This window comes from Flavobacterium sp. RSP46 (genome assembly GCF_003984825.1).
GTDB lineage: Bacteria > Bacteroidota > Bacteroidia > Flavobacteriales > Flavobacteriaceae > Flavobacterium.
On record NZ_RYDM01000011.1, the window covers coordinates 1 to 57,671 of the forward strand.

Annotated in this window: 51 protein-coding genes, 2 tRNA genes and 1 pseudogene (1 of these 54 running past the window's edge); 20 read left to right on the plus strand and 34 right to left on the minus strand. The window is 35.9% G+C overall.

Annotation, left to right across the window (positions count from 1 at the left end):
* Window positions 1-23 precede the first annotated feature (23 nt).
* Both EKM01_RS13945 and EKM01_RS13950 read right to left on the minus strand, forming a co-directional pair.
* On the minus strand, window positions 24-3,551 hold the full coding sequence (locus tag EKM01_RS13945) for an N-6 DNA methylase (protein ID WP_126768685.1): 3,528 nt from the start codon (window positions 3,549-3,551) through the stop codon (window positions 24-26).
* A gap of 296 nt (window positions 3,552-3,847) precedes the next feature.
* Window positions 3,848-3,929: transfer RNA gene (locus EKM01_RS13950), tRNA-Leu, on the minus strand.
* Window positions 3,930-4,036: 107 nt separating this feature from the next.
* Here EKM01_RS13950 and EKM01_RS13955 point away from each other — a divergent pair.
* The 4 genes from EKM01_RS13955 (at window position 4,037) to EKM01_RS13970 (ending at window position 7,985) form a co-directional block, all read left to right on the plus strand.
* Window positions 4,037-5,425: a dipeptidase gene (locus EKM01_RS13955; protein WP_126768686.1), complete on the plus strand. Its 1,389-nt coding sequence runs from the start codon at window positions 4,037-4,039 to the stop codon at window positions 5,423-5,425.
* Window positions 5,426-5,801: 376 nt separating this feature from the next.
* Window positions 5,802-6,152 carry a hypothetical protein gene (locus tag EKM01_RS13960; protein WP_233588610.1) on the plus strand — a complete coding sequence of 117 codons (351 nt, stop codon included), beginning with the start codon at window positions 5,802-5,804 and terminating at the stop codon, window positions 6,150-6,152.
* 1 nt (window position 6,153) lies between these two features.
* Window positions 6,154-6,528 (plus strand): BlaI/MecI/CopY family transcriptional regulator, encoded by a 375-nt coding sequence (locus EKM01_RS13965; RefSeq protein WP_126454249.1) that lies wholly within the window; start codon window positions 6,154-6,156, stop codon window positions 6,526-6,528.
* Window positions 6,525-7,985, plus strand: a complete 1,461-nt coding sequence (locus EKM01_RS13970) for a M56 family metallopeptidase (RefSeq protein ID WP_126768687.1) — start codon at window positions 6,525-6,527, stop codon at window positions 7,983-7,985. Before EKM01_RS13965 ends, EKM01_RS13970 begins: the two co-directional genes overlap by 4 nt.
* Before the next feature lie 68 nt (window positions 7,986-8,053).
* Here EKM01_RS13970 and EKM01_RS13975 read toward each other — a convergent pair whose 3' ends face one another.
* A complete protein-coding gene (locus EKM01_RS13975) occupies window positions 8,054-9,424 on the minus strand; it encodes a saccharopine dehydrogenase family protein (RefSeq protein ID WP_126768688.1) in 1,371 nt (456 codons plus the stop codon).
* A 226-nt stretch (window positions 9,425-9,650) separates the two neighbouring features.
* On the opposite strand from EKM01_RS13975, the gene EKM01_RS13980 reads away from it, so the two are divergent.
* From EKM01_RS13980 to EKM01_RS13990, 3 genes and pseudogenes are all read left to right on the plus strand, one after another.
* The gene (locus EKM01_RS13980) at window positions 9,651-10,043 is read left to right on the plus strand and encodes a DUF423 domain-containing protein (RefSeq protein WP_126768689.1); all 393 of its coding nucleotides are present in this window, start codon (window positions 9,651-9,653) and stop codon (window positions 10,041-10,043) included.
* Window positions 10,044-10,117: 74 nt separating this feature from the next.
* Window positions 10,118-11,719, plus strand: a complete 1,602-nt coding sequence (gene pckA / locus EKM01_RS13985) for a phosphoenolpyruvate carboxykinase (ATP) (protein ID WP_126768690.1) — start codon at window positions 10,118-10,120, stop codon at window positions 11,717-11,719.
* A 195-nt stretch (window positions 11,720-11,914) separates the two neighbouring features.
* Window positions 11,915-12,755, plus strand: a pseudogene (locus EKM01_RS13990) (DUF4407 domain-containing protein).
* 75 nt (window positions 12,756-12,830) lie between these two features.
* Here EKM01_RS13990 and EKM01_RS13995 read toward each other — a convergent pair.
* From EKM01_RS13995 to ruvC, 6 genes are all read right to left on the minus strand, one after another.
* Complete coding sequence (locus EKM01_RS13995; RefSeq protein WP_126768691.1) at window positions 12,831-13,541, minus strand: PH domain-containing protein; 711 nt, start codon at window positions 13,539-13,541, stop codon at window positions 12,831-12,833.
* A gap of 68 nt (window positions 13,542-13,609) precedes the next feature.
* Window positions 13,610-13,981, minus strand: a complete 372-nt coding sequence (locus tag EKM01_RS14000; RefSeq protein ID WP_126768692.1) for an MmcQ/YjbR family DNA-binding protein — start codon at window positions 13,979-13,981, stop codon at window positions 13,610-13,612.
* A 20-nt stretch (window positions 13,982-14,001) separates the two neighbouring features.
* Window positions 14,002-14,790 carry a cyclase family protein gene (locus tag EKM01_RS14005; protein WP_126457499.1) on the minus strand — a complete coding sequence of 263 codons (789 nt, stop codon included), beginning with the start codon at window positions 14,788-14,790 and terminating at the stop codon, window positions 14,002-14,004.
* 421 nt (window positions 14,791-15,211) lie between these two features.
* On the minus strand, window positions 15,212-16,369 hold the full coding sequence (gene hemW / locus EKM01_RS14010; protein ID WP_126768693.1) for a radical SAM family heme chaperone HemW: 1,158 nt from the start codon (window positions 16,367-16,369) through the stop codon (window positions 15,212-15,214).
* Window positions 16,370-16,496: 127 nt separating this feature from the next.
* Window positions 16,497-16,829 (minus strand): four helix bundle protein, encoded by a 333-nt coding sequence (locus EKM01_RS14015; RefSeq protein ID WP_126553859.1) that lies wholly within the window; start codon window positions 16,827-16,829, stop codon window positions 16,497-16,499.
* Window positions 16,830-16,934: 105 nt separating this feature from the next.
* Window positions 16,935-17,489, minus strand: a complete 555-nt coding sequence (gene ruvC / locus EKM01_RS14020) for a crossover junction endodeoxyribonuclease RuvC (protein ID WP_091203117.1) — start codon at window positions 17,487-17,489, stop codon at window positions 16,935-16,937.
* A 163-nt stretch (window positions 17,490-17,652) separates the two neighbouring features.
* Here ruvC and EKM01_RS14025 point away from each other — a divergent pair, with 163 nt between their 5' ends.
* A complete protein-coding gene (locus EKM01_RS14025) occupies window positions 17,653-18,639 on the plus strand; it encodes a lysylphosphatidylglycerol synthase domain-containing protein (RefSeq protein ID WP_126768694.1) in 987 nt (328 codons plus the stop codon).
* A gap of 7 nt (window positions 18,640-18,646) precedes the next feature.
* Window positions 18,647-19,747 carry a glycosyltransferase gene (locus EKM01_RS14030; RefSeq protein ID WP_126768695.1) on the plus strand — a complete coding sequence of 367 codons (1,101 nt, stop codon included), beginning with the start codon at window positions 18,647-18,649 and terminating at the stop codon, window positions 19,745-19,747.
* 84 nt (window positions 19,748-19,831) lie between these two features.
* On the opposite strand, the gene EKM01_RS14035 is transcribed toward EKM01_RS14030, so the two are convergent.
* Window positions 19,832-20,308 carry a hypothetical protein gene (locus tag EKM01_RS14035; RefSeq protein ID WP_126457504.1) on the minus strand — a complete coding sequence of 159 codons (477 nt, stop codon included), beginning with the start codon at window positions 20,306-20,308 and terminating at the stop codon, window positions 19,832-19,834.
* A 320-nt stretch (window positions 20,309-20,628) separates the two neighbouring features.
* Between EKM01_RS14035 and EKM01_RS14040 the strand changes: the two genes are divergently transcribed.
* Complete coding sequence (locus tag EKM01_RS14040; RefSeq protein WP_126768696.1) at window positions 20,629-21,129, plus strand: DUF456 domain-containing protein; 501 nt, start codon at window positions 20,629-20,631, stop codon at window positions 21,127-21,129.
* A gap of 218 nt (window positions 21,130-21,347) precedes the next feature.
* On the opposite strand, the gene EKM01_RS14045 is transcribed toward EKM01_RS14040, so the two are convergent.
* The 5 genes from EKM01_RS14045 to dnaE all read right to left on the minus strand — a co-directional run bounded on the left by EKM01_RS14045 (window position 21,348) and on the right by dnaE (window position 28,844).
* Window positions 21,348-21,421 (minus strand) — tRNA-Asp (locus tag EKM01_RS14045).
* Window positions 21,422-21,507: 86 nt separating this feature from the next.
* Window positions 21,508-22,434 carry a DUF58 domain-containing protein gene (locus EKM01_RS14050; protein WP_126457509.1) on the minus strand — a complete coding sequence of 309 codons (927 nt, stop codon included), beginning with the start codon at window positions 22,432-22,434 and terminating at the stop codon, window positions 21,508-21,510.
* Between the two features lie 163 nt (window positions 22,435-22,597).
* Entirely contained in the window at window positions 22,598-22,915 is a 318-nt protein-coding gene (gene trxA, locus EKM01_RS14055) for a thioredoxin (protein WP_126454285.1), read from the minus strand.
* A gap of 352 nt (window positions 22,916-23,267) precedes the next feature.
* Window positions 23,268-24,131 (minus strand): outer membrane beta-barrel protein, encoded by an 864-nt coding sequence (locus EKM01_RS14060; protein WP_126562144.1) that lies wholly within the window; start codon window positions 24,129-24,131, stop codon window positions 23,268-23,270.
* Between the two features lie 177 nt (window positions 24,132-24,308).
* Window positions 24,309-28,844, minus strand: coding sequence for a DNA polymerase III subunit alpha (gene dnaE / locus EKM01_RS14065; RefSeq protein ID WP_126568971.1), 4,536 nt, complete (start codon window positions 28,842-28,844; stop codon window positions 24,309-24,311).
* 639 nt (window positions 28,845-29,483) lie between these two features.
* On the opposite strand from dnaE, the gene leuC reads away from it, so the two are divergent.
* The 4 genes from leuC to leuB all read left to right on the plus strand — a co-directional run bounded on the left by leuC (window position 29,484) and on the right by leuB (window position 34,517).
* Window positions 29,484-30,878 (plus strand): 3-isopropylmalate dehydratase large subunit, encoded by a 1,395-nt coding sequence (leuC, locus tag EKM01_RS14070; protein WP_126768697.1) that lies wholly within the window; start codon window positions 29,484-29,486, stop codon window positions 30,876-30,878.
* Between the two features lie 174 nt (window positions 30,879-31,052).
* Window positions 31,053-31,649 carry a 3-isopropylmalate dehydratase small subunit gene (leuD, locus tag EKM01_RS14075; protein ID WP_126768698.1) on the plus strand — a complete coding sequence of 199 codons (597 nt, stop codon included), beginning with the start codon at window positions 31,053-31,055 and terminating at the stop codon, window positions 31,647-31,649.
* Between the two features lie 129 nt (window positions 31,650-31,778).
* Window positions 31,779-33,359 carry an alpha-isopropylmalate synthase regulatory domain-containing protein gene (locus EKM01_RS14080; RefSeq protein ID WP_231507411.1) on the plus strand — a complete coding sequence of 527 codons (1,581 nt, stop codon included), beginning with the start codon at window positions 31,779-31,781 and terminating at the stop codon, window positions 33,357-33,359.
* Window positions 33,360-33,455: 96 nt separating this feature from the next.
* Window positions 33,456-34,517 (plus strand): 3-isopropylmalate dehydrogenase, encoded by a 1,062-nt coding sequence (gene leuB / locus EKM01_RS14085; protein ID WP_126454295.1) that lies wholly within the window; start codon window positions 33,456-33,458, stop codon window positions 34,515-34,517.
* Window positions 34,518-34,615: 98 nt separating this feature from the next.
* Here leuB and EKM01_RS14090 read toward each other — a convergent pair whose 3' ends face one another.
* Both EKM01_RS14090 and EKM01_RS14095 read right to left on the minus strand, forming a co-directional pair.
* Window positions 34,616-34,978, minus strand: a complete 363-nt coding sequence (locus EKM01_RS14090) for an RNA-binding protein (protein WP_126454296.1) — start codon at window positions 34,976-34,978, stop codon at window positions 34,616-34,618.
* A 154-nt stretch (window positions 34,979-35,132) separates the two neighbouring features.
* The gene (locus tag EKM01_RS14095) at window positions 35,133-35,609 is read right to left on the minus strand and encodes a DUF6252 family protein (RefSeq protein ID WP_126562148.1); all 477 of its coding nucleotides are present in this window, start codon (window positions 35,607-35,609) and stop codon (window positions 35,133-35,135) included.
* Window positions 35,610-35,809: 200 nt separating this feature from the next.
* Between EKM01_RS14095 and EKM01_RS14100 the strand changes: the two genes are divergently transcribed.
* The 5 genes from EKM01_RS14100 (at window position 35,810) to EKM01_RS14120 (ending at window position 40,114) form a co-directional block, all read left to right on the plus strand.
* Entirely contained in the window at window positions 35,810-36,364 is a 555-nt protein-coding gene (locus EKM01_RS14100) for a 30S ribosomal protein S16 (protein ID WP_126454300.1), read from the plus strand.
* A gap of 15 nt (window positions 36,365-36,379) precedes the next feature.
* A complete protein-coding gene (gene rimM / locus EKM01_RS14105) occupies window positions 36,380-36,904 on the plus strand; it encodes a ribosome maturation factor RimM (RefSeq protein ID WP_126457515.1) in 525 nt (174 codons plus the stop codon).
* Window positions 36,905-36,981: 77 nt separating this feature from the next.
* Complete coding sequence (locus EKM01_RS14110) at window positions 36,982-37,689, plus strand: tRNA1(Val) (adenine(37)-N6)-methyltransferase (protein WP_126454304.1); 708 nt, start codon at window positions 36,982-36,984, stop codon at window positions 37,687-37,689.
* A 372-nt stretch (window positions 37,690-38,061) separates the two neighbouring features.
* Window positions 38,062-39,240, plus strand: a complete 1,179-nt coding sequence (locus EKM01_RS14115; protein WP_126562149.1) for an acyl-CoA dehydrogenase family protein — start codon at window positions 38,062-38,064, stop codon at window positions 39,238-39,240.
* A gap of 91 nt (window positions 39,241-39,331) precedes the next feature.
* Window positions 39,332-40,114 (plus strand): DUF3050 domain-containing protein, encoded by a 783-nt coding sequence (locus tag EKM01_RS14120; RefSeq protein ID WP_126457517.1) that lies wholly within the window; start codon window positions 39,332-39,334, stop codon window positions 40,112-40,114.
* An 85-nt stretch (window positions 40,115-40,199) separates the two neighbouring features.
* Here EKM01_RS14120 and EKM01_RS14125 read toward each other — a convergent pair whose 3' ends face one another.
* The 7 genes from EKM01_RS14125 to EKM01_RS14155 form a co-directional block, all read right to left on the minus strand.
* Complete coding sequence (locus EKM01_RS14125) at window positions 40,200-40,517, minus strand: 2Fe-2S iron-sulfur cluster-binding protein (RefSeq protein WP_039110363.1); 318 nt, start codon at window positions 40,515-40,517, stop codon at window positions 40,200-40,202.
* A gap of 174 nt (window positions 40,518-40,691) precedes the next feature.
* Window positions 40,692-40,931: a NifU family protein gene (locus EKM01_RS14130; RefSeq protein ID WP_126454312.1), complete on the minus strand. Its 240-nt coding sequence runs from the start codon at window positions 40,929-40,931 to the stop codon at window positions 40,692-40,694.
* Between the two features lie 71 nt (window positions 40,932-41,002).
* Window positions 41,003-42,157, minus strand: a complete 1,155-nt coding sequence (locus EKM01_RS14135; RefSeq protein WP_126563637.1) for an Mrp/NBP35 family ATP-binding protein — start codon at window positions 42,155-42,157, stop codon at window positions 41,003-41,005.
* 190 nt (window positions 42,158-42,347) lie between these two features.
* Complete coding sequence (locus EKM01_RS14140) at window positions 42,348-42,677, minus strand: MGMT family protein (RefSeq protein WP_126568968.1); 330 nt, start codon at window positions 42,675-42,677, stop codon at window positions 42,348-42,350.
* A 49-nt stretch (window positions 42,678-42,726) separates the two neighbouring features.
* The gene (locus EKM01_RS14145; protein ID WP_126457519.1) at window positions 42,727-43,362 is read right to left on the minus strand and encodes a LysE family transporter; all 636 of its coding nucleotides are present in this window, start codon (window positions 43,360-43,362) and stop codon (window positions 42,727-42,729) included.
* Window positions 43,363-43,407: 45 nt separating this feature from the next.
* The gene (trmB, locus tag EKM01_RS14150; RefSeq protein WP_126459008.1) at window positions 43,408-44,085 is read right to left on the minus strand and encodes a tRNA (guanosine(46)-N7)-methyltransferase TrmB; all 678 of its coding nucleotides are present in this window, start codon (window positions 44,083-44,085) and stop codon (window positions 43,408-43,410) included.
* A gap of 359 nt (window positions 44,086-44,444) precedes the next feature.
* Window positions 44,445-44,954: a nuclear transport factor 2 family protein gene (locus EKM01_RS14155; RefSeq protein ID WP_126768699.1), complete on the minus strand. Its 510-nt coding sequence runs from the start codon at window positions 44,952-44,954 to the stop codon at window positions 44,445-44,447.
* Window positions 44,955-45,459: 505 nt separating this feature from the next.
* Here EKM01_RS14155 and EKM01_RS14160 point away from each other — a divergent pair.
* Complete coding sequence (locus EKM01_RS14160) at window positions 45,460-47,037, plus strand: murein L,D-transpeptidase (protein ID WP_126768700.1); 1,578 nt, start codon at window positions 45,460-45,462, stop codon at window positions 47,035-47,037.
* A gap of 188 nt (window positions 47,038-47,225) precedes the next feature.
* Here the strand turns inward: EKM01_RS14160 and EKM01_RS14165 are convergent, their stop codons facing one another.
* The 10 genes from EKM01_RS14165 to EKM01_RS14210 form a co-directional block, all read right to left on the minus strand.
* Complete coding sequence (locus tag EKM01_RS14165) at window positions 47,226-48,053, minus strand: Bro-N domain-containing protein (protein WP_126457522.1); 828 nt, start codon at window positions 48,051-48,053, stop codon at window positions 47,226-47,228.
* Between the two features lie 189 nt (window positions 48,054-48,242).
* Window positions 48,243-48,557, minus strand: a complete 315-nt coding sequence (locus EKM01_RS14170; RefSeq protein ID WP_126562155.1) for an HPF/RaiA family ribosome-associated protein — start codon at window positions 48,555-48,557, stop codon at window positions 48,243-48,245.
* 134 nt (window positions 48,558-48,691) lie between these two features.
* Window positions 48,692-49,126 carry a very short patch repair endonuclease gene (locus tag EKM01_RS14175; protein WP_126768701.1) on the minus strand — a complete coding sequence of 145 codons (435 nt, stop codon included), beginning with the start codon at window positions 49,124-49,126 and terminating at the stop codon, window positions 48,692-48,694.
* Window positions 49,127-49,180: 54 nt separating this feature from the next.
* Window positions 49,181-50,245 (minus strand): hypothetical protein, encoded by a 1,065-nt coding sequence (locus EKM01_RS14180; protein ID WP_126768702.1) that lies wholly within the window; start codon window positions 50,243-50,245, stop codon window positions 49,181-49,183.
* Window positions 50,246-50,248: 3 nt separating this feature from the next.
* Window positions 50,249-51,625, minus strand: a complete 1,377-nt coding sequence (locus tag EKM01_RS14185) for a DNA cytosine methyltransferase (protein ID WP_233589335.1) — start codon at window positions 51,623-51,625, stop codon at window positions 50,249-50,251.
* A gap of 2 nt (window positions 51,626-51,627) precedes the next feature.
* The gene (locus EKM01_RS14190) at window positions 51,628-51,903 is read right to left on the minus strand and encodes a helix-turn-helix domain-containing protein (RefSeq protein WP_233589336.1); all 276 of its coding nucleotides are present in this window, start codon (window positions 51,901-51,903) and stop codon (window positions 51,628-51,630) included.
* Between the two features lie 297 nt (window positions 51,904-52,200).
* Window positions 52,201-54,303, minus strand: a complete 2,103-nt coding sequence (locus tag EKM01_RS14195; RefSeq protein ID WP_233589337.1) for a prolyl oligopeptidase family protein — start codon at window positions 54,301-54,303, stop codon at window positions 52,201-52,203.
* Window positions 54,304-54,834: 531 nt separating this feature from the next.
* Window positions 54,835-55,848: a YhcG family protein gene (locus tag EKM01_RS14200; protein WP_126768713.1), complete on the minus strand. Its 1,014-nt coding sequence runs from the start codon at window positions 55,846-55,848 to the stop codon at window positions 54,835-54,837.
* Window positions 55,849-55,999: 151 nt separating this feature from the next.
* Window positions 56,000-56,557 carry a type 1 periplasmic binding fold superfamily protein gene (locus EKM01_RS14205; protein WP_126457526.1) on the minus strand — a complete coding sequence of 186 codons (558 nt, stop codon included), beginning with the start codon at window positions 56,555-56,557 and terminating at the stop codon, window positions 56,000-56,002.
* A 22-nt stretch (window positions 56,558-56,579) separates the two neighbouring features.
* Window positions 56,580-57,671, minus strand: partial view of a TonB-dependent receptor domain-containing protein gene (locus EKM01_RS14210; RefSeq protein WP_126768704.1) — the final stretch only. The gene runs 1,293 nt beyond the window's last position; 1,092 of the gene's 2,385 nt are visible here — the last part of the coding sequence; the start codon falls outside the window, past its right edge; it ends in the stop codon at window positions 56,580-56,582.

A 57,671-nucleotide genomic window follows, 5' to 3' on the forward strand; every position in this document is an offset into this window, starting at 1 on the left:
TAGGTGGTCATTTTGAATTGGAATCAGGTGCTCACTTTAAATTGGAATTGGGTGGTCAATATCACTGGAATTTGCACAGTAGTGTCACCGTTTTCTTTTTTGTTGGAAAGGATTTGGTCAACTATTTTCTCTAATTTTTGCATTTCAACTAATGTAGTTTCTTTTATTGGAAATTGTTCAATTTTATATTTTTTCCACATATTAGTACCCATACCTGATGTAGTAGAGATTTGAGCAAAGTACCATTCGCCTATTTTTGAATTAAGAATTGATAATAGATATTTTAAATTTTCCCCTGACATAATAAAACAACTATCTGTTGTTAAAGAGCCTGTATCATCATATGCAAATTTTCCTTTATCGGACAATACAATCCAAATTATCTTTGGCTTGTCAAAATTAGAAATATATTCGTCTGTCGGAGAGTTGTCTAATTCAATCCAATGATGAGAACCCGCTTTAACTTGTCCACGGTTTTTTAATTTAACTTCAAAATCTTCTAAATATCTGTATATAGTAGGATAATTATTTTTGAGGTTTATATTATCTTTATATTTAGCCAAAACAACCCAAAGATTTGCATAATTATAACTATATTTAATTAAATCTCTTCCACGTAAAATAGGCTTGATTATTTCAATGTTTCTTTTGTCTTCCTTTACTAAATCCTTTTTTTTCTTATCATCAATTATAAACACTTCATTAAGTCCACTTCTTATACCATAATTTATTTTTAAGTCTAATTGCTTAATTACTGTTGATTTATTTTCAATTTTCTTTTTAAGATTTAGTGTTTCCATATTGCCCAAAATCCAACCATTTTCATCTAATTCTTTTAGAATGATGTTTTTGTTTGCTAAATATAAACTTAAACCTGAATTATTATCTAAATCATTACCAACATTCGCTGCTTTTAATTTACCGTCAAATACTGATTTTTCAGTAATCATAATATTACTTTCCACGACAGCAGATTGAAATATTTGAACATCTTCAAAATTTATTAATTGTGTTGGATTAGATTTTTCAGCAAAATATTTTCTTAAAGCTTGACCGTATTTAGTTCTCATCCAAGAATTGGAAGTTATGTAGCAAAGATTTCCTTTATCTTTTAAAAGTCTAATACCCATTTCATAAAACAGACAATATAAATCAGTTGATTTAGAATAGGTTTCAAAATTTAATTTTGCATACATTTCAGAATTACTTAATTTTTGTAATTGTATATAAGGAGGATTGCCAATCACAATATCGAAATTAGGTGTCCCAAACATCCACTCTGGGTCAAAAAATGAGGAAGAAGTATTTTGATCATACGGGTTCCATTCTATCAAAGCTAAAGCTTCACTGGTATCTGCCAAGTGTTGTTTGCTTTTTTCTTGTTCTATTTTTTTGAGCAATAGTTTGTTACTTTTTTTGAGTACTTCCCTTTTTTCTTTGTTAATGTCGGTTTTAAAAAGGGATTGCGTTTGGTTAGTCACATTTTCAAACATTGTCGTTTGCATTGCAGTTTCAGTAACATCTGCCCAAATTACAGGTAAGTTTTTTATTTCTAGTTCCTGACTAGCAACTTGTTTATTGTAGTCGTCAATTAATGCCAAGTTAGGTTTAGTAGCTATGGTTTTTAAATAGGTTTCTATTTTTTCACAAAGCTCTTTGTCTTTTTGTCGCAGTAGTTTCTTTTCCTGCCATTTTTGGGCTCTAAAATTTTGATGGCATCTAATGTCCCAAAGTTGGTTTTTTAGCTCAAAAAGGGTTTCGTCTTGCCATTCAATCATACTTTTAGCTTCTTGCTTTAATCCAATTAGAGTATTTGCAGCAACAAACTTGGTTTCCAAATTAGGCAACGATTTAATACCATAATTTGTAGCCACATTAGTAGTGGTTTCTTGCTCACAAACTAACGAGATAAAAAAGCGAAGTTTGCTAATTTGAACAGCAATACTTTGAATATCGACACCATAAATACAGTTTTCTATCAATTCGAGTTTGATGTCGTAATTGGAAAGTGTGTTTTTGGTATCTACTTTTTTAAGAACTTTTATAAGCGTATTCAAAACCCCCATTGGGAAAGCACCAGATCCACAAGCTGGATCAAGGATTTTTATATTTCGTAATGAAGTGGTTATTTTTTTACAATCGTTATCCGTTAAAGTTTCTGGAATTTCATCAGTATTGAAAAGTTTGTTCCAAGTGGCTTCCGGAACAGTTAAACATTCTTTTTTAAGATATTGAATAACACTTTCGTTCACCATATAATCCACAATTTCTCGCGGTGTGTAAAAACTTCCCGATTGTTTACGGGCAGTTTCTTTGGTTTCAGGATTGTAAGCCCCTAATAAATTTTCGAAAACTTTACCCAAAAGTTCTGGGTCTAATGCTACTTCTATATCATCGGTCGAGTTTTCTTCTATGGTAAAATTGTAGCGTTCAAGTAATGGAATAATTCCTTTTTGTTCATCGAAAAAGATACAATTAGGCAGGAAAGCTCTTTTTTGTCTGCCTGTTACCCTGCTAAAGCCGTCATAATAAAATATCTTTCCGTTATCGTTCTCTTTGTCTAAACATTCAAACAAACCCCCATTTAAAAAAGGTACATTTTTGAATAAACTAATAATTTCGGTTTGGTTTTCCTTAAACCAACTTTTATCATTATTGTCTCTAAAGAGCGTTTTAATGCCATAATGTTCGTCTTTGCCTTGATAGTTTTTTCCAGTAGCAAAGATTCTTTCGTCAATAGGTTTATTAAGTGATGCAAAAAACAAGTTTTGTAAAATGGCATTATAATAATCGCCATTAGTTTTGCTATTGGGATCAAAGTCAACAAGTATTTTATCAAGAACAGCTGTATTAAAAATATCGTCGGGAATTAACTTTTTCTTTTTAATAAACCATATAAACATCAATCGAGTAATTAACCGAATAAGATGTTCTTCAATTTGTCTGTCATCTTTATCCGTAGAAATATCGTTGGGAAATGTAACTTCAAAACCATCACTTTCTGAAAGTGACCATTGGTACCAATTGAATAACTCGTTATAAAATTGTTTGGTTAATTTTTCAACGTTAAATGCTTCTTGGATGTCATCTAACGAACTAAAATTACAACCATTTATTCTGTTTCTAAATGTCTTATTAGTCTTTGTTGGGTCAACAAAATAAGTGTAACGTTTCCAATTTGTAAATTTTTGGTCTTTGTTGCCGTAGTTTTTACGGATGAAAGAAAAACGAAAGAAATCCTTATCATCATAGAAAATGAAAATAGCACCGTCTTTAAAATCTTCTTTCAGGACTTTTTTTGCAATTTCAAACTGTTTTTTCTTAGACGAAAGCTCCGATAATATGCCTTGAAATTTACAGGTGAAAACAATTAATTCGTCGGAGTTATTAAATTCAACTTCTCCAATTTTTTGTAGGTCAGAGAAATGAGTAAAATCTTTATCTTTTAGTATGTAGTCAAGGTTTTCTCTATTTGGAGAAAAAGAGGAAATTTTATTTTTAAAAAAATCGGCAACTGATTTTATAGAGAAATTTTGAATTAGTTTATCCATCAAAGTTTATTTTTTGTGCTAATAATTGGCTTGAAAAGTGTAAAGATGTAAATGTATGAAAAAGCAAACAAAAGAAAAGTGAGGAAAACCGTAAACAGAGGAAAAAAAGTGATGGCTGGAAAAATAATTTTTTTCAAAACAAAACACAAAAGGCAAACCAATTAAGGAACCCCCATTTTTTTTTCGAAATAACGGTTTAATTATTCTAAGATTTATCCCTTTTTTCAAACGGTTGGGCAGCAGTTGGGCAGCTTTATAAACAAAAAACCCTAACTATATAATAGTCAGGGTTTCAGTGCGGATAATAGGACTCGAACCTACACGCCTTGCGGCACCAGATCCTAAGTCTGGCATGTCTACCAATTTCACCATATCCGCGAAATTCTGAGTGCAAATATAAGCATTACTTCTTAAGTTCAAAGGAATTTCTTAAAAAATTATTTACTCAGTTTTTTGTACTTTTGAGATTATAAAATAATTAAATAATGGAAAATATTAAAGCATACATTCAAGAACACAAAGACCGCTTTATCAACGAGTTAATCGAATTATTAAAAATGCCCTCCGTGAGCGCAAATCCTGCTTTCTCACTAGATATCATCAATACTGCTGCTGCCGTAAAAGCAAGTTTGGAAAAAGCAGGCTGCGATTTCGTTGAAATCTGTGATACCCCAGGCAACCCAATCGTGTATGGCGAAAAAATAATCGCCCCAAGTTTACCAACCATTTTAGTGTATGGCCATTATGACGTACAACCCGCAGATCCAGTTGAATTATGGACTTCGCCGCCATTTGAACCCGTAATTAAGAAAACCGAAACTCATCCCGACGGCGCTATTTTTGCCCGTGGCGCTTGCGATGACAAAGGCCAAATGTACATGCACGTAAAAGCATTGGAATATATGGTTCAATCGAATACTTTGCCGTGTAATGTGAAGTTTATGATTGAAGGTGAAGAGGAAATTGGCTCCAAAAGCTTGAGTTGGTTCGTAGAACGCAATCAGGAAAAACTAAAAAATGACGTGATTTTAATTTCGGACACCGGAATGATTTCTAATCAACAACCGTCAATTACAACAGGATTACGTGGATTGAGTTACGTAGAAGTCGAAGTTACGGGACCTAATCGAGATTTACATTCTGGATTATACGGTGGAGCGGTTGCCAACCCAATCAATATTTTAGCCAAAATGATTGCTTCGCTTCATGATGAAGACAACCACATTACCATTCCTGGTTTTTATGATAATGTAGCAGAATTATCCTTGGAAGAAAGAGCCGAAATGGCCAAAGCGCCTTTCAACTTAGACAATTACAAAAAAGCATTAGACTTAAATGACATTTACGGCGAAAAAGGCTATAACACAAACGAAAGAAACTCCATTCGTCCTACACTGGACGTCAACGGAATCTGGGGCGGTTACACTGGAGAAGGTGCCAAAACCGTTATTGCAAGCAAAGCTTTCGCTAAAATTTCCATGCGTTTGGTTCCTAATCAAGACTGGGAACAAATCACGGAACTATTCACTAAACATTTCATAAGTCTAGCCCCTGCCGGCGTTACCGTAAAAGTAAAACCACATCATGGCGGACAAGGTTATGTAACCCCAACAGACAGCATTGGCTACAAAGCCGCGAATATGGCGTATACGGAAACCTTTGGCGTTCCCGCAATTCCCGTGCGCTCCGGAGGAAGTATTCCTATCGTGGCGTTATTCGAAAAAGAGTTGAAAAGCAAAACTATTTTGATGGGATTTGGTCTGGACAGTGATGCCATTCACTCGCCAAACGAACATTTCGGGATCTTCAATTACCTAAAAGGGATTGAAACCATTCCGTTGTTTTACAAATATTTTGTAGAACTTTCTAAATAATAGTTGGCGATACCGTCCGTTCGAGTTTTTTTGTAAAGAGAAACGGAACAAAAAAGTATCGAGAACCTACATCCGCTCTAAACAGGGCGGATTTTTTTTGGGCGTTCCCACGCTTCCACTATCGTTCCAGCGTGGTCAGGCTGTCCGTTCTCAATCTTTTTATTTTTTGAAACAAAAAAATAAAAAGGATTTCCACTCCCATCCTTAACGCAAACCGCTGACTACCAAAATATTTTTCATAAAAATTTGTTTATTTCAATTTATATTCTACATTTGTAGAGCTAACTCTATTTTCGTAGAACAAAATTATTTTATGCGACAAACTGTTATTGTAATCGGCTTGGTATTTTTGGTTCTTGGTTGCAAAACCAATCAAATGAAAAATAAACTTAGAGAAGGACTTTGGATTGAACAATACTCACAGGATAGTTCCCATTATAAATCAATTGGAAAATACAGAAAAGGTGATCCCGTAAAAAAATGGAGTTATTTTTTAAATGGCAAAATTATTAAAAGAGAAAAATACAAAGACAACATCTGCAACACTACTTTTTATCATGAAAATGGAAAAATACAGTCCAAAGGAAAAACAAAAATGGAAACGAGCGATAAGTACGCACATTGGTTTTATTTTGGTGACTGGAAGTTCTTTAATGAACATGGAAAACTAATAACGATAAAGAAATACAATAACGGAGAATCAGTTTCCGAAATAGAAATTAAATAACATGCAACAACTAACAAACGCCGAAGAACAACTAATGGAACACCTTTGGAAACTCGAGAAAGCCTTTATGAAAGACTTGCTGGAAGCCTATCCAAAACCAAAACCAGCAACCACAACCGTGGCTACCCTATTGAAAAGAATGATCGACAAGCAATTTGTAGCCTACACTGAATTTGGGAACTCTCGGGAATATTATCCATTGGTTAAAAAAACGGATTATTTCTCGAAACACGTCAACGGATTGATAAGTAGTTTTTTCAATAATTCGGCATCGCAATTTGCTTCTTTCTTTACCACCGAAACGAATTTGTCTCAAACGGAACTGGAAGAACTCAAGAAAATAATCGACAGTGAAATTCAAAAAAAGAAAAAATGAGCGACTTTCTAATCAAATCGACAATCACTTTATTTGTGCTACTGGCAGTGTATTATTTGTTTTTGGAAAAAGAAAAAACACACGTTTTCAATAGGTTTTACCTGTTGTTCAGCCTTGTTTTCTCAATGGTGATTCCCTTTATTACTATTGAAGTTATTCAGGAAATAGCGCAGTCTGCAGTCAATCCGGGAAATATCCAGATACTGCAAGGAAGCGCTGTAGTACTTGAAGAAACAAACTATCTAGCAATAGGATTATGGAGTTTATATGCTGTAGTAACACTCGTTTTGGCGATACGTTTTATCAGTAATATCAATACCATTTCGTCTAAAATGAAGTCGAACACGCCAATTGATTATAAGAATGCCAAATTGATTTTGCTACCCGAAAAAACGTTGCCGCATACTTTTCTGAATAGGATTTTCATCAACGAAACGGAGTACAACAACCGTGAAATTGAAGCTGAATTGTACACGCATGAACTCACACATGTAACCCAAAAACACACTTTGGATATTTTATTCATCGAACTATTGAAAACCGTTTTTTGGTTCAACCCAATTTTTATTTTTTACAAAAAAGCCATACAACTCAATCACGAATTTCTTGCTGACGAGAAGGTAGTGACCTCCTACAACAATGTTCCGTTTTACCAATCTTTATTATTATCGAAAGCAAACGAGAATCAAACTTTTTACTTGGCCAGTAATTTGAATTATTTAATAACTAAAAAACGATTACTTATGATGACAAAAACCACATCAAAAACGAAAGCTTTATTAAAAAAAGCAACATTAATTCCGGTAGTAACTGCCTTATTATTTTTATTGTGTACGAAAGTCGTTGCGCAAGAAACCAATGTGAAAAAAGAAACTACTCCTGTAAAACCTGGAAATTTATTTAAAACGTATTACGACAAAACTACTTTTAAAATCAAAGATGAAAAAGGAAAGATTACCAGCGAAAAAAAATACAATGAACTAACTCCTATCGAAAAGAGAGCTATACCTTCTATCCTATCAAAACAAAAAAAATTACCTACAAACGAGGAACTTCTGGCGACTTTAAGCAAAGGAGCTGCAGAAGTAATTGAAATAGACACATTCAATTCTGAAAATCAGTTAGTCCAAAAAGGGGAAAATGAAGTCTATAGTACTGCTGGAATAACCGAAAAACCAGATTTTCCCGGAGGAATATCAGAATTTTACAAATTTGTCGGCAATAATTTTAAAACTCCAACACAACCTAACTTAAAAGGAAAAGTATACATCACCTTTATAGTAGAAAAAGACGGCAGTTTAAGCGACATAAAAAACATACGAGATATTGGTTTTGGAACCGGTGAAGAAGCAATCCGTGTTTTGAAAATATGTCCAAAATGGATTCCCGGGAAAATGAACGGCGTCCCTGTGAGAGTAATGTATAGCCTCCCAATAACTTTACACTCAAAATCATAATAGTATAAAAAAACAAATCCGCTTCAAAAGGAGCGGATTTATCAAACTAAAAATCTAAAAACAAACTACTAACTAAACTCTTTATCAGGATTGTATCCTAAATATGGCATGGATTGTTCTTTGAAAACAACACCGTATTCCTCTAATTCTTTCAAAATAGGCACATACACTTCCTTACGAATCGGTAATTGAACTCCGGGAGTTGTAATCTTACCATTCAGTATTAATAATGTTGCCATTGCAACAGGCAAGCCTACTGTTTTTGCCATGGCTGTATAGGTTTGATCATCCCCAATGCAAACCATTTTGGAATCTATTTGTTCTTTTTTGCCATTTAATTCGTATCCAAATTTGTGATACATGACAATCATATCTTTATCATCTTGCTGAAGCGTCCAACTATCAGTCAAGATCTTTTCCAGAATTTGTGCTGGTGTGGCATTCTTCAAGCCTACAATTTTGTTGCGATTGAACAAGTCCAATTCCAACAATTTGTCCCACATGATATCGTCCTGATCAATCTTAAGAATCAAACGAGTCTTGATTTCCACTGAATCCGTGGGATGATACGGCAAGAAAGAATTCACGTATTCCCTGTAACTCATGTTCTCCGAATCCTCCATTACGTAACTATCGTCTGTCATTCCTAATTGTACAAACATATTCCAAGCTTTAGAGAAACCAACTCTACGGATCGTTCCTCGGTATAAAGTAAGTACATTATCCAAGCCATACACACTGCGGTATTTCAAGGAATCCCTGTTAGAATACGCTTCAAAGCGACCATACCCTTCTACTTGTAAAAACTCGGTTCTGCGAAACAAATTACAATACGGAATGTATTTATACGTTCCTTCCTGAATAAATTTGGCAGCACCGCCCTGACCTGCTAGAACCACATTGCGTGGTGCCCAGGTAAATTTATAATTCCAAAGATTCGTGTCGGATTCCGGCGCTACGAGTCCACCACAAAAAGATTCAAAAAGAAGCATTTCTCCGCCTTTTTCTTTAATTTCATCAATCACTTTCATCGCACTCATGTGATCTATTCCAGGATCAAGTCCAATTTCATTCATGAAAATCAAATTGTTTTCTTTGGCGGCAGCATCTAATTCCTGCATGGCATCGCTCACATAAGAGGCGGTAACCAGATGCTTTTTATATATTATACAATCTTTAGCCACTTCGATGTGCAAATGAGCCGGCAACATCGAGATGACAATATCAGCATTTTCAATTGCTTTTTTTCGTTGCTCATTATCGTAAATATCTAAAGATATTGCAGTTGCGTTTTTATGATCATTGGTTTTACGCTGAGCTAAAGCCAATGATAAATCACCAATAACAAGGTGCAACCTCTCTTTTTCGGATTTGTCTAAAAGATATTGAATAAGAGATGAAGCTGATCTTCCCGCGCCGATGATTAAAATTGTTCTCATTTTTATTTATTTATAACACAAACATACAAAAATGTTGTATTTATAACAAATAACTCAAAATAATTTACTGAGAAAGCTTTTATTCTTTTCGTTCTTTCTTTTACGTTTTAAAAATAAAAAATTAGTCTGCTTAGTGTACCGTTAAATTAAGTTCATTTGAAAGTATCGTGCCAAATACTTTTAAAATTAGGAGATATGAAATACTTTTGCATCAAACATAATTATCATGGATAAAAAGATACTTACAACGGGAACTATTCTGGGAATGATTGCAATAATTCTTGGTGCTTTTGGCGCACATGCCCTAAAAAAAGTACTGTCTATTGAGCAATTAAATACTTTTGAAACAGGCGTACGCTATCAAATGTACCATTCACTGTTTTTATTGTTTCTTGGACTCCTGAAAGACCTCTCTCAAAAAACAAAAAAAACGCTCTATAATTTAGTGCTTTCAGGTGTAATTCTATTTTCTGGCTCCATTTATCTATTGGCAACAAACACCCTTACTTCGTTTGATTTTAGCATCATTGGATTTATAACTCCTATTGGCGGACTCCTATTAATACTGGCCTGGGGCGTTTTATTGACAAATATTTTAAATAAAAAGTCACAAATTTAGACGAAACAAATTCTATCTGAAATTTAATATCTACTTTTGCAGTCTATAAAAACAAACTACACAACAAAATATTTATGGACAATAACACACTTTTCACGCAATCGATTTCGTTAAAAGAATTAGGAATTGAAAATGCAAAAATTCATTACCAGTTATCTCCCGATGAATTACACGACATCACCATCAAATCTGGCCAAGGAATCGAAGTTTCAAGTGGATCACTAGCGGTCAACACAGGAGAATACACAGGCAGATCTCCGCAGGATCGTTTTATCGTAAAAGACAGCGTCACTGAAAATGAAGTGTGGTGGGGAAAAGTAAACATTCCTTTCTCGCCAGAAGCTTTTGAAAAATTATACAACAAGGTTACCGCTTATTTATCCGGCAAAGAAATTTTTGTGAGAGATTCTTATGTGTGTTCAGACCAAAATTACAGATTAAATGTCAGAGTAGTGACAGAAACCGCTTGGGCCAACTTATTTTGCTACAACATGTTTTTAAGACCTGAAACGGAGGAATTAGCAGACTTCGACCCCGAATGGACTTTACTTTGCGTGCCTAGCTTTATGGCAGATCCAATTATAGACGGAACACGTCAAAGCAATTTCGCAATTCTTGATTTTACACGAAAAGTAGTTTTAATAGGCGGAACTGGATATACAGGTGAAATAAAAAAAGGGATTTTCTCTGCCTTGAATTTCATTTTGCCAGTTTTCAAAAACACCTTACCAATGCATTGCAGTGCCAACGTTGGTAAAGATGGTGATACAGCTATCTTCTTTGGATTATCAGGAACCGGAAAAACAACTTTATCAGCTGATCCTAACAGAAAACTAATTGGCGACGATGAACATGGATGGACGAATGAAAATACCGTTTTCAATTTTGAAGGAGGGTGCTATGCAAAAGTCATCAACCTTTCTGAAGAAAATGAACCTGACATTTTTCGCGCTATAAAAAAAGGAGCAATTCTGGAAAATGTAATTATCAATAAAGATACGAATGACGTTGATTTTGAGGATATTTCCATTACACAAAACACGAGAGTAAGTTATCCTATTTTTCATATTGATAATATTCAGCAAGGTTCCATTGGAGAAAATCCTAAAAATATATTCTTTTTGACCGCGGATGCTTACGGGATTCTGCCTCCTATTGCACTACTAACTCCGGGACAAGCAGCCTACTATTTCATCTCCGGATACACAGCAAAAGTTGCCGGAACTGAAGCAGGAATCACAGAACCTCAACCCAATTTCTCGACGTGTTTTGGAGCGCCATTTATGCCATTACACCCAACAAGATATGCTGAAATGTTAACTAAAAAAATGAAAGATGCCAATGTAAAAGTCTGGCTTATCAATACAGGATGGACTGGTGGCCCTTACGGAGTAGGAAGCCGAATGAAATTAAAATACACCCGTGCCATGATTACCGCTGCATTAAACGGAGAATTGGACGATGTACCGTATGAGAACCACCACGTTTTTGGAATTGCAAAACCGCAAACCTGTCCAAATGTTCCTAGCGAAATTCTAAATCCCAGAAATACATGGGAAGACCCAGAACTTTACGATAAAAAGGCGGTGGAATTAGCTCAAAAATTTAAAGCCAACTTCACCAAATTTGAAGAATTTGCCAATGCCGAAATTATGGCAGGAGCACCATTGACATAAGGTACTATTAATTCAAAAACCAATAGAGCCGTTCGTAAAGAGCGGCTCTATTTTATTTAGGACAAACCGTAACAAAAAGCCATAAATAAATACCTATCAAGTATTTATACCACAATCCGTTTTTTGTCGTTAAATTTATATTCATCAATCATCCGCGCCGGAATAGCAATCTGGTGAAGCAATCAAAAATCAATTATGTTAAAACAATTTTTCATTCTGTGTTCCGGCTCAGACAAAGACCTACTCGTAGGCTGTTCCGAGGGCGAACAAACCAAATATGTAGGTATTGGCGCCACTGTTTTCTTTACTGCGGTCATGGCTTTTCTTGCCAGTTCGTATGCATTGTTTACCGTCTTTGACAGTATGTATCCCGCAATCGCATTTGGTATCGTTTGGAGTCTGCTTATTTTTAATCTCGATCGTTTTATTGTTTCCACTATTCGAAAAAGAGATAAATTTGGAAGTGAATTTCTGCAGGCAACTCCCCGAATTATTTTGGCGGTAATCATTGCGATCGTCATTTCGAAACCATTAGAAATTAAAATCTTCGAGAAAGAAATCAACACCGTTTTATTGAAAGAGAAAAATGCTATGGCTTTGAATAACAAAAAGGAAGTGACCAATTATTTCAAATCGGATTAAACAAAAAAGTTACCGAAACCCAACCTATTATTGATGGATTTGACGGTCTAATGGCACGAATCAATGCCTTGGATAAATTATCGTGGCTGCCTTCGTTCTTTATAATGTTACTATTTTTAGCCATTAAAACTTCTCCTATTATTGCTAAACTTTTATCTCCAAAAGGGGAATACGACTATAAATTAGAAGATATAGAAAAGCGTTGAAAGCAACAATCGAGCAAGACAAATACCAACGTTCTTTATTGGTAAAAACTAGTGCGATGATGCACGATAAAGTGTACGGAGACATTGCTCAAGACAAACAGTTGCATGATTTACAACGAAAAAACGCTGCCGATTTACTCGAATTACAATCAAATAATTTTGTAGAAAAGCAGAAAAGAACACTTTAAGTCGAAAGTCGAAAGTCCTAAAGTCAAAAGGAAGTAAATATCTTTTGACTTTATAACTTTCGACTTTAATATTAATTACATATAACTCAAAATTTCTTTTTTGAAAGCGTCATATTCGCCTTGCAAAATCAATCCGTTATCTAGTAATTTTTTATAATTCTGCAATTTTTCAAAAAGTTCGTCTTGCGATAAATCGCTTAAAGATTTGTCTTTTGATATTACTGTAGACTCTTCAAAATCTTGATTTTCAGCAGTGAAATTAGTTGGTGAAACAGGCATTAGTTCAGCAAAATTAGTCACTTCTTCCGTTTCCATTTCTTCAATAATTTCATCTTCTGCCATTGGTGAAAACGGAATTGCATCTACAAGTGTTGCATTTAATACTGCTCCTGTTTTCAATATATCCAATTGTTCTTTGGCATACGTAAAAATTTTACGCGCTTGGATTTTAGGAATATAATCAATGGAAACCTCCATATTTGTTTTGGTTGTAAATGAAAACTCGGATCCCAGAATGTTTTCTTTTACAAAAGTTCCTTCAACCTCATCCCAAGTGTAATCAATAAAATTCATGGATAGTCCCAGATTTTTGGGCTGACAAATGATAATTCTTTTATTCGTCATCACAATACTATCCGGCAAAACAGTAATCGCTGGTTTTTTTTGAACAGCAATATATCCGATTTCTTCATTTTTCATCAATAAATCACTCAGTTTTGAAGCGATTTTTTCAATGGCTTTTGGGTCTTGTTCTTCGTTTAAAAACTTTTTAAATTGTTCTTTCATGTGATATGCTGAATTTATCTCAGTAAGTATTTATAATTTTAATCTAAATATATTCGCAAAAGTAATGCCTAATTGACTAATTCTTGAATTTCACTCTGCAATTTCTTTGTTAAACTTTTGAAAACCAAATCATAGGAATGATCCACCAACTCTTTGAGTAATGCATCCGCAACTGATTCATTTACAGCAACTGTATTCCAATGGGTTTTACTCATGTGAAAACCCGGTTGAATGTCCTCATATTCAGCGCGCAATTCCTGAGCACGCTCTGGATCACATTTTAAATTAACTGATGGCTGTCCTTTCTCCCACTGACTTAAAGAAGACAATGCAAACATTTTTCCACCCACTTTAAACACCAATGTATCTTCGTCAAAAGGAAAGTGTTCCGTTACTCCTTTTTTAGACAAGCAATATTCGTAGTACGTTTCCAGGTTCATCTCTTGAAATTATTTTTCATTCAATCATTTAAAATAGCGTACAAAACCGGCTTACTCGGACTCGCATCATTTTCAAAAGAGGCAATTTGTAAATTCAACAAATAACCACCATCTTTCACTTCATCAGCCACAAAAATCATCTCCGTAATCGTACAATTCAATCTGGCTTCTGCATTCAGATTGTTGACATCGGTCACATTCCAAAAAGCTTTGTGTGCCAATAATTTCCCTTCATCATGCTCTTTATCCACGCTGGGCAAATCAATTAGCAAGTGCTGAATCCCGCTTTCGCGAATGAAACGCGCAGCATCTTCATTTAGATAAGGCGGATTCGTATTCGAATATTTTAAAGATTTTTTTATTTTAAAATTAGGAAGTGTTCTGATAATTAAGGCTTCTTTTGGAACACCTAATTTCAGTATCACATCGAGCGCAGTCGAGATGTTATCCAGTGTAATCACTAAATCTCCTCCTTGCATTTCCGGGACAACCGAAATCAACTCAGCTAAAAAAATAAACTGTTTCAAAGATTGATTAACACTGTAAAATTCACGTGTAATATGTCCCAAACATTCCGTATGCGTTCCGTGTCCGTGTGGATTGAAGAAAATATTATTGAAATTAGTAGACGACTTTCCTTCCGAAACTTTCCCTATCCAATCCCCAAAAATAACGGGTTCAATGACTGGTTTCTCGATATACCAAGCAATTGGATTCTCGTCTGTATTTGTTAATGGAATCGAAATATCAATGGGTTTTGATAAATCGACTTCAATGGATTGGTTGTTATGTTGGATTGTTGCTAACATTTACGCTGAATTTATTTCAGCATCTCATCTGGAGATACTTTATAAGTTCAAATATAAATCTTTTAATTCAGGATTTAAAAATTTTGCAACATTCCATTTCCAGTCTTTATGCCAATTTTTAAGTTGTTTTTCTCTTTTAAAGATAGCACTTAAGTAGCAAGAAAGATATATTGTCGCAATTATTAAAATACGACATTAAATTTTAGTCATCACTTAAATCCTCAAAATCTTCCAAATAGATTAAAATTGTAGCATTCTATTTTTTTGTAAAAACTGCGCCGGTACCATTTCTATGACAATCAATTCTGTTTTTTAAATTTTTTGTGGCACCCACCTACAAAACAGTACTGTTTTTATTCGTCAAAATATATGTAAATCCTTTTTCCATACAAAATCAATTAAAATTCAATAGATCCTGAAACTAGTTCACGATAAATAAATCTGAAGCAATTCCATCTGTCAAAAACTTTCCTTTTTTGGTTGGCTTTAAAATCCCATTTTCAATAAAAAGCAAATCATCATCAAGAAATTTTCGAGATTGATTGTTCAAATATTCCAAATATCCACTTCCGAATTCGCTTTCAATTCTATCCAATGAAACACCCCAAATCGTTCGCAAGCCCGTCATAACATATTCATTATATCGGTCCATAACAGAAAGAATTTCGATTTCATTGGGTATTTTACCCTCTTGAATGGATTTTAAATACAGCGCATTATTCGACACATTCCAACTTCTGGAAACACCATCATAACTGTGTGCTGAAGGACCAATTCCAATGTATTTTTTTCCTAACCAATATGCCGAATTGTTTCTGGAAAAATAAGTTGACTTCCCAAAATTAGATAATTCGTAGTGAATAAAATCATTGGCTTCGAGCATTTCGATTAAAATAGCAAAGTGCTCTTGCGCGACATCATCTTTAGGCGCTGCAATTTTCCCTGTTTGAATGAGTTTATTCAACGCTGTTTTAGGCTCTACCGTCAAAGCATAACTCGAAATATGCGGAATCCCAAAACTCAATGCTGTTTCAATATTTTGTTTCCATTTCTCATTGCTCATTTGCTGCGCCTGTTCGCCATTTTGGCTCGAGTCCGGAATTCCGTATATTAGATCGAGAGAAATGTTGTCAAAATACTGAGTAGCAACTTCTAAACATTTTCTGGCTTCCGCCGAATTATGAGCTCGGTTCATCAATTGTAAATCGTCTTCAAAGAACGACTGAATCCCAATACTTAGCCGATTAATTTTGCTTTTAGATAATTCGATTATTCGTTCACTTGACAAATCATCTGGATTGGCTTCCAGTGTAATTTCAGGATTATCTGAAACAGAATAGTATTTGTACACTTCCGCAATCAGGAAATTAATTTCTGCTGAAGTTAAAACACTTGGCGTTCCTCCGCCAAAATAAATGGTTTCGACAATTTCGTTTTTAAATTCGCTTTTACGCATTTGAATTTCTTTGGCAATAGCCAAAACCATTTCTTCTTTCTTCTTCATCGATGTTGAAAAATGAAAATCGCAGTAATGACACGCCTGCTTGCAAAAAGGGATATGGATGTAGATTCCGCTCATTTAGTAGTGGTCAGTTTTAAGAAAGTGGTCAGTGGTCAGATTTTTAGTGTTCAGCCTTAAGAAAGTGTTCAGTGAGCAGTTATTTAGTAATCATATATGTACTGAATACTAAAAAACTGAACACTAATCACTCCTTTTTAACTCCAAACTTTTCAGGGTTCAATATCATATAATTAACAAGTTTTCCAATTTCTAAACTTTCAGAGATAAATTCCTGATAAATAGCTTCAGAAATATATTTACAAGACACAGAAAACTCTAACCACACTTGTGTTTCTGAATTTTCTCCATCAGAATCGGTCAACTTACTATAAAAATGTTTAGGGTAAATCCTCTTTCTATAGGCTTCGGCAATAGTTGCAGGAACACTCCTTGAAGAACGCCGAATTTGATCCGTTAATGAATAGGTTTCTTCCTTTGGAAATGATTTTTTATAGGCTAATAAATCTTGGAATCTCATATGATACAATTTAAAAAACGGAATACTCTTACTTAATTAAAACTGCTGAAAACTGACTACTCATCCCAGTCCAACACAACTGAACACTAAAGCACTGAACACTGATCACTTTTTTATTCGTTCTTCGTTTTGTTTCACAAAAGCATCCCAACCCGTATAACTTTTCTCTCCCACCACTTTCCCGGAATTGAAAAAATGACAAACCGCAGCTGCTAATCCATCTGTACTGTCAAGATTTTTAGGCAATTCTTTTAATCCTAAAAGTTGCTGTAGCATTTTGGCAACTTGTTCTTTGCTGGCGTTTCCATTTCCGGTAATCGCCATTTTTATTTTCTTAGGTTCGTACTCCGTAATGGGAATGTCTCTCGAAAGTCCCGCTGCCATAGCCACGCCTTGCGCGCGTCCTAACTTTAGCATCGATTGTACGTTTTTACCAAAGAAAGGCGCTTCAATCGCAATTTCGTCTGGATTGTGGGTATCGATTAACTCAATGGTGCGTTCAAAAATGATTTTGAGTTTTTGATAATGATTGTCGTATTTGGACAATTGCAATTCGTTCAGTTGCAAAAACTCCATTTTTTTATTGACAATTTTTATCAATCCAAAACCCATAATCGTCGTTCCGGGGTCAATTCCTAATATGATGCGCTCGTTTGCCAAAAGTTTTAGTTTTTTATTACACAAAGATACTCAAAGGGAACACAGAGGTACACAAAGATTAATTTTACAATCGACCAAACAAAAAACTTTGCACTGCTTAGTAATTTCTTTGTGAATCTTTGTGAAATAGCTTTTTCAAAATACTTTTTCTTTTCTTTGCGGTATGATTACAATTCCACACAAAACTAAGCAATTCCTCGTACTTCTAATCAAAGTTTTGATTGTGGGCGGTGCGTTTTATTTTATTTACAATCAATTGGCTAATAATGACAAACTGGATTGGCAGAAATTCATCGTTTTATTCCAGAAAAATCAGTCTATTGGCGGAATCGCCTTTATTTTACTACTGAGTGTTTTGAATCGGTTTTTTGAAATTTTGAAATGGCAAAATTTAGTTGAATTCATTCATGAAATCTCAGTAGGAACAGCAACCAAACAAGTTCTTGGCGCATTAACCGCGGGACTTTTTACACCCAATGGAGTTGGAGAATATGCCGGAAAAGCGTTATTTTTTGATAAATTAAACACTAAAAAAGTCATATTCTTAAATCTGATCTGCAACGGAATCCAAATGATATTGACCGTTATTTTTGGGGTTTTCGGATTGCTATTTTTTAATGCGCAGTACCATGTGATTACCACAAAAACAGTAGCGTTACTTTTTGGATTTCTGATACTTCTCTTCATTGTTTTATTTTCGGCCAAAAAAATTACTATCAAAGGGTATTCGATCGAAAAACTGATCCATAAGATTAATGAAATTCCAAAACCCATTCATCAAAAAAATATCTTTTTGGGTATTTGTCGCTATCTTGTTTTCTCGCACCAATACTACTTTTTGTTTCTGGCTTTTGATGTTGATTTGCCTTATTTTACCCTAATTGCCACCATTTCCTCTGTTTATTTCTTAGCTTCTTCCTTGCCTACTTTTCAATTTTTAGACTTTGCCGTAAAAGGAAGTGTTGCGGTTTATTTCTTTGGGATTTTAGGTGTAAATGAATGGATTGTTATTTTCATTTCGACTTTAATGTGGTTTTTGAATGTGGTTTTACCCGTAATAATTGGCACTTATTATGTGTTGAACTTTAAAATCCTCTCTCCTCCCGGAGCTTCGGGACTCCCTAAAGGAGAGAGAGATAAAACTTATTAAAATAATTATGATTACAAATATTTTATTTTTGGTGCTTTTGATTTATGCCGTTTTTATTGGACTTTTGATTTATGGTCTCATTAAAGTGAGTACAATTGATTATATTGGCTTACAGCCAAAAACAAAATTCTCAATTATCGTTCCTTTTCGGAATGAAGCTGAAAATTTACCCATTCTATTAGACAGTTTGTCGAAGCTGAATTATCCGATGGAATTGTTCGAAGTGATTTTGGTTGACGATGAATCGGAAGAAGTGTTCCGTGTTGAGTGCTCAGTGTTCCGTGTTCGGGTAATAAAGAACATTCGGATTTCAAACTCACCCAAGAAAGATGCAATTGTAAATGCGATACAAATTGTAAATGCAGACTGGATTATCACCACCGATGCCGATTGTGTAGTTGATAAAAACTGGTTATTGACCTTGGACAATTACATTCAGCTCCATGATGTGGCGATGATTGCCGGGGCAGTAACGTATGATTGTGGCAATTCATTTTTGCATCATTTTCAGCAATTGGATTTGGCGAGTTTACAAGGCGCAACCATTGGGAGTTTTGGTATTAACAAAGGATTTATGTGCAATGGCGCCAACTTTGCGTACACGAAATGCTTTTTCCAAGCGTTGAATGGCTTCGAAGGAAATGACAGCATTGCCAGTGGCGACGATGTGTTCCTGTTGCAAAAAGCGATTGCAAAATCCCCTGAAAAGGTGCATTATCTAAAATCTCGAAATACTATTGTCACCACAAGGCCATTGAACAATTGGAAATCATTATTCCATCAGCGCGTTCGCTGGGCCTCTAAAACAAGTTCCTATCAAAGTACTTTCGGGAAAGGATTGGGACTGTTAGTATTTGCGGGGAATTTGTGTTTGGTGATAGGCGCTGGGTGTTGGGTGTTGGGCGTTATTCCGTTTCTAAATATAGTTTTACTGTTCCTTTTAAAATTTCTTGTTGATGCTGTTTTGATATACGAAACCAACTCTTTTTTAACCAAAACCAAAATACGTTATTTGATTTTGAGCAGTTTGTTTTATCCTTTTTTTAGTACTAGCGTGGCTTTGTATTCTGTGTTTGGAAAATACGAATGGAAAGGCAGAAGATTTTAGAATCCTGATCCGAGCCAAAAAGTAAATACTAACGTAATCTGAAATCAAAAATAGCTACTCTTCATTCGAAAATCCTTTTAAGAACTACTCTACTTTGAGAATCACCGGAAGAATAAATTGTATTTTTACGGGAATACCGCGCTTTATAGCTGGGTTAATTTTTGGAAAATCAACTAAACGAACTTTAAGAATACTGTCAATTTTGATTTTGTCATAAGCCACGGAATCTTTGGGAAACTGCGGCTCAAATTGCATCGTTGCATTTGGAAAAACCGTGACCTTAACTTCAATCGTATCCAGTTCCGGATAAAGAATTGCAAGGGTATCCACACTCAATTTCTCCTGAATCAGCTGGGTTAAAACATCAAAAAAACACTGTTGGCGTTGCTTTTTATCTTCTATTTTTTCACAATCTACTACTGATGGGTATTCATCGACTTCTTTCCAGTTGATGGATTTCAGTTCCTTTTGCAACAATTCTTTTTCCGAGGGAATTTGCTTGTCTAAGTATTGACAGGAATTAAAAAATATAAATACTAAAAAAAGGTAATTCTGCTTCAAGGTTTTGTGTTTGAATTGGACTAATATTCTATAAAAATACAATTATTTTTTTTGAGATGCTTTCTAAAGCAAATAATCTTCGTAGTTTTCAGCAAACCATTTCTTTTTGATCGCAGCGGCAATTTCTTTTTGATCGGAATACGAAGCCACCAATCGATCTGGAAGAACAGCAGTTTGGATTGTATATTTATAAAATTCCTCCTAATTCAATACCGAGTTTGGGTCTGATTTTTTATCGAAAAAATCAAAAAAAGCGCATCAAACTCTTTCAAATAAAAATTCAATACTTTTGAGTGTTCAAAATTAGTAAAAATAAATTCATGGATGTACTGCTTTTGGTTCTTGGTTTTATGTGTATGATTTTAGGCGTTTTTGGTAGCTTTTTACCGGTTCTGCCCGGACCTGGCATCAGTTGGGTTGGATTGGCATTACTGTATTTCACAAATGCTGTTCCGGTAAATTATTGGATTTTAGGAATTACTTTATTGATCACCGTGATCCTATCGGTTTTAGATTACGTGATTCCGGCAAAGGGAACTAAGCGATTTGGCGGAAGCTCCTATGGTATTTGGGGCACTAACATCGGATTGATCGTGGGGATTCTTGCTCCTATCCCTTTTGGATTCATTATCGGCCCTTTTGTTGGTGCGTTGATAGGTGAACTTATTTATGATTTTAAAGACCATAGTCGAGCTTTGAGAGCGGCTACAGGTTCCTTTATAGGGTTTCTGGCCTCCAGCTTTATGAAATTTGTGGTTTGCGTGATGTATTTAGGATTGTTTGTGTGGATTGTCTGGAATTATAAATCTGAGTTGTTTTAAGGGAAATACGAAATGAAAGGCATGTATGCTAACCCACTGAACTACCAAACCTGCTACATTTAAATCAAAAAAGCTATCCACAAAGTGGAAAGCTTTTCATTGGTCTAACTACTAAACCCGCTACGAGTTACAAATTCGCAGCAAACAACACAACTAACGTTAAAAACCTTTTAGGGGCAAAAAAGCCTTTCTGTTACGAAAGGCTTTCCCCAATATTGCGGTCTGGACGGGACTCGAACCCGCGACCCCATGCGTGACAGGCATGTATTCTAACCAACTGAACTACCAAACCTCTGCGTTATTGCGGTGGCAAAGATACAATAGATTTCCGTTTACGCAAGTGTTTTTTGAAAAAATAATTGATAAAAAACCGTACTATCACCCAAAGTTTTGTTTTTCAACCAAGTACGTCAGTACTATTTTTTCAAAACTTTCATTCACACTCACCGGAATGTACTTTATTCGGTTTTGAGAGCACGTTAAAGCCAACTTCTTGAAGTACATTTCTACTTGTTTTTCATATTCCTCCTTCACATTATCGGCAAAAACTGCTACTTCCTCTCCTGTTTCTATATCAATAAACTTTCGCGGGGCGTTATCAAAGTCAAAATTAAGCTCTGTTTTATTGTCAACAACATGAAACAAAACCACTTTATGCTTGTTGTGTTTCAAATGTTGTAAGGCATCAAACAGCGCTTTTTCATTACCGGATTGAAACATATCGGTAAATACAATAATCATCGAACGGCGGTGGATTTTCTCGGCTATTTGATGCAAGAAAGTAATTGCATCCGTACTTTTAGTAGTCGCAGATTTCTCTAAAAGTCCTTCAAGCGCATTCAAAATCATTCGATGGTGGCGATCACTGCCTTTTTCAGGCGCGTAGTACTCGTAACTGTCCGAAAACACACTTAGCCCCACAGCATCACGTTGCTTCTTCAAGAGATTCATTAATACTGCCGAAGCCAAAACTGAAAAACCAATCTTATTCTCAAAAAAATTCTGATTCTCTTTCAATTTCGGATAATGCATCGATGAGGAATTATCAATGATAATATGACACCGCAAATTTGTCTCTTCTTCAAATCGCTTGACGTACAAGCGTTCCGTTTTGGCAAACAGCTTCCAATCAATATGTTTGGTACTTTCGCCTGCGTTATACACTTTATGCTCCGCAAATTCAGCCGAAAATCCATGAAACGGACTTTTATGCATTCCAGAAATAAACCCTTCCACCACTTGATGCGCCAGCAATTCCAGATGCTGGAAACTAGAAATTTTCTCTATTTGCGATTCGATCTTCATATCCCAAATATATTAAAAGATTGAACGATTTAAAAATTAAACTATTACAGAAACTCAATTTAGGAACTGAAATAAATTCAGCTTAAACAAAAAAAAGGCTTGACTCTCGCCAAACCTTTTCTCTGAATCCAGTACAGATCCTATATAAATCATAATCTACTGATTACAACAATGCGTCTAAACTATCCGCGTAGGTTTGCTTTGGAGCAACTCCTACTTGCTTTCCTACTACTTCTCCGTTGTGAAAAACCAAAACAGTTGGTATATTTCTTACTCCGTATTTGGCAGCAAATTCTTGATTTGCATCCACATCTACTTTTCCTATCACTACTTTTCCTTCGTATTCCGTACTCAATTCATCAATGATTGGTCCTACCATTCTACACGGCCCACACCAAGCAGCCCAAAAGTCCACCATTACCGGTTTGTCAGATTTCAAAACCAATTCTTCAAAATTCGCGTCTGTTATTGCTAATGCCATACTATTTTATTTAAAGTTTATCGTTTGAATTTTTAAAATTCAAAACTAGAATACAAATTTAGAAATTAAAAACTAATCAAACACTATTCCTGAATTAGTTTTGACTATTAACACATTGCCAATTCTTATTCAACACATTCAGTGTACCTCCATTTATTACTTATTTGGAGCTATTTCCTGCTGTACGCTGTATTCCAGATTAACAAAAACTACGGCTAAAAAAGCCTTGTTTTTCTAAATCGGGAGATGCCGCTCCCATCAGGGCTAGGGGTTTCCTGAAAACTAGAATATTTATTCCTAAAAAAAGACCGTCATTTCAGATAGTCTTTTTAAAAAATCTAACTTTTTGTGTTTATAAACTGTATTTTACTCCAAGTGTTAATCCCAATCCGCTGATTCCAACATAAGAACTCAGCTCATCCGTAGGTCTGGAAGTATCCACGGTATTAAACTGAGCGTTATTAGAGTTACTGTCTAAACGGTCTGAATAATTCGAATGTATCTGAGATATTGTACGCGTATTCAATCGATCTACTCCATTAACCGTAAATTCCGTTGTTTCTTTATCTTTTCCATGAACAGTAAAGTTACGGTATTCCAATTCTGCAAAAGCCGAAAGGTTTTTGGCCAATTTATACGAAGTCCCTAACGCCGCTTGAAAACCTACTGTAGGATTTGGCTTGATGACATCCTTGCTAAATACATTTACACCAGCGCCAGCAACGGCATTTGTTTCAATCGTCAAATCCCCGTGAACAGGCACAATTACCCCAACTTTAGAGTAGGTTTCAAATCCTTTTACTTCTCCCAGAAAAAACACAATTGCAGGAGCTAAATCAAAAGCTGTAATTTGCCCAACGGATCGCAGTGTTGTAGCGCCATCATCGACTCTTTTGACCATTGTTTTATCCGTACTATTATAATAATTGATTCCCATTTCCAGACCCAAACGATCCGTAAAACGGTATCCAACACTGCCAGATGTGCGAAAACCTTCTCCAAAAGACCCCGTAACACTCTCCTCTGAAACTAAATCGCCTCCTACATAAACTGTACTTAGTGCAGACTGGCCTCCAACAGTGGGGAATTCAGTTGCGGCTGTCTGAAGAAAATAGGATCCTCCTAATTTAAAATACCAACTTTCCTTTTTTTCCGTTTGCCCTATCACAATCATAGAACAAAACATAAATCCAAATAAAAATAAATTCTTTTTCATGATTATTGTTGTTTAATTCACACAAACATAATGTAAATTTACCCAACGATTCCGGGCTTTTTAGGCCGTAAAAAGCGCAAACAACAGTTCTGTCAAACGCCAAGCTAAATTTTTACTGTGCGCGCATAATTTTAACAAAAACAACACTAAAAAAAATTAAATTTAACTGTTAAAAAATCAGTTTAACTTAAAATTAATTTGCATTTTTTCCAGTTCAACCAACAATTCATTTGAAATTTTCACTTTCAATTTTCTGCTTGGCATGGTCAGTTTAGTCACTACTTTTATTTCTTCTACTTCAGTTGCCGTACTAATTTCGGGATTTCCTGATTCTAGAGAATCGGTTTCCTCATTTTCGTCTACAAAAACGGCTTCTTCATTTTCCGGAAGTACTACCACATTTTCTACTAATCGCTTTATTTTTTCCAACTCCATAATTTCAAAAGCTACAGTATTATCGCCTTTGTTTTCTTGAAAAATATGATTTAACTTATGGATAAATTCCGCCTCTAAATCATTAATATTCAATAGTAAAATTAGCTTTTTAGCAAATGTAGTCAGGACATCCTGCAGGTATTGCACCAGCACAAATTGTAATCTTGGATCCCCTTTTTTTCCAGTATCCCGATCCGTCCAGCCTTCCTTGACCATTACTTTCATGAACGTAAAATTATTCTGAATCAGAAAATGGCGAAACTTCAAATACTCCTCCCCAAAAATCCGAAACTCATAACTTTCATCGTACCCTTCTAATGTAAATATGCCCCAGCCTTTTCCGTTTTTGGCAACACGATGTTGTACATTATTGATAATCCCCCCAAAAGTCAAATTTTTACTGACATGCAATTCCATGTTCTTGAGTGCTTCTAACTTGGCATTGCAAAAATATTTCATTTCAAATTTGTAATCGTCCAGCGGATGCCCAGAAATATAAATCCCCACCACTTCTTTTTCTTTGGCTAATTTTTCCATTGTGCTCCAATCCTCACAAGGCGGAACAACAGGTTCTTCAATTTGCACATCACTACTTTCGCCAAACAAACTTACTTGAGCTGAATTTTCATTTTCCTGAAATTTAGCTCCGTACCGAATTGCTTTTTCGTAAAAGGTAATTCCATCGCCATCATCATGAAAATATTGTGCTCTAGTAGTTCCTAAAAACGAATCGAAACCACCCGCCAAAACCAGATTCTCCAATGCTTTTTTATTGGCCGCACGCAAATCAATCCGTTTGGTCAAATCAAAAATAGATTTGTATTTTCCGTCTTTTCTATTTTCCACAATCGTAGCCACAGCGCCAGAACCTACACCTTTTACAGCTCCCATCCCAAACCGAACCGCATAATCATCGTTTACGGTAAATTTATAAAACGATTCATTCACATCCGGTCCTAAAACCTGTAATCCCATGCGTTTGCATTCTTCCATAAAGAAAGAAACTTGCTTGATATCACTCATGTTATTGGACAAAACCGCAGCCATATATTCAGCCGGATAATTCGCCTTCAAAAATGCCGTTTGGTAGGCAATCCAGGCATAACAAGTCGAGTGTGATTTATTAAACGCATATTCTGCAAAGGCTTCCCAGTCTTTCCAGATTTTCTCCAGTTTATCTTCAGGATGCCCTTTGGCCGCAGCCTGACTGATAAATTTAGGTTTCATTTTATCCAAAACATCCTTTTGTTTTTTTCCCATCGCTTTACGCAAAACATCCGCATCCCCCTTTGAGAAATCCGCTAGTTTCTGGGACAAAAGCATTACTTGTTCTTGGTAAACGGTAATTCCGTAGGTGTCTTTTAGTAATTCTTCGCAGGCGTCAAGGTCATAAATAATTTCCTCTTCACCGTTTTTTCGCTTGACGAAACTTGGAATATAGGCAATTGGCCCCGGACGATACAAGGCATTCATGGCAATCAAATCGGGAAATACTGTAGGCTTTAATTCCTTCATGTATTTTTGCATTCCCGGACTCTCATATTGAAAAATTCCTACAGTTTCTCCACGCTGGAAAAGCTCGTAGGTTTTCAAATCATCAATAGGAAACTCATCCGGGTTCAGGTCAATTCCAGTTCTGTATTTTACTAATTTAACCGTATCTTTTATCAGAGTAAGGGTTTTCAAACCCAAAAAGTCCATCTTTAACAAACCGGCACTTTCCACCACCGAGTTATCAAACTGGGTCACATACAAATCCGAATCTTTGGCGGTTGCTACAGGAACAAAATCAGTAATATCACTTGGCGTAATAATGACACCACAGGCGTGAATTCCTGTATTTCTAAGATTCCCTTCTAAAACTTTGGCTTGCTGAATGGTTTCTCCGCCCAAATCATCTTCATTAGCAAGTCCTATTAATTCCTTTATTTTATCATACTCTTCGGGACGAACGGCCTTCTTAATTACATCGTCCTTTTCATTTAAAAAACGAGCTAAATTCCACTTAGAAGGCATCATTCCCGGAATCAATTTGGCTATTTTATCGGCTTCAAACAAAGGTAAATCCAATACACGAGCAGTATCTCGAATCGCTGATTTGGTAGCCATTTTACCATACGTGATAATTTGCGCCACCTGTTTCGAACCGTATTTACGGATCACATAATCCATTACGCTACTGCGTCCTTCATCATCAAAATCGATATCAATATCGGGCAAAGACACCCGATCCGGATTCAGGAAACGCTCAAAAAGCAGGTTGTACATCAAGGGGTCAATATTGGTAATCTTCAAACAATACGCCACCACCGATCCCGCCGCAGAACCCCTTCCCGGCCCTACAGAAACGCCCATGCTTCTCGCCTCAGCAATTAAATCCTGCACAATCAGGAAATATCCTGGATATCCTGAATTAGATATCGTCAACAATTCAAAATCAAGTCGTTCTTGAATTTCTTCGGTCATTACGGGATATCGTCTTGTTGCTCCTTCAAAAGTAAGGTGCCTCAAATACGCATTTTCTCCTCGCACCCCACCATCAACAGCATCTTCCGGATTATTAAATTCAACCGGAATTTCAAATTTTGGCAATAAAACTTCCCGTGCCAAATCGAAAATTTCAATTTTATCCACAATCTCCGAAATATTTGAAATTGCTTCGGGCAAATTTGCAAAAAGTTGTTTCATTTCGTCTCCCGACTTGAAATAATATTCCTGATTGGGCAATCCGTACCGATACCCTCGACCACGACCAATAGGAGTGGTTTGCTTTTCGCCATCACGCACACAAAGCAAAATATCGTGCGCATTCGAATTTTCCTTATCTATATAAAAGGTATTGTTTGTCGCTATAATCTTGACATCATGCTTTCTGGCCAATGAAATCAAAGACGCATTCACCCGATTTTCATCTTCCTGATTATGACGCATCACCTCAATGTAAAAATCTTCCTTGAATTCGTTTTTCCACCAAAGCAAAGCTTCTTCAGCTTGGTTTTCACCAATATTTAAAATCTTATTTGGAATTTCACCATAAAGATTTCCGGATAAAACAATAATATCTTCTTTGAATTCCTGAATGACTTTCCTATCGATTCTTGGCACATAATAAAAACCTTCGGTATACGCAATGGAAGACATTTTAGCCAAATTATGGTACCCTTTTTTGGTCTTCGCCAAAAGTACTATCTGGTAACCATTGTCTTTAATTTTTTTGTTTTTATGGTCCTCACATACAAAAAATTCACAACCTACAATAGGTTTCATCGGAACTTCAGTAGGTTCATCCCCATTTTCAATCGCCTCTTTATTCTTGGCTTCAGCCACTTTATTATGATATAAAATATCGCGGACAAAATGAAAAGCACCCATCAAATTCGCATGATCGGTCATGGCAACTGCCGGCATTTTTTGTTGTGCCGCCGCTTTTACCAATGCTGCAATACTGATCGTCGATTGCAATACCGAAAACTGCGTATGATTATGCAAATGCACGAAAGGCGCATCAATAAGTACTTTTTTATTCTCTGAAAGTTCTGCTTTCGAAACTGTCGGCGCTTGTTTTTCGCCAAACTGCTGACGAATTTTATCGGACGCTTCCTTTAGATTAATATGTTTTAAACCTATGAGTTTAATCTCACTTGGATTCTTGCTTTGAAAATCTTGAAAATAACTGCCCGGAACGTCGAGTTCCTCTTTTGTAAAAACATCACGACGAACTAACTCTAAGAAACAACGCGTAGTTGCCTCCACATCGGCAGTGGCGTTGTGCGCTTCACCGAAAGGTTTATTAAAAAGATACGAATGCAATTCCGTTAGCGTAGGCAGTTTAAATTTACCGCCACGGCCACCTGGTAATTTTAATAACGAAGCCGTAACTTCTGTACAAGTATCCAGAATTGGCATCGAGCTCATTTGGCTCTCCACTCCCATTCTGTAAAATTCGCACCCCATAATATTGATATCAAAACCTAAATTCTGACCCACTATAAATTTAGCTTTACCTAAAACAGCATTGAATTTTTCTAGCACTTCTGCCAACGAAATCCCATCGGCTTCCGCCAATTCTGTAGAAATACCGTGAATTCGTTCGGCATCAAACGGAATATTAAACCCTTCGGGCTTGATCAAATAATCCTGATGCTCAATCAGTTTACCCATATCGTCGTGCAACTGCCACGCGATTTGAATACATCGTGGCCAGTTATCCGTATCTGAAATGGGTGCGCCCCAACGTTTTGGTAATCCTGTGGTTTCGGTATCGAATATTAAGTACATAGCTGGATTTGAAGAGTTTGTGATTTTAAAAAATCGCAAAAAATGAATTTCAAATTTAGTTTTTTTAGAGTAGAATAGAAGTAAATTATCAACAAAAAACAAAATTATTTTCCAAGGCTATTCTCCTATTAAAACTACGATCACTTTCAACAAATCAGTTTGATTGCATCTTATTAAAAGATAAAAAGACGACATATTGCTTTTTTGGATGTCGTAGTATTTCATCAAAAAAAAACAATGAAATACCGCTAAAAAAAATGTTGTTTACTACGAAAACCATTTTAAAAAACAACTGTCACAAAAGTGAATTAGTGAATTTAAAATTAAAAAAAAGTTGCTTTTCATACCATTTAATTAAATATTCGTAAATATAACTGCATTTAAGAAGCCTAATTTAACGATTCAATAAACATCAAAAAACTCAACAAATTGATTTTTTATTAGATCTAAATAAAAAACTACCGTACAAAAAAAAAGTAAAAAGACAAAAATCAACAAAGAAATATCCGAATGGGATTTTGGGTATCGTATATAATGGAATATTGATACGTAAAGCCTTGATTGTTTTTTTAGCTTTGTCTTTATTGTTATCATCGTAGCCTTTTGGGCTATAAACAAAACACATTAAAACATATTAAAATGAGTACTACATTATTTGACAAAGTATGGGATTCGCACGTGGTGCGCAAAATTGAAGATGGACCAGACGTGTTTTTTATTGACCGTCATTTCATCCATGAAGTTACTAGTCCTGTAGCTTTTTTAGGTTTAAAAGAACGAGGCATTTCAGTATTATACCCAGAGCGCACTTTTGCTACTGCAGATCACAACACACCAACTATAAATCAACATTTACCGGTTGAAGACGCATTGTCTGCCAATCAACTCAAAGCATTAGAAGAAAACGCTGCTGAATACGGCATTAGCCATTGGGGTTTAGGAAATCAAAAAAATGGAATTGTTCATGTGGTGGGTCCTGAAAACGGAATTACCTTACCCGGAGCAACCATTGTTTGTGGTGATTCACATACATCAACTCACGGAGCTTTTGGCGCCATCGCTTTCGGAATTGGGACGTCTGAGGTTGAGATGGTACTTTCTACCCAATGCATTATGCAACCTAAACCTAAAAAAATGCGCATTAATGTTGCCGGTAATCTTCAATTTGGGGTTACTCCCAAAGATGTGGCACTTTATATTATATCTAAATTATCGACTTCAGGGGCTACCGGCTATTTTGTGGAATATGCAGGTGAAGTTTTTGAACACATGACCATGGAAGGCCGTATGACCGTTTGTAATTTAAGTATCGAAATGGGTGCTCGTGGCGGAATGATCGCTCCAGACCAAACTACTTTTGATTATTTAGAAGGACGTTTGTATACTCCAAAAGGAGATGATTGGAATAAAGCAGTAACCTATTGGAAAACATTGAAAACAGATACTGATGCCAAATTTGATGAAGAAATCAACTTTGAAGCATCGGATATTGAACCTATGATTACCTACGGAACAAACCCAGGAATGGGATTGGGAATTTCTAAAAGCATTCCAAACTCAAAAGACGTTGCCGAAGGAGAAGAAACATATGCAAAATCTTTAGGATACATGGGATTTCATCAAGGAGAAGCCATGATTGGAAAACAAATTGATTATGTTTTCTTAGGAAGTTGTACCAATGGTCGAATTGAAGATTTCAGAGCTTTTGCCTCCATTGTAAAAGGACGCCAAAAAGCGGATAATGTTACCGCTTGGCTGGTTCCAGGATCACATGTCGTAGAAGCACAAATTAAAGAAGAAGGAATTCTTGAGGTATTAACCCAAGCTGGTTTTGTTTTACGTCAGCCAGGATGTTCCGCTTGTTTAGCAATGAATGACGACAAAGTTCCTGCCGGAAAATATGCGGTAAGTACTTCCAACAGAAACTTTGAAGGACGTCAAGGACCTGGCTCAAGAACGTTGTTAGCAAGTCCGTTTATGGCTGCTGCTGCCGCTGTAACTGGAGTTTTGACAGATCCTAGAGAACTTCTTTAAAAGAATTCAGATTGAAGATTAACGATTTTTGATTGTAGATTTCGTTAGTGTCAAAATCCAATTTGAATTTTTAAAATCAAAATAGTAAAAAAATAAAAACAGTAGCGATTAAAGATTTATTTTCAAAACAGGAAATCAAAAATCTAAAATCGTTAATCAAAAATCAAAAATCAAATGGCTTACGATAAATTTAATATTCTTACCAGTAGCGCAGTTCCGCTTTCTATCGAAAATGTAGATACGGATCAAATTATTCCTGCTCGATTTCTAAAAGCAACCGAACGTGTTGGTTTTGGCGACAACCTTTTCCGTGACTGGAGATACAATAATGACGGAACTCCGAAAGCTGATTTTGTACTGAATAATCCAATCTACGGCGGAAAAATTCTTGTTGGAGGCAGAAATTTTGGTTCGGGTTCCTCAAGAGAACACGCTGCTTGGGCGGTTTACGATTATGGTTTTAGATGTGTGGTCTCTAGTTTTTTTGCTGATATTTTTAGAAATAACTGCCTGAATGTTGGTGTCTTACCAGTTCAGGTTAGTGCTGGATTTGCAGAAAAAATATTTAAAACTATCGAAGAAGATCCAAAAACGGAACTAGAAATTAATCTTCCAGAACAAACCATTACCATTAAAGCAACTGGCGAAAAAGAATTTTTTGATATTTCGGGTTATAAAAAAGACAATATGATCAATGGTTTTGACGATATTGATTATTTGCAAAATATAAAATCAGAAGTGGTGGAATTTGCCAATCAACTTCCTTACTAAACATAATCCGAAAAGGTATTGGCTAAAGATTTTCTTTGGGTTCTCCCCGAAGCAACTGTTTTTAGTTTTTGATAAAAACAAGATATCCCGATTTCTGATTCATGAAATCGAAATCGAATCCCATTTATAATGAAAAAAAGAAAAATTGAAATAATGGATACGACGCTCCGTGATGGTGAACAAACCTCCGGAGTATCCTTTTCTGCTGCAGAAAAATTAACCATTGCACAATTATTACTGGAAGAGCTTCATATTGACCGAATCGAAGTTGCTTCGGCTCGTGTAAGCGAGGGTGAATTTCAAGGAGTAAAAGGAATTATGGCTTGGGCCGAAACAAAAGGATACAGCAGCCGAATTGAAGTTTTAACCTTTGTAGACGGCGGCCTTTCTATTGAATGGATGAAAAATACCGGAGCTAAAGTTCAGAATTTACTAACCAAAGGATCGCTCAACCACTTAACCCACCAGTTAAAAAAAACACCCGAACAACATTTTTCTGAAATTGCGCAAGCCATAGCCTTAGCTCAGGAAAATAATATTGAAACCAATGTATATCTGGAAGACTGGAGTAACGGAATGCGTAATTCCCCTGAATATGTATTTCAATATTTAGACTTTCTAACTAAGCAACCGGTCAAAAGAATCTTATTACCGGACACTTTAGGGGTTTTAATCCCTTCTGAAACTTTTGAATTTATTGCAAAAATTATAACGAAATACCCTGATACTCATTTTGATTTTCATGCGCACAACGACTACGATTTAAGTATCGCCAATGTAATGGAAGCCGTAAAAGCTGGTATTCAAGGGCTTCATGTAACTGTTAACGGGATGGGAGAACGGGCTGGAAATGCACCCCTTGAAAGCACTGTTGCGGTAATCAATGATTTCTTACCCGAAATAGAAATTGGCGTAAAAGAATCTTCGTTATATTCTGTTAGCAAATTAGTAGAAACGTTTACCGGATACAGAATCCCTGCAAACAAACCTATTGTGGGCGACAATGTATTTACACAAACTGCTGGTATTCATGCCGATGGTGACAATAAAAACAACCTGTATTTTAACGATTTACTACCGGAGCGTTTTGGCAGAAAAAGAAAGTATGCCCTTGGTAAAACCTCTGGAAAAGCCAATATCGAGAAAAATCTTCAAGAATTAGGCCTTCAATTAAACCCTGAGGATTTAAAGTTAGTTACCCAAAGAATCATTGAATTAGGAGATAAAAAAGAAACCGTTACTAAAGAAGACTTACCCTATATTATCTCTGATGTTTTGGACAGCCAAACCTATCAGGAAAAAATTGTTGTTGAGTCCTATATATTATCTCATGCAAAAGGCATGCGTCCATCGACTACTTTATCTTTAAAAATAGATGGTGAAATCATTGAAGAGCACGCACAAGGAGACGGACAATTTGATGCTTTCATGAATGCATTGGCAAAAATATATAAAAGCAAAAACTTAGAATTGCCAAAACTGATTGATTATGCCGTACGAATTCCACCAGGAAGCAGTTCTGACGCCTTATGCGAAACCATAATCACCTGGACAAATAATGAAAAAGAATTCAAAACCAGAGGGCTGGACTCTGACCAAACAGTTGCCGCAATTATAGCAACCCAAAAAATGCTGAACGTAATCCCAGCCCCAGCCCTCCACGAAGGTGAGGGAGCCAAGCCGAAATTGGAGCTTGAAAATTTGAAATAAAATTAAAGAAATACAACACAAACTACAAACCCAATCCTTCAACACCCAGTCTCCCTTTCCTTTGGAGGGAGCTGGGAGGAGGAAAACACAATTAATATGAAATTAAAAATAGCCCTTTTAGCCGGAGACGGAATTGGACCAGAAGTAATCCATGAAGCCGTAAAAGTTTCGGATGCGATCGCTAAAAAATTCAACCATGAAATCATCTGGACTCCTGCACTTACAGGAGCTTGCGCCATTGACGCCGTAGGAGTTCCTTATCCTGATGAGACTCACGAAATTTGTATGGCTGCTGATGCTGTTTTATTTGGAGCCATTGGCCATCCAAAATATGATAATGATCCAAGCGCTCCGGTTCGTCCAGAACAAGGTTTGTTATTAATGCGTAAAAAACTAGGGCTGTTTGCCAATGTTCGCCCAACATTTACATTCCCCTCTTTGATTGACAATTCTCCTTTAAAAAGAGAGCGTATTGAAGGAACTGATTTAATCTTTTTAAGGGAACTTACCGGCGGAATTTATTTTGGAGAAAAAGGAAGAAAAGACGGTGGTGAAACAGCGTTTGACACTTGTACCTATACCAGATCAGAGGTAAAACGTTTAGCTAAAAAAGGTTTTGAACTAGCAATGACTCGTACTAAAAAACTATGTTGTGTAGACAAAGCCAACGTAATGGAAACTTCTCGTTTGTGGAGAGAAACCGTACAAGCAATGGAAAAAGACTATCCCGAAGTTACGGTAAGTTATGAATTTGTGGATGCCGTAGCGATGCGTTTAGTACAATGGCCAAATTCATATGATGTCTTGATTACAGAAAATTTATTTGGAGATATTTTGACTGATGAAGCTTCAGTGATATCCGGATCAATGGGATTAATGCCTTCTGCATCCGTTGGAGAACATACTTCATTGTACGAACCCATTCACGGATCCTATCCACAGGCCACAGGCCTAAATATTGCCAATCCATTAGCGACCGTATTATCTGCTGCAATGATGTTTGAAGATGCCTTCGGCTTAAAAGAAGAAGCGGCTGCGATTAGAGCTGTAGTCAACAAATCACTCGAACAAGGAATTGTAACTGAAGATTTAGTTGCTAAAGGGGCTAAGGCATACAAAACTAGCGAAGTAGGTGACTGGTTAGTTGCTAATTTGTAAAATCCAACCCCCTTTCCTCTGGGAGAGGGCTGGGGTGAGGAAACAAAAAAGGTGTCAATTTACATTGACACCTTTTTTTATAGTTGTAGAGAAAAATATTAATATCCACCTCTGTTTCCACCACCACGGTTTTCTCCACCACGGCTGTTTCCACCACCATAACCACCGCGAGATTCTCCACCACGACTGTTATTGTTAAAACTTCTTCTTTCACCTTCTGGTTTAGGCTCCGATTTGTTTACAACGATTGCACGTCCTTGAACAGTAGCACCATTCAATTCATCAATAGCCTTTTGAGCTTCTTCATCATTTGGCATTTCAACAAAACCAAATCCTTTACTTCTTCCAGTGAATTTATCAGTAATAATTTTAACTGAATCAACTGCTCCATAAGCCTCGAAAGACTCTCTTAAATCTGCTTCCTCAATACTGAATGGAAGACTTCCAACAAAAATATTCATATGTTCTTATTTAAATAATAAAACAAATGTACTGCTATTTTTTTTGCAATCTACTATAGATTAGCTTATTTATGTTTTTATTTTAAATTCAAAAAGAAAATGAAGCTACTAAAATACCCAACTCCTGCAATTTAAGAATCTTAACCGTGTGAATTTAGGGAACCCGCAGACTTACCGGAACCTTATAAAATACGCCTTGTTGAAAATTCAAAACAGTCCCTGCTGATGGGTTGCCATTTGCATTTTCTGCACTAAATTTAAAAGTACCTGTAACCGTAAGACCCTTCTCATCATAATCAGTAATTACTATTTGCCCGCTACCCATGTCAATACCTGTTGCAAATGAAAAATCGCTTCCTCCAGTCAATACGTAAACAGCTGTCTTGGAATTACTGGTTCCCAATGGATACACTTGAGGTGATATGGAGGTTGTCTTCAAAGTCAAAACCTCATTTCCAGTAAACCCTTCAATTACTAGTGAACCATCAGAAGCTAAAGTCGCTTTGGAAGCTGTCGCTCTCCAAAACACATTGTCTTTCCTTCCTTGTAAAGAAGGAGTATTAAAACTCACCTCTTCCGCACATGAAATCATTAAAAAAAGTACCCCTAGAAATATCAAATATTTTTTCATAAAACCTTCTTTTACTAACAAAAATAGGGCATTAATGCTAAAAAAAAAACATAACAGGACAAAAAAACACGAATCAAAACCACCTACAGCGCACTGCCACAGATTAAAACCACAATCCAATTAGTATTTATCAATAAAAAAGGTATCTTTGCACCCTTAATTAACAGAGGTCGAGTACCTCAAAATTTAATCACAAGATTATGTCAGTAAAAATTAGATTACAAAGACACGGTAAAAAAGGAAAACCTTTTTACTGGGTTGTAGCTGCAGATGCGCGCTCAAAAAGAGATGGTAAATACCTAGAAAAAATTGGTACTTACAATCCAAACACAAACCCAGCAACTATCGACTTAAACCTTGATAGTGCAGTAAAATGGTTGCACAATGGTGCTCAACCAACAGATACTGCTAAAGCGATTCTTTCTTACAAAGGAGCTTTATTGAAACATCACCTTGACGGTGGTATCCGTAAAGGAGCCTTAACTCAAGAACAAGCTGATGCTAAATTAAATGCTTGGTTAGAGGCAAAAACTGGAAAAGTAGATGCTAAAAAAGACGGCTTAACAAAAGTGCAAGCGGATGCTAAAGCTAAAGCTTTCAAAGCAGAACAAGATGTAAATGCAAAACGTTTAGCTGCAGCTGCTCAAGCAGAAGCTGACGCTATCGCTGCTGCAACTCCAGCTGTTGAAGAAGAAGTTGCTGAAGCTGAAGAAGCTCCTGCCGCAGAAGAAAATAACGAAACAACTGAAGCATAATTTTAGAAGGCGACTATGCGTAAAGAAGATTGTTTCTATTTAGGTAAAATCGCTAAAAAATTTAGTTTCAAAGGGGAAATTCTAGCCTATTTAGACACGGACGAACCTGAGTTATATGAAAACTTGGAATCAGTGTTTGTTGAATGTAACAAACACTTGGTTCCTTTTTTTATTGAAAGTAGTTCGCTGCACAAAAACGATTTACTTAGAATTCGTTTTGAAGACATGACTACCGAAGAAGAGGCAGACGCCATTATAGGCAATGCCATCTACCTTCCTTTGAAGATGTTGCCGAAACTTAGCGGCAATAAATTCTATTTCCACGAAGTAATTGGTTTTGAAGTTGAAGACAAACGTCTTGGTGTTGTTGGAAAGATCGAATCCATTAATGATACTACTGCCCAACCCCTTTTTGAAGTCCTCAACGGTGATGTTGAGATTCTTATCCCCATGATTGATCTTTTCTTGGTTAAAATTGACCGTGAAAACAAAAAAGTTATCATGGATCTACCAGAAGGACTTATTGAAATGTACCTTTAAATTAGTGTTCAGTATTCAGTTTTTAGTGTTCAATTCCTCAAAAATCGTTAATCTACAATCTGAAATCAAAATTCCCTATGTTTAGTTTCAAGCAATTCTCAATCCAGCAAGATCGTTGCGCCATGAAAATTGGAACCGATGGCGTTTTACTTGGTGCATGGACTCCTATTGAAAACAATCCTATTAGTATTTTAGATATTGGAGCCGGAACAGGAGTAATCGCACTAATGCTGGCACAAAGAAGTAACGCGGAACAAATTGACGCTTTGGAAATAGACGAAGAAGCGTATGAACAATCCGTAGATAATTTTGAAAACTCCCCTTGGAGTGATCGCTTATTTTGTTTTCATGCCGGTTTAGATGAATTCGTCGAAGAACCGGAAGACGAGTATGATTTAATTGTTTCCAATCCTCCATTTTATACTGATGATTACAAATCTGATAACGAACAACGTGATTTAGCCCGTTTTGCTGACGCGATGCCTTTTGAGGATTTAATCGAGGCTGCTGATTTATTGCTTTCAGAAAACGGAATATTCACAGTTATAATTCCTTTCAAAGAAGAAGAAAATTTCTTGGCTCTTGCCAAAGAATACGAATTGTATCCAATTAAAATTACACACGTAAAAGGAACTCCAACTACCGAAATTAAACGCAGTTTATTGGCCTTTAGCCGAGAAGAAAGCTCGAACTATCCCGTTGACGAATTGATTATCGAAACTGCAAGACACATTTATACTCCCGAATACATTGCATTGACTAAAGAGTTTTATATGAAGATGTAAGTCCAAAATGATTCTAAATAACACCTAAACCATTCCGTAATCTTATTTAAAACACCTTTGATCTCTGCTAAAGTTAATTTTTATTGTAATTTAGAGGATAATACCTTTTTTAATAAAATCCCGTATATAAAAGGACTTATTTGTTAAAAAATAAGCTAAGTAATAACCATGGTATAATGTCGTATTTTAAAATCAGGATAAAATCATGTAAAAATCTGATTTAAAGCTGTTTTACTTAAAGTTAATTCTTTTGACTTTACGACTTTTAAACTTTCGACTTACTTATTTCTATTTCAAATAAAAAAATATAACATTTGTTAATGCTTTTGTTATATTTCTTTCTGTAAATTTGTTCCATAAAAATTAATAACCATGAGACCAGACTTATTTCAAGCTCCAGATTACTACAACCTTGACGATTTACTAACAGAAGAACACAAACTAGTACGTGACTCTGCTCGTGCTTGGGTAAAACGTGAAGTATCACCTATTATAGAAGAATATGCTCAAAAAGCCGAATTCCCAAAACAAATCATTAAAGGTTTGGGCGAAATAGGCGGTTTTGGTCCTTACATCCCAGAAGAATACGGCGGTGCGGGTCTAGACCAAATATCTTATGGTTTGATCATGCAAGAAATAGAACGCGGTGATTCTGGCGTTCGTTCCACTTCATCTGTACAATCTTCTTTGGTAATGTATCCTATTTGGAAATACGGAAACGAAGAACAACGCGTAAAATATTTACCTAAGTTAGCCACTGGAGAATACATGGGCTGTTTTGGTTTAACGGAACCTAACTATGGTTCAGATCCAGGAAGTATGATTACCAACTTCAAAGATATGGGCGACCATTATTTATTGAATGGTGCCAAAATGTGGATTTCAAATGCTCCGTTTGCAGACATCGCCATTGTTTGGGCAAAAAATGAAGAAGGAAGAATTCACGGTTTAATTGTAGAACGCGGAATGGAAGGTTTTACCACTCCGGAAACGCACAACAAATGGTCGCTTCGTGCCTCATCAACTGGAGAATTGATTTTTGACAATGTGAAAGTTCCGAAAGAAAACTTATTGCCCAATAAATCTGGATTAGGAGCACCGCTTGGTTGTCTGGATTCAGCACGTTACGGAATTGCCTGGGGCGCTATTGGTGCTGCCATGGACTGCTATGATACCGCATTGCGATATGCTAAAGAAAGAATTCAGTTTGACAAACCCATTGCAGGAACCCAATTACAACAAAAGAAATTAGCCGAAATGATTACTGAAATCACAAAAGCGCAATTATTAACATGGAGATTAGGTGTTTTAAGAAATGAAGGTAAAGCGACAACGGCCCAAATCTCAATGGCCAAAAGAAATAATGTAATGATGGCTGTGGAAATTGCCCGAGAAGCCAGACAAATGCTAGGCGGAATGGGAATTACTGGAGAATATTCGATCATGCGTCACATGATGAACCTGGAATCTGTAATCACCTATGAAGGGACGCACGATATACACTTGTTAATTACCGGTATGGACATCACTGGAATTCCTGCTTTCAAGTAGTGGTAAACAGTTATTAAACTATTAATAAAATTGATAATAAAAGCTTCTTGATACCAAGAAGCTTTTTTATATTTACACAAAAATACTCTTTATGAATATCCAAACCATCAACAATAGTATTCAGCCTCAAAAAGAACTGTTGTTACACCATCCTTTATATAAAAAAGTAAAAACTATTGAGGATTTACAATGTTTTCTAGAAAATCATATTTATGCCGTTTGGGATTTCATGTCTTTATTAAAAGCATTACAATCCAAATTAACTTGTACAACAACACCCTGGTTTGCAACGGAAAATCCACAAACCCGATATTTAATAAACGAAATTGTCCTTGCTGAAGAATCTGACTTAACATTAGACGGACGCCGTTTGAGTCATTATGAAATGTATATTGAAGCCATGCAATCCTGTGGAGCAAATACTGAAGGTATTGAACATTTTTTAACTGAAGTAGATTCCCTTCAAAACATATTTGTCGCTATAAAAACCAGCACTTTACACCCCAATATCAAAGCATTCCTGGATTTCACATTCAGGGTTATTGAGGAAGGAAAATCCCATGAAATTGCAGCGGCTTTTACTTTTGGAAGAGAAGATTTGATACCGAGTATGTTTACCGCTATTTTGAAAAACTTTCAGGAGAATTTTCCTGAAACGGATTTGAGCAAACTGATTTATTATTTTGAAAGACACATCGAATTGGATGCGGATGAACATGGGCCAATGGCGATGAAAATGATAACAGAACTTTGCGGTACAGATGCTCAAAAATGGTCTGATGTTGAGGAAGTATCAAAATTAGCTTTAGAGAAACGCATTGGTCTTTGGGATGCCATCGAAGAAACTATCTTAATGAATGTTGAATTGGCATAAAACTAATACTTTCAAATAACGCAACACTTCTTTAGAAAATACCCTTAAAAAAAGCATCTTGTTTTAGTAACAAGATGCTTTTTTATTAATTTTCAGGAGCCAATTCGAGTTCTAATCCCTCGAGGCTTTCGGTAATTGGAATCTGACAGCCCAAACGACTGTTTGCTTTTACATAAAAGGCTTCTGAAAGCATTGCTTCTTCATCATCGCCCATTTCTGGCAAGGCAACATCATTAAGAACATAACATTGACAGGAAGCACACATGGCCATACCGCCGCAGGTTCCTTCTACAGGAAGCTCATAGGCTTTGCATAATTCCATGATATTCATGGCCATATCCGTGGGAGCCTGTAACTCATGCACGACTCCTTCTCGATCTTTTATTTTTATTAATACATCCATATGATTGTGGGTGTTTGGTTTTAGGCAATCGGTGTTGGTTATTAAATACGGACTGCGTGAGGGATAGAAGCTAGCTACCGAAGTAGCGCGGATAGCCCGACCGTTTTAAGAAAAAAGGCCTATACCCGTTAAAACAAGTAGCCTTTTTTCTTAAAAGGGGCACGCCCTGTTAATTTATAGGATATTTACAACAGTTTCTATTTGTGGTGCAAACTTTTTGATGGTTGTTTCTACTCCGGCACGCAATGTCATTTGATTTACGCTGCAACTGGTACAGGCTCCTTCGAGACGCACTTTTACGTGTTTGCCGTCCTCTATGGAAATAAGGGTAATGTCACCACCATCTGAATTCAAAAAAGGTCTTATTTCTTCTAGCGCTTTTTGAACTTCTAGGGTTAATTGTTCTGTTGTCATTGTCTTTGTTTAAAGATTCAAAAGATTAGAAAATTGAACGATTGAAAATTATTTTCATGCGTTCTAATTTTTTATTTTTTTACTGCGGAACAACCTGCCATAGTTGTGATTTTCACAGCTTCGGTAGCAGGTAAATTTTTATTTCTGTTGACGGTTTCCTGCACTACATTTTTTGTGATTTCCTCAAAAACTGTTTCGATAACTGAACCGGTTTGCATGGCTGCGGGACGACCGTAATCACCTGCTTCCCGAATCGATTGTACGATGGGCACTTCACCAAGGAATGGAACATCTAAGTCTTCGGCAAGATTCCTGGCCCCTTCTTTTCCAAAGATATAGTATTTGTTTTCAGGCAATTGCTTCGCCTGTTCGCTTTCGCTCGAGTCTTCCGGTGTAAAATACGCCATGTTTTCTATAATTCCTAAAACTGGTACATTTATAGCTTCTGAGAGGAACATTGAAACTCCTTTTTTGGCATCGGCCAAAGCTACGGCCTGAGGAGTACTTACGATGACAACTCCTGTAATTGGCAAGGATTGCACGATAGAAAGGTGAATATCTCCTGTTCCTGGTGGCAAATCGACTAACATAAAATCTAATTCCCCCCAATCTGCATCAAATATCATTTGGTTCAAGGCTTTAGAAGCCATGGGCCCTCGCCATATTACTGCTTGACTTGGTGCCGTAAAAAATCCTATCGAAAGAATTTTTACCTCATAACTTTCTACGGGCTTCATTTTTGATTTTCCGTCTACCATGACAGAAATGGGCTTTTCACTTTCTACGTCGAACATAATAGGCATGGACGGACCATAAATATCCGCATCTAGAATCCCTACTGAAAATCCCATTTTAGCTAATGATACTGCAAGATTTGCAGTAACGGTAGATTTACCTACACCGCCTTTACCAGAGGCTACTCCGATAATATTTTTTATACCTGGAATTTGTTTCCCTTTGATTTCTGGTTTGTCCGGCACTTCCACTTTACTATTAATTTTGATTTTAGCCTCCGGAGATACTAATTCAAGAATTGTTTTTCTGATGTCGTCTTCCGCACGTTTTTTGATGTGCATTGCTGGGGTATGTAATACTAGATCTACCACTACTTCATCGCCAAAAGTGACTACGTTTGCAATTGCTCCGCTTTCAACCATATTTTTCCCTTCTCCGGCTATAGTAATTGTTTCTAAGGCTTTAAGAATTTCTTTTCTTTCTAATTTCATTTTTAGTTTACTGTTTCTATTGGCTTATACCACCAGAATATTATCTTTATTTAAACTGATTTCAGATTACAAAGATACTATGAAAAGTTCTTATTATAAAGGATTTGCATCGCATTTATTGATGCACAGATTGCTGGTCGTTATTGAGTATTTGTTGAGATTAGAACCCCGGAATCTGAACTATTATAAATCATTCTGTCCTGACTTCCGGTTGCCAAAAATATTTTTCTAAATCTACAATTTGATTGTTGGTCACGATTATTCCCTCGCTTTCCAATAATTGCTGCATCAGATTGGTGCCGTCAAAATGTAATTTCCCCGTGAGCAAACCGTTCCTGTTGACTACACGGTGTGCCGGAACATCCTCAAAACCATGGGAGGCATTCATTGCCCAGCCTACCATTCTGGCAGAGCGTGCCGTTCCTAAGGCCTTTGCAATAGCGCCATACGAAGTAACCTTACCGTATGGAATTTGCCTGACGATGTCATACACGCGTTCAAAAAAAGTATCGTTTGACATGATTTTAAATCTAGTGAAAAAAGGTTTTATGGGAGACCCGGTGAGCCAATTACCCCATATAATAACGGACAATATTAATCAAAGTAACTAATGATATAAACCCGGTTATGCTACCAATAATTGTATTCATGTTTCGCATAATATAATCCGACTTCTCTTGTATTTTTTGAAAAAAAGTAATGTACAAATAAAAACCCAAAAAAGAGCCCAACACTACGCCTGTCACAAAAACAAAAACATTTGAAAAATCAAACAGAAACAAATTATAAGAAGCCAAAGTAATGCTTGCAAAAACATAATAAGGGATCGGGAAAAAGTTAAGAGAGGAGAGCAAAACTCCTAAGAAAAAACGAGTGGAAGTACTCTTCTTTTTTATTTTGCCTTTTTTAATTTTGGGGGTTTTAGCAACCAACAAAAAAAAAATAGTCAACGCAGTAAAGATGACAAATCCTACTTCTCGCAATAAAACAATCACATCCGGGCGCACTTCGATAAATTGTGCAAATAAAATAGCGAGATAGGCTTGTACAAAAATTACGATTACTGCTCCCAAAACAAACCAAAAAGCGCTTTTCTTCCCTTCTTTCAGATTTACTTTAGCAGCTGTCATATTTAGAAGTCCCGGGGGAGTAATCCCCACAAAGGCAGTAACAAAACCCAAAAACAAGGAAGTGATTAAATTCATAAGCAAACGGTACCAGTATTCAAAAAAACAATCCCAAATATAAAACTATTCTTTAATTTTAAATCGAATATACGTAATTGCTTTATTAACTTCCAAATATTGTTTTTCATAAAATGTCTGAAAAGCAGTTACTTCCTCGGGACTTCCTTCATTTACATACACATTATGATTGGCATATAAAACTTCGTGCCCTTCGCCATGCAGCAAACCTAAGGTATATCCATGCATGAATTCACTGTCTGTTTTAAGATTTACAATACCGTCTTTTTTAAGTACTTTTTTATACAATTGCAAAAACTCGGAATTTGTCATTCTGTGTTTGGTCCGTTTGTATTTTATTTGGGGATCGGGGAAAGTAATCCAGATTTCGTCTACTTCATTTTCATCAAAAATATGATTGATCAATTCGATCTGAGTTCTAATGAAAGCCACATTATGCAATCCGGTATCCACAGCAGTTTTAGCACCACGCCAGAAACGCGCGCCTTTGATATCAATTCCGATAAAGTTTTTATTGGGATACCTTTCTGCCAGACCTACTGAATATTCTCCTTTCCCACAGCCTAGTTCCAGCACCAATGGATTTTCATTTTTGAAAAATTCTGTATTCCATTTCCCTTTCAACGGAAATAAATCACCTACTACTTCTTCCCTCGTTGGTTGAAAAACGTTGTTGAATGTCTCGTTTTCCTTGAATCTTTTTAATTTGTTTTTGCTTCCCACTTTTTTAGTATATTTTGGCAAAATTAAGGAAATATATAAGACGGAGCGAACTAGGGACCAAAAAATGAAAAACGTTTTAAAAACAACATTTAATGCACCCTTTAAACTATTATTTAATTAAAGATGGCTTTTAAACAACAGTACATTTTATGAAGAAATTTTAAACTAAGTAATGACTCAAATTTAATGTCATATTTTAATAAAGCACTAAATTTCTTTGCCACAGATTAGCACAGATTAATTCGTTATGTAATTTTAAAAATCTTTTTAATCCTTACAATCTGTGGCAAAAACTCTTTTTAATAATTGCGACAATATATCTTTCTTGCTACTTAAGAATAAAACAAAAACTAAAAATTTTATTGCTTTGCTTGTAATTTTTTGATCATGGCATCTTCGATAAAAGTTTTAACTTTAATCACTTCACCTGAATTATCATTTGGGATTGTCATAGACAAAACGTATTGCTTTATTTTCCATTTTTGCCCTATTTTGACTAACACGCCTGAGCCGCGACAAATTTTCATTTGAGTATTCAGTAATTCATCAAACCAAGCTATTTTACCTGTTTTGTCAAAATGAATATGACGTTCTAAAGCTGTAAAACTCCATGCTTTTCCTTTATCGAAATGTGGTTTTGCATAGGCCTGAAAAGCTGTTTTATTCCAATTCTCTGTTGCATCAGTACCTATAAAAATTGCATCATCTGACATCAAGCCGAAGTATGCGTTATAATTAGCATCTGCAGCAGCTTTATGCCAAGTATTTAATACAACATTGATTTCATTTTTTGAATCGGTTTGTTTTACCATCACACTTTTACAACCAGACACGGTTATTACTATCAAAAAAGCTAGTAGTTTTTTCATTTCATTCGGTATTTATTTATGGTTTTTTATTCCATCTTATTTTTATTTTTCGATCAACAGCTACCGGTCTCCTCATAGTCCTTTTCTGTTTGAATTACAAGGTAGCATAAAAACATCCGATATAGCAATGAATCGCTCGAAACTAATTATTCAAACAACTGAAAATCATTTGAAATCCAAACCACAAAGTCCAAAATACGTAAAGCAATAGCTCTATTTTTTGTAAAGTGGTTGTGTTGATTCATAGAACGCAGCCGAAAGAAATAATTTTTGGATTTTGACAATCCTATTTGATTTCAAATTTAGTTTTAGAAACAAAACAAAATACCGTAACCAATTGATTAAAAGATTATTGAATATAATTTATTTTTAATCTAGACACTTCAATTACAAATCTGATTTCAAACTAAAAAGAACCGCCCAACCCAAGGCGGTATTACACATCGAGTTTTGACGTATTTTTGTATTGTTTAGACAGTAAAATGTAAGATTTAAAGTTAAGATTATGAGAAAGTTAAGCACCTCCATACTACTTATTATTTTTGCACTACTATTCACCCTAGTTTCCTGTAAAAAGAAAGATGTAAATGACACTAAAAAGAAAACGAGTTTAAATACCGTTGCAGTTGCTTTTGACAGTACACAAATCAAAACGTTTTTTGAAAAATATCCAAAACTGCAGCCTTACCAAACAGAAGTAGAAAAGTTATACCGCAAGCATCAGTTTCATTACATCTGGTTTGACAAGGATGGCCTAAATGAATTTGCAGGTTTATTATACAACAAAGTGAATAATCTGACGCAGGAAGGAATTGAAACTGCGATTCCGTACAAGGAAAAATTAGATGATATCTATGACAATCCGGAGGACAATCAAAAAGCGAGTATTGACACTGAATTACTGAGTTCTGCATTATACTTTTTTTATGCAGATAAAGTATACGATGGTATAAGCACTCAAAAATCGAAAGATTTAGAATGGTTTTTGCCTCGAAAAAGACAATCGTATGTCAATTATTTAGACTCGTTGTTAATCAACCCTTCGTTAATCAAAAAAGAAGAAAAAGGCGTATTGAAACAGTATTACCTCCTTAAAGCTGTACTGCAGGAATACCGCAAAATAGAAACTAAAGGTGGATGGAAAACCACTGAATTAGACCCAAGTGTAAAATCCTATAAACCCGGAGACAGTGCCACAGCCATTGCGCAAATCAGAACACGTTTATTTGTCACGGATGATCTTGCAAGAGATTCTAAAAGTGCCGTATATGATGCTGAATTAGCGGCTGGAGTATTGAAATTCAAAAAGAGAAGTGGCAATCTACTGAACAAAATTATACTGCCGGAACACATCCGCTACATGAATGTATCTGTTGCAGACCGCATCAAAACTGTGATGGTCAATATGGAACGCTGCCGATGGATTTCGAATGATATTACCAAATCCAAGGAATTAATCGTGGTGAATATTCCGGCCTATGAACTGACTTTTTTAAGAGATGGGAAACCAGAATTACGCTCCAAGGTTGTGGTAGGAAAAGCCATGCATAAAACCGTAATTTTTAGTGCGCCAATGCAATACATTGTATTCAGACCGTATTGGAACGTGCCGGCAAGTATTCTCAAAAAAGAGATTCTTCCTGCCATTGAAAACAATCCCAATTACTTGGCCGAGCACGACATGGAATGGAAAGACAATTACGTGAGACAAAGACCCGGACCGGAGAACTCCTTGGGATTAGTCAAGTTTTTATTTCCCAATTCGAATGCGATATATTTGCATGATACGCCATCCAAAAGTCTATTTGGCAAGGAAGATCGCGCTTTTAGCCACGGTTGCATTCGTGTCGCCAAGCCAAAGGAACTTGCTGCCATGATTATGAAAGATGACAAGAAATGGAATCCTGCTAAAATAGAAACTGCGATGAACGGCGGAGAAGAATATTGGTACACGTTAAAAAATAAAATTCCGGTATACATCGGTTATTTTACCGCTTGGGTAGATGCGGACGGCGTGGTTCATTTCTATGAAGATGTCTATAAAAGAGACGAAGCATTAGCAACCTTGTTGTTTGATAAGTAAAATTTATTTTGTTTAAATAATCATTAAAACCGCAAATTCGCTAATTAAAAATATCGAATCCATATCTATAATTTACGAATTTGCGGTAAATATTTTTAAAACGGAAAGCGACATACGACAAAAATATCGGTTTAAAGTAAATTTGAGACTAACTTAGAACTAGTATTTTATCCTGTTTATTGTTTGAACTATTCTTTTAATTTATTCTTTTCCTCTTTTAAAACTTTAGCATTTTGTGAGCTAACAATTTTTTTGCCCGTTTGTGCTTCTATTTGCTTTCTGGTATCGCCGGCAATTTCACCGCCTTTTCGGGCAATTTTTTTATTATCTGCAAAGGTTTTAGGATTGTTTTCTTTGCTAATTTCTGTTGTGGTTGCTTCTGCTAACATATTTAATACCAATTCTAAGTTGGTCATATTATCTCTTAGATTTTCTTTTTTTAAGCCTTTTAAATTCTTGTACTGCTTTACTGTGTTTCCGCTCCAAGCTTGGGTAATTATATCGGTAAGTGAAGCAAATTGCTGTCCTTTCTTAACACCTCTATTTTCCCATTCATCGGTGAGTTCTTTTCTAACTTCTATGCTTTTTAACCGCTGATTAATCCAGGCTGTGGAGTATCCTAATTTCAAATAATTTTCCATAGCACGATCAATAGCCTTTTCAGGATCTTGACTTTCTTCTATTCTTTCATAGCCTATTTTGGCTAACCATTGTTTAAAAGGCTCAGCTTTAGGCGAAGGAATGGATTGGATCAAACGGAATAGTTGCTCCGTATCTGCCACATCCGTTTGTCTCATTTTACCATCATCAGCCATCATTTTCAACTGTCCCATATTATGGGACAGTTCACTTCCTTCATTTTTTAGTTTTGTTTTCAGCGCACTCCAATATTTCCTTGGTCTTGGACTATCCGTCAAAACTTGTATAATATCTACAATCGAAAAAAACCATTTCTCTTGTTCGTTATCCCATGAGGAACGGATTTTTTGGCTTTCAAATAATTTTATGTTTTCCATTAATTTATTCTATAAATTTCATTTTCTCAAATTGCAACTTTTCAACGCTTTTCGGAATTATATTGAAAGTACTAATTTACTGCTAAAATTATTAAAACCACTATCCAAATTTTAAAGAATCTCAACCAAAAAAAAGGACACTATCCTATAGAGACAGTGTCCTTTTTTTGTTTGCCAAATGGCAACTATTTAATGAGTTTTCTTTTTTTCGAAAGTTGTTTCCAACACTTTTTTAATTTTGTCTAAGGCACCATGAAATGCTTTTTCGGTAGTATCAGCATGATTGGTAACTGCTACAGGCTGCATATTTATAGGTCGGGCTTCAATCAAGCATCGTTTGTCGTTGAAACCACCTTTATCACTGTTCTCGTCACCAAGGTGTACTTCTAAACGGGTTACTTTATCTTCAAAACGCACCAAAGCCGTTCCCAATTCCTCGGTAATATACGCTTTCAAACGTGCGTGTCCTTCTACATTGTTGTCTGTGTTGATTTGTACTGTCATGTTTTTATTAATTTAATGTTGTCTTTCAAATTTACCCATTGCAGTATGAAAAAACGAACCAATTAATAAAACATTGTGAAAAGAAAAAAGTGAAATTGTGGAGTTAAGGAAGGGAATGGATTGTGGTTTACGGTTTAAGATTCGCTTTCTTGATTTTGTCTCGAAATAATTTCAGATTGGATTATAACCACACATTCCTCGAGATTTTTTTCTATCTCCGCACTCCAGAAACGAAGTGCTTTCCAGTTTTGTGATTCGAGATAATTGTTGACTTCAATGTCTCTTTGCATGTTGCGTTCTATTTTCTTTTGCCAAAACTCCGTATTGGTTTTCACGCGGTCTTTTTGAGTTTCCCAATCTTTACCGTGGAAGAATTCGCTGTCTACAAATATGGCAATTTTGAATTTCTTGAAAGTTAAATCCGGTGTGCCAAAAATAGTTTTATTGTTTTTACGGTAACGGTAGCCGAGATGCCATAAAGCTTTTGCCAAGCGGATTTCGTCTTTTGTTGCTCTACTTTTTATAGATTGCATTCTTTTTCGTCTTTCATCAATAGATAAAAAATCCATAATGTAAATTTAACCAAAATTAATTTCAGTCATCATTAATAAAGAGTTATAGAACTACTTTCTAAATATTTTATCTGATAATATTTCTTTGACATTTAAATGATTCGTTGAAGCTAACCTTTTTGAATGTTCCGATATTAATTCGATCCAATCAAATATTTTTTTATTTTCACTAGTTTTTACGCCCCAATAATCAGATAATTCGATTGCAGTTATTTCCCTAAAGAGTTCTAATATTTGCTCAATATTTTCAAACAAATTAATTAGAGTCCTTGGTACCATTTTGTAAGTCTTACCATTTATCTCATAAACAGGCGTTATACCACCCGCAGAAAATTGATCTCTAACGTTAGGACAAACTATATTCTCTCTATTCACTAACCAAACACCTATTCTACCATATTTATTACCCCCATTACCGAAAAGTTCAGGGAAATAAATTCTTGCTTCATTTATTAATTTTGTTTTGTCTTTTTTTACCAAATCATTCCAAAGTTTTATAATAATACTTGATGAACTCCCATTCTCTTGGTCCATCCACCAAATATCCTGACCAGGCTTTAATTTGCTCTTATAATAATCTATAATTGGTCGAATGGGATTTTCTTTATTTCTTAAATCATCATATGTAACACTCATTTTATCAAAAATTGTTTTTCCTTTATCCAAATTCATATCTATAAGATATCTAGGTGAATGAGTTACAACAACTTCAGACAAACATTCTTCATATGGTCTACATTTGAATTCAATAGGACTCGCCAATTTAGCGAACAACATATAGATTCGTTCCACATCATTAACCCTAGAAGATTCAAGAACACTATTCCCTGTTGTCTTCCAATGATTTTGCGTAGTAGTTTTCACTTCTATCCCATAGTACTTTTTTGCAATTATATCTGGAAATTTTTGACCGCCAACCCATTCAATTGAACTCTCAAAAGGTGTCCCAACAGCTAGCTCTGTCATTAACTTAGAAATATAAGGCTCTAATTTATTGCCTGCTAATGACACAAAATTATTCGCAGTCTTAGCTGTGTAATTAAGTTGAAGAAGTGTAGAGCTCAACAATGAATTAAATTCATCTTTATGAGGCTCTGGATTAGCGGAGTATATCATATGTTATTTTTTAAAAAATAAAGGCCAAACCTCTTCTAATCTTTTAGCTAGGTTATAAGCAAGTAATGGTGGAACTGCATTCCCAATTATTTTATAAGATTGTGAGGGACTAATTAAATAAGAACCTTTTCTACCATTTTTATTCTCAATAACAAATTCATAATCTATCGGAAAAGTTTGTATCAAAGCACATTCTCTAGGAGTTAATCTTCTTTGTTCCAAGCCAGCTGAGAGTTCTTCTTTATAATTCCCTCCATTACTTGCATCAAGTCTTCTAAATTCTATATTACCGTGGTGTTCGGCTCTAATAGTTGGAGCTATCCCATTAAGTTTAATTTCAATTTGTCCTTGACAATGCTTACCCATAAATTTTGCTTTAGAAAAATTCTTTTGGGATAAATCATTACTGTTTTCAGGCTCTTCCAGCAAACTAAAAATTTCTTTAAGTTGAACTGGATTTTTTAAATCTGAATCTTTTATAGTGTAAGAATGCGTTCGATTTGGATAAGGATTATATTTTTCCGAAATGCTTTGCTTCTCTAATTCTTCAAGAGCCGATTTTTTTAAAGCCGATTTTTTTATTCCAATAAATATAACTCTTTCCCTTGATTGAGGAACACCATAGTCTGCTGCATGCAATACTTTGGGATTTAAAACTATGTATCCATTTTTTCCAATCGAGGAAAAATCACGTTGGATAATTTCTTTAACATTGGATAGATTTACTAACCCCTTTACATTTTCAGCAATAAATATCTTCGGCTTAGTTATTTCAATAACTTCTCTCATCCACATGTATAGTTTACCACGAGTTTCTTCAGATACGGATTTATTCACATTGAATTCGCCTTTATGATTTTTATGTGATTCAAATCCATTTCTCTTTCCTGAAATACTAAAGTCTTGACATGGAAATCCACCAGTAACAATATCTACATTTTTTGGAAATACTTCAGTCCCACTTTTGTGAAGTTTGACTAAGTCTACTATGCTATCAGTATGGAACATTTCAGAATTATGCCCTTCTTTTTGGAAATGATTTACCCAAGCATTCCTTGCATCACTTAAAATATCATTTGCGAACACAGTTTTAAATCTTGTTTTTTTTAACTTAACAAGTTTATCATTTACTACTTCTTCAATAAAATCTGGCTTAAGCTCTTCATTAATAGATGCATTATGAACAGTAAATCCTCCCTCAAATCCTAAATCCATTCCGCCACATCCTGAAAATAAAGAAAGCACATTAAGCGTACTTGACTTATCTTTTTTATTGGCAATCATTATAGATTGAGATTGACTTGAAAATTTTAAATTTAATTGCGGCTCATTAACAATCAATTCTTCAACAACACCATTTTTATATTGCATCTCTTTCATTATCATTTTTTAAAACTATTATCATTAAAGAAGCTTGTAAAATCAGTATCGAGTGCAAGGATTATTTTCTCCATTATTTCAATTGAAACATTTCTTTTTCCTTTCTCGATATCAGAAATATAATTCCTGTCAACATTCGAAATATTAGCGAGTTGCTCTATCGAGAAACCTTTTTCCTCTCTTAATAATTTTACTTTTTGACCGAATTTTTCTTTAATCTCCATATTTGATAAAATTAGTTTTACGCCTACAATTGACCCGCCTACAATTGACCTCATTAATTTTTAGTTTTCAACTTGATTTTTTGATAAGTAAATTCATTTCACAAAAAAAACGCTACTCTTTCGAATAGCGTTTTTTGAACTTATTATCAATTTATGATGTGATTGCTTTGCCACGTACCTCGCAATGACAATCGTCTTAAGAATCGAATGCCCTAGCCCTGATGGGAACGGCATCCTTTTCCTTCCGCCACTTTCGGCGGAGGAAAAGATACAGTGTACAGCAGGAATAAGCTCCTCCCTTCTCCCGAAGTTTCGGGATCGCTCAGGGTAAAATCGGTATCACAATTGTTATTATTCCAATTCTGGCAATAACACCACTCCCATGTTGTACAACGTGAAGGCCTGAAGATCTACATTTTCCTGGATGGTTGCCGCTACGGATTTTCCGGCGCCGTGTCCTGCATTGATGTCAATACGGATTAGTGTGGGGTTTGTTCCGGTTTGTTTTTCTTGTAATTCAGCAGCAAACTTGAAACTGTGTGCTGGTACTACTCTATCATCGTGATCGCCCGTAGTGACCATGGTTGCTGGATATTGAATCCCTTTTTGTATGTTGTGTACTGGAGAATAGCCTTTGATGTAGCTGAACATTTCCTTGCTGTCCTGCGCCGTTCCGTAATCATACGCCCAACCTGCTCCTGCAGTAAAGGTGTGGTAGCGCAACATATCCATTACGCCCACTGCTGGTAATGCAACTCGCATCAAGTCCGGACGTTGCGTCATGGTAGCTCCCACTAGCAATCCTCCGTTTGACCCACCACGAATGGCAAGATATTGTGAAGATGTATATTTTTGAGCAATCAGATATTCAGCCGCTGCGATGAAATCATCAAATACGTTTTGCTTTTGCATTTTGGTTCCCGCATCATGCCATTTTTTCCCGTACTCGCCACCACCACGTAAATTGGGTACGGCATAAACGCCTCCGTTTTCCATCCAAACGGCATTGGCAATACTGAAACTTGGTGTCAAACTCACGTTAAATCCTCCGTAACCGTAAAGCATTGTTGGATTTGTTCCGTCAAGTTTCAATCCTTTTTTGTGGGTGATAATCATCGGGATTTTGGTTCCGTCTTTGGAAGTGTAAAACACTTGTTTGGACTCGTATTGCTCGCTGTTGAAATCTACTTTTGGTTTTTCATACACCGCAGAAGTTCCGGTTGCTGGTTCGAATGAAAAAGTAGAACCCGGAGTAATATAATTCGTAAAGGAATAATACACCGTTTTCTCTTTTTTCTTTCCGCCAAATCCACCGGCAGTTCCTACGCCTGGCAATTTAATTTCACGAACTAGTTTTCCGGAATAATCATATTGTTTCACCACCGAAACGGCATCTTTCATATAATTAGCAAAGAAATACCCGCCACCTGTTGAAGGAGACAACACATTCTCCGTCTCAGCAATAAAATCTTTCCAGTTTTCTGGTTTCGGGTTTTTTACGTCTACGGTAACAATGCGTTTGTTGGGCGCATTTAAGTCGGTTTCTATGAATAGTTTTCCGCCTTCGTTTTCAATAATGTTGTTGTCGCTCTTGAAATTATCCACAATAGTCACAATAGGACTGTTTGACTTTGTCAAATCTTTGATGTACAATTCGTTTCCGTAGGTAGAATTAGACGCTGTGATTACTAGATAATGGTCATCTTCCGTAACTCCACCGCCTACATAACGGCGCTTTTGGTCGGCACCAAAAATCACTTGATCCTGTTTTTGTGCAGTCCCTAATTTATGGAAATACAGTTTATGCTGGTCAGTTTTTGCAGACAATTCGCTTCCTTTTGGTTTGTCATAACTGGAATAGTAAAATCCTTCATTTCCTCTCCAAGACACACCGCTAAATTTCACATCGACAATAGTATCTTCAATTATTTTTTGGGTAATGGCATCCATGATAATAACTTTTCTCCAGTCGCTTCCGCCTTCTGAAATAGAATAGGCTACTTTAGAACCATCTTTGGAGAAATCTAATCCGCCAAGCGAAGTTGTTCCGTCTTTAGAAAACGTATTGGGATCCAAAAATACGGTTTCAGTTCCTTTGGCGTCTTTTCTGTACAACACTGATTGGTTTTGTAAGCCGTTATTTTTATAGTAATACGTGAAATTTCCTTCTTTGAAAGGCGCTCCTATTTTTTCGTAATTCCACAGTTTTTCCATTCTTGATTTCAAGACATTGCGAAACGGAATTTGCGCCAAATACCCGTAGGTCACTTCATTTTGGGCTTTTACCCAGGCACCCGTTTCCGCTGATTTGTCATCTTCGAGCCAGCGGTATGGATCCGGAAGTTTGGTGTCGAAATACACATCCACGGTTTCCCCTTTATTGGTAGTGGGATAGGTTAGCGGTTTTGGATTTGGATTTTGGCCGAAAGTCGCCATTGCAGAAGTTACAGCCATTATTAAAAAAGTGTTTTTCATATGTTGATATTTATTGTTTTTTATAGGTCATTTGTAATTGTTTCACCTGTTCACTATGCTCGAGTCGCATATCATCATTGGTGTTTGTGATCTAATTACCTTCATGCTCATTTCATTAGATTCTGTTTTAGGTTGTTACAAAAATAGGGAAATTGTTAGTGTATTAAATGAGGGAAAGTCTTAAAAAGAGTTAGCCTTTAAAATGTTTTTTTATTACAGTTGTGACAATTTAAACCGAATTATACATTCCTAATGCTGAAAATAATAAACATATAAGTCATATAAGTTTTTTTTAAGTTTAGAAATAATTGCCGTGTGCAGCAAAAAAAATAAACCATATAAGGTCTTTAAGGTCATTTAAGTTTAAAACGAATTCGTTTGTGTCACATTTTGAGCTTCATACTAATATGACTTATATGTTAAATATAACAGCCTAAAAACTTATTTTATGGTGCAAAGAAAAACGCTACTCTGTCGAATAACGTATTTTGCTACCGTTATGTCGTTTACTTACTTATTTTCTTTTCCTTGCTGAAAATTCTGTAATTCAATATTCACAGCTTCCAACAACTGTTCTTCCGTTGGCAGGTATAATTTATATTGACTGGCTACAATATTTTTTTCGTTTTCCGGCAGCGTAAATTTTACGACACCGTCATTTTTATTGGCACAAAGCAAAATACCAATAGTTGGATTTTCACGAGGCAGTTTTTCTACTCGATCATAATAATTGACATACATCTGCAGTTGACCAATATCCTGATGCGTGAGTTTATCTGTCTTGATTTCGATGATGACGAAGCATTGCAATATTCGATTATAAAAAACTAAATCTGTAAAAAATTCATCGCCATCAATGTGTATTCTTTTTTGTCTCGCGACAAATGAAAAACCATTTCCCAGTTCCAATAAAAAATCTTGCAAATGAGTAATTATGGCGCTTTCTAAATCTCTTTCGTAATAAGCCGCTTCCCGTTTTAACCCTAGAAATTCAAGATACATCGGGTCTTTTATAATCTCTTTAGCATCTGATGGTAGTTTTTCATTTTTGGCTACAGCAAGTACGCTTTCTTTATCATTGCTCATTAGGAGACGTTCATATAAGCTACTGTTGATTTGACGTTCGAGTTGTCTTGACGTCCAATTATTCTTTACACTTTCCGCAACATAAAAATCTCTTTTATATTGATTGTCAATTGCCAAAAGGAATTTATATTGTGTCCAACTCAATTGTGTCCGCAGTGCGGACACAATTGGGAAAGTGCGATAAAATTGGCGATACCAGTTTAATTGTCGATAAGAAAAGCCACTTCCATATTCTGGTTGTAATTGTTCGGCGAGGAATTTAATTAAGTATGTTCCATAATCAGCACGGTTCTTTCCGTCTTGTTCTTCCACGAAAATACGTTGACCAATATACCAATACATCAAGGTTCTTTCATTGTCCACCGCTTTAATCGCTTTGTCTTTCGAAGCTGCTATAATGGCTTTAATATCAGGAATTACAGATTGGTTTTGTAGCATCATTATTTTGGTTTATAAAATTCATTCGATTCTGTACACAATAATACGAAAAAAGCACTGAAACAGTAATAAATGCTTTTTGTTCTTAAACCAAAAAAACGCTACTCTTTCGAATAGCGTTTTTAGAATGGTTGACATCAGAATGAGGTGCTTATTTGACCTGAACTGGGTATGTAATTTGTGCATCTGTTGCACCTCCTGCATTTGCAATGTTACCGGATGCAACACCTTCAGCATTTTTAATTGGCTCATGTCTCAAGATGACCACTATATTTCCTGTTGTTGCTGTAGTACCTGTCTTTAATGTAAAAGTCAACCCAATAGGCTTCCCATTAACATCGGCATCAGTATATGTAAATGCTCCAATGGCTGTTGGTGCCTGAAAGAATAGTTGGTGTTCATCCCCTTCTTCTTTTATTTCCAATGTAATGTCATCAACTGGTGACACGGACTCGTTTTGGAAACTAACAGCCCCTGTATAGGTTGTATTTACCACTAAATCCCCGGACACTGTTATCACTGGCGCGTTTGGTCCGTCGCCGTCAAGATCTCTCGAAATCATCGTAACTGTCTGGCTTCCTGATCTCAGAGTTGTGGTCACCGTTGTGATTACTTCTTCCTCATTTACTGCAATTGGATCATCATTGCTACAAGATGAAAAGATGGATATTGATATTAATGCGATTGCTAGAATTTTTGAATTTTTCATTTTATTGTTTTTTGTTTACTTTTTAATAATTGAATTTTAATTGAATTTGAAAGTTTCTACCCATTTCATCGGCAAAAAAACGTTGCCTGTTAAGATAGTCCCTGTACTTAGTGTTTAAAATATTTTGAATGGAAAACGCAATCGTTGCATTGGTTTTTCCGAAAGTCTTGAAGTTCATTTCCGAATAAAAATGCAACAATTGATACCCTGGCGGAGGTGTACTGATGTCTACCAGAACCGGAGCCAGCTCATTATCTACCACAATGTTTGTTGTGAAATTATTGTTAGGAAACTGATTTTGATGCAGTACGATTTCACTTTTTAACTCGAGTTTCAAATCATGCCATTCTCTCTTTGAAAACTGAATTTTGTTACTCAGATTCAAGGGCGGAATATCTATTAAGGACTCCTTGTTTGTGATGTCTTTACCATTGACATAGGCCAAGGTGAAATCATGTTGCCATTGTTTGCTTATTTTCCAATGGGTTTGCACGTCAACTCCTGCCAATCTCGCATTGGTCTGCTGGTATTCCCACACAGGAAAAGCACCACGAATGGTCGTCTCAAAACCAACAGGACGCAAAAACATAAAATTATGGATACTATTGATAAAAGGATTCACCTCAACCGAGAAAGCAGTCCATTTTTTCTGTAATGTTGTCGATAGTTTGATTGCCTGTTCTTTGTCTAATGCTAAATCACCCAACTCGATAACCCCGGTGGAATGATGCAAACCGTCACTGAAAAACTCGGATGGATTTGGGTTTCTTGTCGCAAGGCTGATATTGGCATACCAATCCAGGTCTGCCTCAAATTCCTTGTGAAACCCTGCACTGGCTGAAATATTATGAAAAGTAAAACTAGGCTTTGTCAACCATTGATTGCCTTGTTCTCCCACTATAAAATTATCAAATTCAGGAGTATAGCCTCTTTCCTCCCATCGTGATTTCAAAAAAAACTTGGTGGCATCCACACGGGAATAATCATATCGCAATCCTGAATCTACCGAAAAACTATCCGCTAAATCATAACTGACAATACCATAGCCCCCAAATTCAACCCGATCAAAATTAGGAATCAGCGGCTTTATTCCTGTAGCCGGATTTGCAAAATT

Bases quoted from the DNA above. Each gene is read 5' to 3' on its own strand.
- EKM01_RS14130 (WP_126454312.1), bottom strand. From the start codon at position 40,931: ATGACAACAGAACAATTAACCCTAGAAGTTCAAAAAGCGCTAGAAGAA.
- EKM01_RS14050 (WP_126457509.1), bottom strand. From the start codon at position 22,434: ATGAAGATCGAATCGCAAATAGAGAAAATTTCTAGTTTCCAGCATCTG.
- EKM01_RS14175 (WP_126768701.1), bottom strand. From the start codon at position 49,126: ATGGATTTTTTATCTATTGATGAAAGACGAAAAAGAATGCAATCTATA.
- EKM01_RS14000 (WP_126768692.1), bottom strand. From the start codon at position 13,981: ATGAACCTGGAAACGTACTACGAATATTGCTTGTCTAAAAAAGGAGTA.
- EKM01_RS14090 (WP_126454296.1), bottom strand. From the start codon at position 34,978: ATGAATATTTTTGTTGGAAGTCTTCCATTCAGTATTGAGGAAGCAGAT.
- EKM01_RS14100 (WP_126454300.1), top strand. From the start codon at position 35,810: ATGTCAGTAAAAATTAGATTACAAAGACACGGTAAAAAAGGAAAACCT.
- EKM01_RS14030 (WP_126768695.1), top strand. From the start codon at position 18,647: ATGATTACAAATATTTTATTTTTGGTGCTTTTGATTTATGCCGTTTTT.
- EKM01_RS14170 (WP_126562155.1), bottom strand. From the start codon at position 48,557: ATGACAGTACAAATCAACACAGACAACAATGTAGAAGGACACGCACGT.
- rimM (WP_126457515.1), top strand. From the start codon at position 36,380: ATGCGTAAAGAAGATTGTTTCTATTTAGGTAAAATCGCTAAAAAATTT.
- EKM01_RS14135 (WP_126563637.1), bottom strand. From the start codon at position 42,157: ATGAAATTAGAAAGAAAAGAAATTCTTAAAGCCTTAGAAACAATTACT.
- EKM01_RS13955 (WP_126768686.1), top strand. From the start codon at position 4,037: ATGGAAAATATTAAAGCATACATTCAAGAACACAAAGACCGCTTTATC.
- EKM01_RS14195 (WP_233589337.1), bottom strand. From the start codon at position 54,303: ATGGCTGTAACTTCTGCAATGGCGACTTTCGGCCAAAATCCAAATCCA.
- EKM01_RS14040 (WP_126768696.1), top strand. From the start codon at position 20,629: ATGGATGTACTGCTTTTGGTTCTTGGTTTTATGTGTATGATTTTAGGC.
- EKM01_RS14110 (WP_126454304.1), top strand. From the start codon at position 36,982: ATGTTTAGTTTCAAGCAATTCTCAATCCAGCAAGATCGTTGCGCCATG.
- pckA (WP_126768690.1), top strand. From the start codon at position 10,118: ATGGACAATAACACACTTTTCACGCAATCGATTTCGTTAAAAGAATTA.
- EKM01_RS13975 (WP_126768688.1), bottom strand. From the start codon at position 9,424: ATGAGAACAATTTTAATCATCGGCGCGGGAAGATCAGCTTCATCTCTT.
- EKM01_RS14155 (WP_126768699.1), bottom strand. From the start codon at position 44,954: ATGAAAAAACTACTAGCTTTTTTGATAGTAATAACCGTGTCTGGTTGT.
- EKM01_RS13980 (WP_126768689.1), top strand. From the start codon at position 9,651: ATGGATAAAAAGATACTTACAACGGGAACTATTCTGGGAATGATTGCA.
- leuC (WP_126768697.1), top strand. From the start codon at position 29,484: ATGAGTACTACATTATTTGACAAAGTATGGGATTCGCACGTGGTGCGC.
- leuB (WP_126454295.1), top strand. From the start codon at position 33,456: ATGAAATTAAAAATAGCCCTTTTAGCCGGAGACGGAATTGGACCAGAA.
- EKM01_RS14190 (WP_233589336.1), bottom strand. From the start codon at position 51,903: ATGAGGTCAATTGTAGGCGGGTCAATTGTAGGCGTAAAACTAATTTTA.
- EKM01_RS14205 (WP_126457526.1), bottom strand. From the start codon at position 56,557: ATGAAAAATTCAAAAATTCTAGCAATCGCATTAATATCAATATCCATC.
- EKM01_RS13945 (WP_126768685.1), bottom strand. From the start codon at position 3,551: ATGGATAAACTAATTCAAAATTTCTCTATAAAATCAGTTGCCGATTTT.
- EKM01_RS14095 (WP_126562148.1), bottom strand. From the start codon at position 35,609: ATGAAAAAATATTTGATATTTCTAGGGGTACTTTTTTTAATGATTTCA.
- EKM01_RS14185 (WP_233589335.1), bottom strand. From the start codon at position 51,625: ATGAAAGAGATGCAATATAAAAATGGTGTTGTTGAAGAATTGATTGTT.
- EKM01_RS13960 (WP_233588610.1), top strand. From the start codon at position 5,802: ATGAAAAATAAACTTAGAGAAGGACTTTGGATTGAACAATACTCACAG.
- leuD (WP_126768698.1), top strand. From the start codon at position 31,053: ATGGCTTACGATAAATTTAATATTCTTACCAGTAGCGCAGTTCCGCTT.
- EKM01_RS14015 (WP_126553859.1), bottom strand. From the start codon at position 16,829: ATGAGATTCCAAGATTTATTAGCCTATAAAAAATCATTTCCAAAGGAA.
- EKM01_RS14060 (WP_126562144.1), bottom strand. From the start codon at position 24,131: ATGAAAAAGAATTTATTTTTATTTGGATTTATGTTTTGTTCTATGATT.
- EKM01_RS14115 (WP_126562149.1), top strand. From the start codon at position 38,062: ATGAGACCAGACTTATTTCAAGCTCCAGATTACTACAACCTTGACGAT.
- EKM01_RS13965 (WP_126454249.1), top strand. From the start codon at position 6,154: ATGCAACAACTAACAAACGCCGAAGAACAACTAATGGAACACCTTTGG.
- EKM01_RS14125 (WP_039110363.1), bottom strand. From the start codon at position 40,517: ATGGATGTATTAATAAAAATAAAAGATCGAGAAGGAGTCGTGCATGAG.
- EKM01_RS14160 (WP_126768700.1), top strand. From the start codon at position 45,460: ATGAGAAAGTTAAGCACCTCCATACTACTTATTATTTTTGCACTACTA.
- EKM01_RS14025 (WP_126768694.1), top strand. From the start codon at position 17,653: ATGATTACAATTCCACACAAAACTAAGCAATTCCTCGTACTTCTAATC.
- EKM01_RS14165 (WP_126457522.1), bottom strand. From the start codon at position 48,053: ATGGAAAACATAAAATTATTTGAAAGCCAAAAAATCCGTTCCTCATGG.
- EKM01_RS14120 (WP_126457517.1), top strand. From the start codon at position 39,332: ATGAATATCCAAACCATCAACAATAGTATTCAGCCTCAAAAAGAACTG.
- EKM01_RS14180 (WP_126768702.1), bottom strand. From the start codon at position 50,245: ATGATATACTCCGCTAATCCAGAGCCTCATAAAGATGAATTTAATTCA.
- EKM01_RS14140 (WP_126568968.1), bottom strand. From the start codon at position 42,677: ATGTCAAACGATACTTTTTTTGAACGCGTGTATGACATCGTCAGGCAA.
- EKM01_RS14200 (WP_126768713.1), bottom strand. From the start codon at position 55,848: ATGCTACAAAACCAATCTGTAATTCCTGATATTAAAGCCATTATAGCA.
- dnaE (WP_126568971.1), bottom strand. From the start codon at position 28,844: ATGTACTTAATATTCGATACCGAAACCACAGGATTACCAAAACGTTGG.
- trxA (WP_126454285.1), bottom strand. From the start codon at position 22,915: ATGGCATTAGCAATAACAGACGCGAATTTTGAAGAATTGGTTTTGAAA.
- EKM01_RS13970 (WP_126768687.1), top strand. From the start codon at position 6,525: ATGAGCGACTTTCTAATCAAATCGACAATCACTTTATTTGTGCTACTG.
- hemW (WP_126768693.1), bottom strand. From the start codon at position 16,369: ATGAGCGGAATCTACATCCATATCCCTTTTTGCAAGCAGGCGTGTCAT.
- EKM01_RS14080 (WP_231507411.1), top strand. From the start codon at position 31,779: ATGAAAAAAAGAAAAATTGAAATAATGGATACGACGCTCCGTGATGGT.
- EKM01_RS14005 (WP_126457499.1), bottom strand. From the start codon at position 14,790: ATGTTAGCAACAATCCAACATAACAACCAATCCATTGAAGTCGATTTA.
- EKM01_RS14145 (WP_126457519.1), bottom strand. From the start codon at position 43,362: ATGAATTTAATCACTTCCTTGTTTTTGGGTTTTGTTACTGCCTTTGTG.
- EKM01_RS13995 (WP_126768691.1), bottom strand. From the start codon at position 13,541: ATGAAAGAACAATTTAAAAAGTTTTTAAACGAAGAACAAGACCCAAAA.